The sequence below is a fragment of the Nocardioides exalbidus genome (assembly GCF_900105585.1).
Lineage (GTDB): Bacteria > Actinomycetota > Actinomycetes > Propionibacteriales > Nocardioidaceae > Nocardioides > Nocardioides exalbidus.
The window spans coordinates 2483840-2539991 of sequence record NZ_FNRT01000002.1 but is presented as its reverse complement, the minus strand read 5'-3'; the positions used below and the strand labels follow the sequence as shown (position 1 = coordinate 2539991).

Below are 56152 nucleotides of genomic sequence, written 5' to 3'. Positions count from 1 at the left end.
GCGGCGCGGAGATCTGGCAGCTCATCGCGGACTACCAGGTGATCACCGACCGCGAGGTCGCCGGCGACATCGCGGGCAACGTGCGCAACCTCCTCGTCGACAACATCGCCGCCGGGCTCGACCCGGAGAAGGCGACGATCTTCACGCACTCCTCGGTGCCCGCCCTCAACCAGCTGATGCTCCCGTTCCTCAGCCTGGTCAGCGTCGCCGAGCTCCAGCGCAACCCCACCGTGAAGGACGAGGCGAAGTCGGCCGGCATCACCTCGATCGGCGGGCTGCTGCTCACCTACCCCGTCCACCAGGCCGCCGACATCCTCTTCTGCAAGGCCAACGTCGTGCCGGTCGGCCGCGACCAGCTCCCCCACCTCGAGCAGACCCGGGTCGTCGCGCGTCGCTTCAACGACCGCTACGCCCCCGTCTTCCCGGAGCCCGGCGCGCTGCTGTCCGAGGCGCCGCTGATCCTCGGCACCGACGGCACCAAGATGAGCAAGTCGAAGGGCAACGTCGTCGAGCTGCGGATGACCGCCGACGAGACCGCGAAGAAGCTCAAGGGCGCCAAGACCGACAGTGACCGGGTCATCACCTACGACCCCGACAACCGGCCCGAGGTCGCCAACCTGCTGACCCTCATCGGCCTCTGCGAGGGCGTCGACCCGGCCGCGGTGGCCGAGGAGATCGGCGACGGCGGCGGCGGCGCGCTCAAGGGCCGCCTGACCGACGCGATCAACACCGAGCTCGCTCCGCTCCGGGAGAAGCGGGCCGAGCTGCTCGCCGATCCGGGCTACCTCGACGACGTGCTGCGGCGCGGCAACGCGCGTGCCAACGAGGTCGCCGACGCGACCCTCGACGAGGTGCGGGCGGCGATGGGGATGGTTTACGCCTGAGCCCGTGCTGTGACGCACGTCACATGTCGCAGTGACGCTACTCACGAGTAGGTTCCCTCCAACGGTCGGTCGGGTCCGGCCCGAGGGAGGGAACCCACCATGGTGCGTCGCGCCGTCACGTCACTCGTCACCCTGCTCACCGCCATGCTCGCCACGCTCGCCGCGAGCACGAGTCCGGCCGGCGCCGTCGTGCCGGAGCCGCCCCGTCCCGCGTTCTACGAGGCGCCCGCCACGCTGCCCGCCGCCAACGGTGCGGTGATCCGCAGCGAGAAGATGAGCTTCCTGCTCGACCCGCTCGACGCGACCAGCCTGGTCCGCGACGCCAACCGCGTCCTCTACCGGACGACCAACCGCACCGGGAAGGCCATCGCCGTCTCCGGCACGGTGCTCGTGCCGAGGAGCCCGTGGATCGGTGTCGGTTCGCGGCCCGTCATCGGCTACGCGCCCGGCACCCAGGGCATGGCCGACCGCTGCGCGCCGTCGCGCCAGTTCTCCGAGGGCATCGAGTACGAAGGCATCGGCATCGAGGGGCTCCTGCTCCGGGGGTACGCCGTCGCCATGCCCGACTACGAGGGCCTCGGCACCGCAGGAGTCCACACCTACATGGACCGCGTCTCGCAGGGCCGCGCGACGCTCGACGTCGTCCGCGCCGCCCAGCGCCTGCCCGGCACCGGCCTCACGACGAACAGCCCGGTCGGCATCATGGGCTACTCCCAGGGCGGCGGTGCCGCGGCGGCCGCGGCCGAGCTGGCGTCGTCGTACGCCCCCGACCTCAAGGTGAGGGGCGCCGTCGTCGGCGCCGTCCCGGCCGACCTGCAGAAGGTCGCCAGCACCCTTGACGGCGGCCTCTACTCCGCGTTCGCGTTCTTCGCGCTGCGCGGCCTGGCGGCGAGCTACGACCTCGACCTGTCGCCCTACCTCAACGCCAGGGGCCGCGCCACGAGCGACCAGGTCGAGCAGGACTGCGTCTTCGACCTCCTCGACCACGCATTCGTGAAGTCCTCGACGCTGAGCGCCGACGGCCAGCCGATGTCGGCGCTGATGGCGCAGGAGCCGTTCCGGTCGATCGTCGAGCAGCAGCGGATCGGCACCATCAAGCCGGCCTTCCCCGTGCTCGTCACCCACTCGACCCTCGACGACGTCATCCCGTTCTCCGTCGGCAAGCAGATGGCGAGGTCGTGGTGCGGCAAGGGCGGCAACATCTACTTCTCGCCCAACGTCGCCCCGCTGCACGTCGGCGGCATCGTGCCGCAGACGGCCGAGGCACTCCCCTGGTTCGAGGCGCGCTTCGCCGGCATCCCGCAGATCAGCAACTGCTGGCTGCTCTAGCCCTGATCACTGGGCACCGGGTCGTCCACCTCGACCCGCAGCGTGCTCCCCGGCGGCAGGGTGACCGACACCCTGCCGTCGGACGCGACGGCCACGTCGAAGGACTGCCCGCCGAGCCGTAGCCCCCGCAGCGTCCACGCGCCGAGCCGCCCCGTCGTCCGCGCCGGGTGCCGCAGGACGAGCGACCGCGCGTCGGGCCGGACGCCGGTCAGCGCGACCAGGCAGGCGATCGGGCCGGCGGCCGACCAGGCCTGCGGCCGGCACGCGGCCGGGTACGCCGACGGGCTGTCCACGTCGGACGCGGAGTCACCGCCGTAGAGCTCGGGCAGGCGGTCGTCGAAGGTCTCGGCGGCGCGGACAAGCCCCGCGGCGAGCCCCGCGGCGTCGTCGTACCTCCCGACGGAGGCGAGCCCGCGGACGGCGATCGCGGTGTCGTGCGGCCAGACCGATCCGCCGTGGTAGCTGAGCCGCGAGAACCGCGGCGAGGCCGCCGACAGGGTGCGGAGCCCGAAGCCCGAGTCGAGCCGCTCGTCGCCGAGCAGCCCCGCGACGCGACGGGCGCCGTCGGGGTCCAGGATCCCGGTGTCGAGCAGGTGCCCGAGGTTCGAGGCGACCGAGTCGACGCGCACGCCGTGCCGGTCGAGCGCGACGGCGACGTGGCCGCCGTCGGCGTCGTCGACCCAGAAGTCGCGCGCGAAGCGGGAGCGCAGGTCCGCGGCCCACTCCTCGAGGCCGGGCACGGGCTCCTCGCCCAGCTCGGCGAGGAGCGCGCCACCGCGGACTCCCGCGTCGTAGGCGTAGGCCTGCACCTCGCTCAGCGAGATCGGCGGCTCGGCGAGCCGGCCGTCGGCGAACTGGATGCCGTCGTGGCTGTCCTTCCAGCCCTGGTTGGCCAGACCTTCGCCCGTGCGGTCGATGTAGGTGAGCCAGCCCGAGGGGCTCGACTGCGCCACCACCCACTCGAGGCAGCGACGTGCGGCCGGCACGAGCTCGCGGACCTGCTCGCGGTCCGCGCCCCAGGCGTGGGCGTCGGCGAGCGTGCAGACGAAGAGCGGCGTGGCGTCGACCGTGCCGTAGTAGAGCGGGGGCAGTCGCTGTCCGCCGAGGTCGAGCACCTGCTTGCGGACCTCGTGGAGGATCTTGCCGGGCTGCTCCTCGGTCGCCGGGTCGTCGGCGCTCCCCTGACGACGGGCCAGGGTGCGCAGGGTCGACAGCGCGAGGTCCGGGTCGATCGGGGCGAGCATGCGCGCCGCCCAGAGCGAGTCGCGCCCGAAGAGCGTGAGGAACCACGGGCTGCCCGCGGCCAGGAACCGGTCGTCGCCGTCACGCAGCAGGAGGCCCTCGAGGTCGGCGAGACCCTGGCGCACCAGCCGCGTGAGACGTACGTCGTCCGCGTCGAGGTCGGTCGACCACCCGGCGGGCCGGCCGCCGCCGAACAGCGGTGCCACCGAGGTGGTGGCCCTCAGCACGACCGTGACGGGGCTCCCCCGCCCGACGCTCAGGCGCCAGGTCAGGCGGCCGTCGCCCGGGGAGACGTCGGGGTCCGAGCCGTCGGCCACGACGCGCACGACCCCCTCGTCGGAGGCCCACTCGAGCCCCTCGGCGACGGACGAGGCACGAACTCGTGGCCCCACCCGTCCCTGCTTGATCTCCGGCATCGCCGCGAGGTCGCTGCCCAGGTCGATGCGGAGCTCGACGTCGACCGGGGCGGCACCGGCCGACTCGATCGTCAGCTCCTCGTGCAGGCCGTCGGCGTCGAGGCGTCGGTGGCGATCGATGCGCACGGTCGGGTCGGCGGTCGTCAGGTCGCCGATCGAGCGCGCGACGTAGGAGAACGAGTGCCGGTCGGCACCCCGGTGGTCGGCCCGGACCACGTCGAGGTCGGACCCCGCGACCGACAGCTCCCAGCGGTCGAGCAGCCGGGTGTCGGCGACGTACCACCCGCTCACGCCCCCGCTGCGCAGCTGCCCGTCGAGCGAGGTCAGCAGCACCCCGGGAGCCGCCACGCACGACGCGAGGTCGTGCAGCAGGGGTTGGAGCGCGGGCCCCGCCAGGGGGGTTGTCGTCGGCTCGGCGTCGTGTGTAACCTCCGTCACAGATGAGATTTTATCGCTAAACATCACCTGCTTGGCAAGCCCGCACCGACCGCCACGACCCGACGGACGACGAGACAGACGACGAGGAGGAAGCCGTGCCCGAGGACCGACCCCACACCCGCGGCCCCGTCCCCCACGGGCACGTCACGCTCGCCGACGTCGCCCGGCACGCGGGTGTCTCGGCCCAGTCGGTGTCCAACGCGCTCAACAACCCGGCGCGGGTCGCGCCCCAGACCCGCGAGCGGATCCTCGCGGCCGTCGACGAGCTCGGCTACCTGCCGAACCGGTCGGCCCGCGCCCTGCGCAACCAGCGCTCGCGGCTCATCGGGGTCCGCGTCGAGGCCTCGCGCGACGACCGCGCGGCACTGCTGCTCGACCAGTTCCTGCACGCGCTCGCCGAGTCCGCCTCGGCCAACGGCTGCCACCTGATCCTCTGCCAGGCCGACGACGAGGTCGAGGAGGTCGCCGCCTACCGCGAGCTGCTCGGCACCACCTCGGTCGACGCGTTCGTGCTCACCGGCGCGCACGCCGGCGACGCCCGCGTGGCCGCACTGCGCGACCTCCGCGTGCCGTTCGCGACCTTCGGGCGGTCGTGGGACGGCGACACCGACCTCGCCTGGACCGACGTCGACGGCCGCCACGGGCTCTACGTCGCCACCTCGCACGTCGCGGCGCAGGGACACCGGCGGATCGCGCACGTCGGGTGGCCGGGCAGCTCCGACACCGGCCGCGACCGCCTCGCCGGCTGGGTGGAGGCGTGCAAGGACCTCAGCCTCGACACCGACCTCCACGCCGAGGTCGCCGACGACTTCGAGGAGGGGCGCCGCGCCGCCCACCAGCTGCTCGACCTCGCCGAGCCCGCGACCGCCATCACCTGCGCCTCCGACACCCTCGCCCTGGGCGTGTGCCGCGCGCTGGCCGAGCGTGGGCTGCGGGCCGGCCCCGACGTCGCCGTCACCGGGTTCGACAACTCCCCCGCCGCCGCCCTCAGCACGCCGGGGCTGACCAGCCTCCGCCAGCCGCTCGAGCAGGTCGCCCACGACCTCGTCACCGCCGTCGAGGCGCTGGTCAATGGGGCGACCGAGCCCCACCAGTCCCTGCTCCGCCCGGAGCTGGTCGTGCGCGGGTCGAGCCTGCGCGGCCCGACCGACTGACCACCCGCCACACCACACCGCACTCCCACACCGCACTCCCGTCCCACTCCCGTCCACCGCTCAACCAGGAGAGACCATGAAGCACATCCACCGCACCGGACCTGCTGCCGCCGTGGCCGTCGTCGCATCACTCGCCCTCGCCGCCTGCGGCGGCGGGAGCGGGTTCGACGACTCCGGCGACTCCTCGTCGGACGGTGGAGGCGGGGGCGAGGCGATCCGCATCCTCATCGGGTCGTCGGGCGACGCCGAGACCCAGGCGGTCGAGGAGGCGGTGGCCGCGTGGTCGGAGGAGAGCGGGACCGAGGCCTCCGTCCAGGCAGCGACCGACCTGTCCCAGGAGCTGAGCCAGGGCTTCACGTCCAACAACCCGCCGGACGTCTTCTACGTCTCCACCGACGCCCTTGCCGGCTATGCCGCCAACGGCTCCCTGCTGGCGTACGGCGACCAGCTGGGCAACGCCGACGACTTCTACCCCACCCTCGTCGACGCCTTCACCGTCGACGACCAGTTCTACTGCGCGCCGAAGGACTTCTCCACGCTCGGCCTGGTGATCAACACCCGGCTCTGGAAGGACGCGGGCCTCACCGACGCCGACGTGCCGACCACGTGGGACGAGCTCGCCGACGTCGCGAAGACCCTCACCTCGGGCAAGGTCGTCGGCCTCGCGTTCGGCCCGGAGTACCAGCGCGTCGGCTCCTTCTTCCCCCAGGCCGGCGGGTCGATGGTCAACGACGACGGCACCGAGGCCACCGTCGACAGCCCGGAGAACCTCGAGGCGCTCGACTTCGTGCAGGGCATGATGAAGGACGGCGTCGCCTCCTACTCCTCCACGCTCGGCGCGGGCTGGGGCGGCGAGGCGTTCGGCAAGGAGCAGGCCGCCATGGTCATCGAGGGCAACTGGATCGCCGGCGCCATGCAGAACGACTACCCCGACGTCGACTACACGGTGGCCGAGCTGCCCGAGGGCCCCGCCGGCCCCGGAACGCTCGCCTTCACCAACTGCTGGGGCATCGCGGCCCAGAGCGGCAACCAGGAGGACGCGGTCTCGCTGGTCGAGTACCTCACGACCGCCGACCAGCAGCTCACGTTCGCCGACGCGTTCGGCGTGATCCCGTCCGTGCAGAGCGCCGCGGAGTCCTACGCGGAGTCCCGCCCCGCGTTCGCGCCCTTCGTGGCCGGTGCCGAGTACGCCCAGAACCCGCCCGCCCAGGAGGGGGCCGCCGACGTGATCTCCGACTTCAACGCCCAGCTCGAGGGCCTGCAGGACGGCGACCCGCAGGCGATCCTCGAGTCGGTCCAGCAGTCGATGCAGGCCGTCGTCGGACAGTGACCACCGCCTCGATCCGCCGGGGGCAGAACCGGGACGGATGGTTGTTCGTCGCCCCGGCGGTGATCCTCCTCGCGGTGTTCCTCGCCTTCCCGGTCCTCATGGCGCTGTGGGTCAGCGTCTCGGACTGGCGGGGCGTGGGCAGCCCGCTCTCCGGTGACGTCGGCTTCGTCGGCGCGGACAACTACGCCAACATCCTCACCGGCGGCAGCCTCCAGCAGCGCGACTTCGGCACGGCGATGCGCAACAACGTCTACTACGTGCTCCTCGTCGTGCCACTGCAGACCGTCGTCGCGCTCGGCCTGGCCGTCCTCGTCCACACGAAGGCGCTGAAGGGTCGCGGCTTCTTCCGCACCGCGTTCTACTTCCCCTCGGTCACGAGCGCGGTTGCCATCACGGTGCTGTGGCTGTTCCTCTTCAACAGCACCGGCGCGGTCAACGCGATGCTGGGCTGGGTGGGGATCGACGGGCCCAACTGGTTCGGCGACGCGCGCGGGATCATCCACACCGCCCTCGGCGCGGCCGGGATCGACGCCCCGGCGACGCTGACCGACCACCGTGCGCTCGGCATCACGTGGTGGGAGTGGCTGGCCGGTCCGTCGTTCGCGATGTCGGCGTTCATCCTGCTGGCCGTCTTCACCACGTCGGGCACCTTCATGCTGCTGTTCATCGCCGCCCTCAACAACGTCGAGGACGAGATCGCGGAGGCCGGCATGGTCGACGGCGCCAACGCCTGGCAGCGCTTCCGGCACCTCACGCTGCCGATGCTCCGCCCGACGTTGTTCACGGTGCTCACCCTCGGCCTGATCGGCACGTGGCAGGTCTTCGACCAGATCTACACCGGCACCCAGGGCGGACCCGCCAAGACCACGCTGACCCCGGCCTACCTGTCGTTCCAGACCTCGTTCAACTCCCAGCGCTGGGGAGAGGGCGCGGCGATCGCCTTCATCCTCTTCGCCATCATCGTGGTCCTCACCCTGCTCCAGCGCTGGGCGCTGCGGGAGAAGTCATGACGGCCCGGCGCCCGAGCCTGTGGCTGTACGCCGTCCTGGCCGCGCTGGCCGTCGTCTACATCTTCCCGTTCCTGATCGACGTCGCGACGTCGTTCAAGACCGAGCCGGAGGCGGCGTCCAACCCGATCTCGCTGGTGCCGCAGACCTTCACGACGGCGGCCTACGAGCAGCTCTTCGGTGGCGACGCCTTCCCGACGTGGTTCAAGAACTCGGTCATCGTCACGCTGTGCGTCACGGCGGGGCGGGTCTTCTTCGACTCCCTCGCCGGCTACGCGCTCGCGCGGATCCACTTCCGTGGCCGCGCGGTGATGTTCGCGATCCTGGTGGCCATCATGGCGGTTCCCAACGTGGTGCTGCTGATCCCGAAGTTCCTGGTGATCAACCAGCTCGGCATCTACAACTCCTACCCCGGGCTGATCGTGCCGCTGCTCGTCGACGCCGCCGGGATCTTCATCATGAAGAACTTCTTCGAGTCGATCCCCGTCGCGGTGGAGGAGCAGGCGCGCATCGACGGCGCCGGCACCTTCCGGCTGTTCTGGTCGATCGTGCTGCCGATGGCCCGGCCCGCACTGGTCACGATCGTGATCCTGTCCTTCCAAGGCTCGTGGAACGAGCTGAGCCACTTCATCGTCGCGGCCAACGACCCCGAGCTGACCAACCTCACCAAGGGCGTCGCCTCCCTGGCCTCCAACCAGCTCGGCCAGGGCACCAAGTACCCGCTCAAGCTGGCCGCCGCCGCGGTGATGACGATCCCCGTCGCGATCGTCTTCCTGGTCTTCCAGAAGCGGATCATGAACACCAGCTCCGGCGCCGTGAAGGGCTGACCGGGAGCACCGGCCCGACGAGCTGCGGTGCTCGGACGACGACGGGACGACCTGGGCCCCGCGGCCCCTGCCGGGAGGTGGCTGAGCGTGTCGAGCCGGGCAGGGGCCCACGGGGCCCGCGAAGTCAGTCGGTGGTCCGGGTCAGACGACCCAGCCCACGTTGTCGGCGACCAGGTCGGCCGCGGGATAGACCCCGCGCAGCTCGGCCCGGCGCTGGAGCAGGCTCACCACGTCGCCGACGTTGCGGTCGGCGAGGAAGCGACGGCGCTCCATCTCTGCTGCCACCTTCTGCTCATCCACCATGACTCCCCCTCAGGAAGATCTTGGGCGGCGGGTCCGCCCTTCATGATTGGATCGTTCCAAGCTCGCGCTACACAAGAGTTCCGCCCGTGTTAACACCGTGCAACATGAACGGAAAGGGCGTGCACGGTTCCGCGCGGAAGGCGGGACCGGTCAGGCCGTGGCGCTCTGGCGCACGTGCAGCCGCGCGGAGACCAGCAGGATCGCGACCCCACCGAGGGAGAGCGCGAGACCGACGAGCGCCGGCGCCCGCAGGCCCCAGCCGGCGGCGATGACGAGCCCGCCCAGCCAGGCGCCGAGCGCGTTGGCGACGTTGAGCGAGGCGTGGTTCATCGCGGCACCGAGGGTCTGGGCGTCCCCGGCGACGTCCATCAGCCGCAGCTGGAGGTTGACCACCAGCACCGAGCCGAGCACGGTGATCAGGAAGACCACGGGCAGCGCGGCCCAGCCGTGCGGCGCGGCGAGCCAGAAGAGCAGCATCGAGGCGGCCATCCCGGACCCGCCGATGATGAGCGAGCGGAAGATCGACCAGTCGGCCATGATCCCGGCGAGCCAGGTGCCGGCGACCATGCCGAGGCCGAAGGACAGCAGGTAGACCGGGACGGACCGCTCCCCCAGCCCGGCGACGTCGGTGACCACGGGCGCGATGTAGGAGTAGACGGCGAACATGCCGCCGAAGCCGACCGCACCGGCGAGCAGGGTCAGCCAGACCTGCGGCAGCTTGAAGGCGGAGAGCTCGCGGCGTCCGCTCGCCTCGGCGTCGCCGGCGACGGACGGGACGAACCACGCCACCAGCGCCAGCGTGACGATCGCGAGGGCGGAGGTCGCCCAGAAGGCAGCGCGCCAGCCGAGCTCCTGCCCCAGCACGGTGGCGGCGGGCACGCCGATCACGTTGGCGACCGACAGCCCGAGCATGATCTGGGAGACCGCACGCCCCTTGCGCGACGGTCGCGCCATGCTGGCCGCGACGAGCGAGGCGACGCCGAAGTAGGCACCGTGCGGCAGGCCCGCGACGAAGCGCGCGACGACCAGCTGCTCGTAGCTCGCGGCGAGGGCGCTCACCCCGTTGCCGACGGCGAACGCGGCCATGAGCGCGACCAGCAGGGCCCGTCGCGGGAGGCGCGCGCCGAGGAAGGCGAGGAGCGGCGCCCCCACCACCACGCCGACGGCGTACGCCGAGATGACGTGGCCGCCGGTGGGGATGGAGACGTCGACGCCCGCGGAGATCTGCGGCAGCAGGCCCATCGTGACGAACTCGGTCGTGCCGATCGCGAAGCCGCCCATGGCGAGCGCGAGGACCGCGAGGCCGAAGTGGCGCGCGGACACCGTCGGGACGTCGAAGTCGTCGGTGGCGTTCGTGGTGGCGGCGGTCGTCATGGTCATCACAGCATGCAAGACAGGGCCCCCGGGGAGGTATTCCCCGAGGGCCCTGCCTGTGACGCGCGACTCAGCCGTGGATCAGAGCGTCGCCAGCGCCGCGTTGAGCGTGCCGGACGGGCGCATCACCGCGTCGGCCTTGGTGGGGTCGGGGCGGAAGTAGCCACCGATGTCGGCCGGCTTGCCCTGGACCGCGAGCAGCTCGTCGACGATCTTCTGCTCGTCGGCGCGCAGCGATCCCGCCAGCGCCGCGAAGGAGGCGGCGAGGTCGGCGTCGTCGGTCTGCTTCGCGAGCTCCTCGGCCCAGTAGAGGGCGAGGTAGAAGTGCGAGCCGCGGTTGTCGATCGTGCCCAGCTTGCGACCCGGCGAGCGGTCCTCGTTGAGGAAGGTCTCGGTCGCCCGGTCGAGGGTCTCGCCGAGGATCTTCGCGCGCTGGTTGTCGGCGTAGCCCGCGAGGTGCTCGAGCGAGGCCGCGAGGGCGAAGAACTCACCGAGGCTGTCCCAGCGGAGGTAGTCCTCCTTGACCAGCTGCTGCACGTGCTTCGGCGCCGAGCCGCCGGCACCGGTCTCGAACAGGCCGCCGCCGTTCATCAGCGGGACGATCGAGAGCATCTTGGCGCTGGTGCCGAGCTCGAGGATCGGGAAGAGGTCGGTGTTGTAGTCGCGGAGCACGTTGCCCGTGACCGAGATGGTGTCCTCGCCCTTGCGGATCCGCTCGAGGGAGTACGTCGTCGCGGCGGCGGGCGCCATGATCGACAGCTCGAGGCCGTCGGTGTCCTGCTCGGCGAGGTAGGTGTTCACCAGCCGGATCAGGTTGGCGTCGTGGGCACGGGTCTCGTCGAGCCAGAACACCGCCGGGGTGGCGGAGGCGCGAGCACGCGTGACGGCGAGCTTGACCCAGTCGCGGATGGAGGCGTCCTTGGTCTGGCAGGCACGCCAGATGTCGCCGGCCTCGACGTCGTGGGAGAGCAGCACCTCGCCCGCGGCGTTGCGGACCTCGACGGTGCCGGCGGCGGGGATCTCGAAGGTCTTGTCGTGCGAGCCGTACTCCTCGGCCGCCTTGGCCATCAGGCCGACGTTGGGCACCGAGCCCATCGTGGACGGGTCCAGCGCGCCGTGGGCGCGGCAGTCGTCGATCGTGGCCTGGTAGACGCCGGCGTAGGACGAGTCCGGGATGACCGCGAGGGTGTCCTGCTGCTCGCCCTCGGCGTTCCACATCTGGCCCGACGTGCGGATCATCGCCGGCATCGAGGCGTCGATGATGACGTCGGAGGGGACGTGGAGGTTGGTGATGCCGCGGTCGGAGTCGACCATCGCGAGGGCCGGGCCCTCGGCGAGGCCCTTCTCGAAGGCGGCCTTGATCTCGGCGCCACCCTCGACACCGTCGAGGCCGGCGAGGACGGCGCCCAGGCCGTCGTTGGCGGAGAGCCCGGCAGCGGCGATCTGCTCGCCGTACTGCGCGAAGACGTCGGCGAAGTAGGCACGCACGACGTGGCCGAAGATGATCGGGTCGGAGACCTTCATCATCGTGGCCTTGAGGTGCGCGGAGAACAGCACGCCGTCGGCCTTGGCCTGCGCGACCTGCGCCTCGAGGAACTCGTCGAGCTTGGCTGCGCTCATGAAGGTCGCGTCGACGACCTCGCCGTCGAGGACCTCCAGGCCCTCCTTCAGCACGGTCTCCTCGCCGCCCGCGACGTGGACGATGGAGAGCGTGTCGTCGCCGTCGATGACGACGGACTTCTCGTTGCTGCGGAAGTCGTCGTGGCCCATGGTCGCCACGTTGGTCCGCGAGTCGCTGCTCCAGGCACCCATCGAGTGCGGGTGCGACTTCGCGTAGTTCTTCACCGACGCCGGTGCGCGACGGTCGGAGTTACCCTCGCGCAGGACCGGGTTGACCGCCGAGCCCTTGACCTTGTCGTAGCGGGCGCGGGTCTCGCGCTCCTCGTCGGTCTGCGGGTTCTCGGGGTAGGCCGGCAGGTCGTAGCCCTGCGACTGCAGCTCGGCGATGGTCGCCTTGAGCTGCGGGATCGAGGCGGAGATGTTGGGCAGCTTGATGATGTTGGCCTCGGGCTTCGTGGCCAGCTCGCCGAGCTCGGCGAGGGCGTCGTCGAGGCGCTGCTCCTCGGTGAGGCGGTCGGGGAACTGCGAGATCACGCGGCCCGCGAGCGAGATGTCGCGGGTCTCGACGTCCACACCCGCGGTCTTCGCGTAGGCGGCGATGATCGGGAGGAACGAGTACGTCGCCAGCAGGGGCGCCTCGTCGGTGTGGGTGTAGATGATCTTGGCCATGGGTACGACAGCTCCTGTAGATCGCGATCTCATCCGGGCATAACTCTTGACGTCAAGATACCTGACCTGGGGTCGGGTTGCGACTCGCCTACCCTCGCACCCCGTCAACCACGCCGCTAGAGTCGCGTGTGGCCGCCGGGGGGCGGCCACACGACTTCTGGAGGACGCGCCATGAGCGACATCGCCGAGGACACCCCGTCGACGGGGCAGAAATTCACCGCTGAGCTGCTGGGCACGTTCGTGCTCGTCTTCTTCGGCTGTGGCGCCGCGATCTACAGCGGCGGCAACATCGTCTCGACCGGCCTGACCTTCGGCCTCACGGTCGTGGTGATGGCCTACGCCGTCGGACGCATCTCGGGCGGGCACTTCAACCCCGCCGTCACGCTGGGCGCCGTCCTCGGCGGCCGCCTGCCGTGGAACAGGGCCGGCATCTACATGGCCGCCCAGCTCAACGGCGGCCTGCTCGCGGGCGCCGTGCTCTTCGGCCTCGGCCACGGCTTCGACGGCTTCACCGCCGAGGGCAACATGGGCCAGAACTTCTTCGGCGACCAGAACCCCGTGGCCCCCTACGCCTGGTGGGCCGCGCTGCTGCTCGAGATCCTGCTGACGGCCGTCTTCCTCTGGGTGATCCTCGCCGTGACCGACGAGCGCAACCAGATCAACGCCGTGATGGGCCCGCTGGCCATCGGCCTCACGCTGTCGATGATCCACTTCGTCGCGATCCCGCTGACCGGCACGTCGGTGAACCCCGCCCGCTCGATCGGCGTCGGCGTCTTCGCCGGCACCGACGCCATCGTCCAGCTGTGGCTCTTCGTGGTCGCCCCGTTCGTCGGTGCCGCGATCGCCGGCCTGACCTACCCGATCCTCTTCGGCCACGGGGCCGAGCCGGTCAACGGGTCCGGGCTCAACTTCGGCGGCGGCAGGAAGAACCAGCCCGTGCCCGGCAACTACGAGGCCCAGTGGAACCAGGGCCAGCAGGGTGGCTGGGGCCAGCCCGGCGCCGCGTGGGGTGCTCCCCCGCAGCAGCAGTGGGGCCAGCCCGCCCCGCAGCAGCAGCCGCCCGCCCAGCAGCCCGACCCCTACGCCGCGCCGCAGCAGCAGCCGCCCGCGCAGTGGGGCCAGCCGGCTCCGCAGCAGCAGCCGCCCGCCCAGCAGCCCGGCCAGCCCGGTCAGTGGGGCGCGCCGCAGCAGCAGCCGCCGGCCCAGCAGCCCGGCCAGCAGCCCGGCCAGCCCGGCCAGCCCGGCCACTGGGGCAACCCCGACGGCGACGACGACGGCCGCACGCAGGTGCGCCGCCCCGACTGATCCGGTCAGTCCCGGACGGCGATCCAGCCCTCGTCCAGGTCCTCGACGCTGACGAGGCCGGCACCCTTCTCGTACATGTTGCGGGTCGTGGTGCCGGCCTCGCCGCTTCCGGTGGTGGCCGAGCCCGACTCCCGCGTCTGCACCACCTGCTGCGACTGGTCCTCGATGGTCGTGCTGGCCTGCGGCAGCCCCGGGACGACGTAGGCCAGCCAGCCGTCGCCGAGCCGCGGGTCGGCCGGCATCGCGAGTCCGGCCTCCGCGCCGCCCTCGCCGGCCCGCCACGCGTCGCCGGTGGCCGGGTCGGCGCCGACCAGCCAGACGTTGCCGTCCTCGTCCTGGGCGAAGAAGCGGGTGTCGACGCTCGTCTCGCCGTCGATGTCGGTGGTCGTGCGGACGACGGTCGCGTCGAGGCCGGCCACCTCCTCGGTCGCCTCCGCGACCTCGGCGTCGATGCTGCCGAGGGTGCGCCCGGAGTCGACGACGTCGTAGTGACGGCTCGATCCCGGCTCGAGGGCGAGCCACGGGTTGTCGACGGTGTCGACGAAGTCCGCGGGCGTGGGAGTGGGCGTCGGGATCACGAGGCCGTTGATGCCGGGAGAGTCGTAGGGCTTCGGCTGGCCGATGCCGCCGCAGCCGGACAGCGCGCCGACGGCGACCAGGGCGAGGGCTCCGAGCGTGAGTGGGCGGCGTACTGCTCGGAGCATGGGCGCCAGCATGCCAGCAGCGCCCCGCTGCTAGCGTCAGAGGGACAACTGAGACCACCCTCACGAGGAGACAACCCACCGTGACCTCCGCACCTCTCAAGGTGGCCGTCACCGGCGCCGCCGGTCAGATCGGCTACAGCCTGCTGTTCCGCCTCGCGAGCGGCGCGCTCGCGGCGGACCGCCCGATCGAGCTGCGACTGCTCGAGATCGAGCCCGCACTCAAGGCGCTCGAGGGCGTCGTCATGGAGCTCGACGACTGCGCGTTCCCGAACCTCGCCGGCGTCGAGATCGGCTCCGACGCCGAGAAGATCTTCGACGGCGTCAACCTCGCCCTCCTCGTCGGCGCGCGCCCGCGCGGTCCCGGCATGGAGCGCGGCGACCTGCTCTCGGCCAACGGTGCGATCTTCACCGCGCAGGGCAAGGCCCTGAACGCGGTCGCGGCCGACGACGTGCGCATCGGTGTCACCGGCAACCCGGCCAACACCAACGCCCTCATCGCGATGACCAACGCGCCCGACATCCCGCGTGAGCGGTTCTCCGCGCTGACCCGCCTCGACCACAACCGCGCGATCTCGCAGCTCGCGGCCAAGACCGGCGCGGCCGTCACCGACATCACGCACATGACGATCTGGGGCAACCACTCGGCCACCCAGTACCCCGACCTGTTCCACGCCCAGGTGAAGGGCCAGAACGCCGCCGAGCTGGTCGGTGACCAGGCCTGGCTCGAGAACGACTTCATCCCGACCGTCGCCAAGCGCGGCGCCGCGATCATCGACGCCCGTGGCTCGTCCTCGGCCGCCTCGGCCGCGTCCGCCACGATCGACGCCGCCCGCGACTGGCTGTTCGGCTCGCCGGCCGACGACTGGGTCTCGATGGCCGTCGTCTCCCAGGGCGAGTACGGCGTGCCCGAGGGCCTGATCTCCTCGTTCCCCGTCACCACCTCCGGTGGCGACTGGTCGATCGTCGAGGGTCTCGAGATCGACGACTTCTCCCGCACGCGGATCGACGCCTCCACCGCCGAGCTCGCCGACGAGCGCGCCGCGGTCACGGAGCTCGGCCTGATCTGAGCAACGACACGCGCACATGAGCGGTGCGTGAGACATCTTCCGGTGCCCGGAGACATGTCTCACGCACCGCTCGTGCGTGGTGGCTAGAAACCCCCGGGCTGGTCCGGGATCGAGCCCGCCAGGAGGATCAGCGCGCCACCGAGCAGGATGAGCACGAAGGCGTCGAGGACCTTGTGGCGTACGGCGAGCATGCCGGCGTCGCGGGTCCGCAGGACCAGTCGCACGAGGGCGGCGAAGATCAGCGAGCCGCCCATCACCCGGATGCCGGTGCGCCACTCGTCGAAGAACACCAGCACCAGGCCGACCGTCACGACGGCGAGGACGAGCAGGTAGAACGCTCCCCCGATCGTCGAGGGATAGCGGCGCCCCTCCTCCTCGACCGGCGGGTCGGGCTCGCCCTCGAGGTGCTCGACGTGGTCGGGCTCGGTCATCACGCGCCGACGGACCTCTCGGCGATCTCCACGATGTTGGACAGCAGCATCGCGCGGGTCATCGGACCGACGCCCTTGGGGTTGGGCGAGACCCAGCCGGCCACGTCCCAGACGTCGGGCGCGACGTCGCCGGTGACCTTGCCGTCGACGCGCGAGACGCCCACGTCGAGGACGGCGGCACCCGGCTTGACCATGTCGGCGGTGATGATCCCGGGCACGCCGGCGGCCGCGACGACGATGTCGGCGTTGCGGACGTGGGCGGCGAGGTCGACCGTGCCGGTGTGGCACAGGGTCACGGTGGCGTTCTCCGAGCGACGGGTGAGCAGCAGCCCGAGCGGGCGGCCGACGGTGATGCCGCGACCGACGACCACGACCTCCGCGCCGGCGATCTCCACGCCGTGGCGACGCAGCAGCTCGATCGAGCCCACCGGCGTGCACGGCAGCGGGCCGGCCTCGCCGAGGACGAGCTTGCCGAGGTTGGTCGGGTGCAGGCCGTCGACGTCCTTGTCGGGGTCGACGCGCGAGAGCAGGGCGAACTCGTCGAGGCCGGTCGGCTGCTGCACGATGAAGCCGGTGCAGGCGTCGTCGGCGTTGAGCTCGTCGATGACGGTCTCCACCTCGGCCTGGGTGGCCGTCGCCGGCAGGTCGCGCCGGATCGAGGTGATGCCGATCTCCGCGCAGTCCTTGTGCTTCGCACCGACGTACCAGTGCGAACCGGGGTCGTCGCCGACGAGCACGGTGCCGAGGCCGGGCACGACCCCCTGCTCCTTGAGCGCGGCGACTCGCTGGGCGAGCTCGGCCTTGATGGTCCGCAGGGTGGCTGCGCCGTCGAGGGTCTGTGCGGTCACGGCAGGCAGTCTAGGCACGGGAGAGGTCCTTCCGACAGTCCGAATGTTCCGCCATGCGCCACGCGGTGCGGGATGCGCAACATCAGTGGAAGAAGTGGCGCGTGCCGGTGAGGTACATCGTCACGCCGGCGGCCTCGCACGCCGCCACGACCTCGGCGTCGCGCACCGATCCACCGGGCTGGACGATGGCCTTCACGCCGGCGTCGATGAGGATCTGCGGGCCGTCGGGGAACGGGAAGAACGCGTCGGAGGCGGCGACCGCGGAGGTGACCCGGTCCCCCGCACGCTCGACCGCGAGCCGGCACGAGTCGACACGGTTGACCTGGCCCATGCCGACCCCGACGGACGCGCCGTCGGCGGCGAGCAGGATCGCGTTGGACTTCACCGCGCGGCACGCGCGCCAGGCGAAGGCCAGGTCGGCGAGCACCTCGGGCGAGGCGGCCTCGCCCGTGGCGAGCGTCCAGGTGGAGACGTCGTCACCGGGGGCGTCGACGTAGTCGCGCTGCTGCACCAGCAGGCCGCCGGAGACCGGTCGCATCTCCACCTCGCCCCGGGCGACGGGCTCGCAGGTGAGGATGCGGATGTTCTTCTTGGCCTGCAGCACCTCCACCGCACCGTCCTCGTAGCCCGGGGCCACGATGACCTCGGTGAAGACCTCGGCGACCTGCTCGGCCATCGCGACCGAGACCGCGACGTTGGTGGCGATCACGCCACCGAAGGCACTGACGGGGTCGCACGCGTGGGCCTTGCGGTGCGCCGCCGCCACGTCCTCGCCGACCGCGATGCCACAGGGGTTGGCGTGCTTGATGATCGCCACGGCCGGCTCGTCGAAGTCGTAGGCCGCCCGGCGGGCCGCGTCGGCGTCGACGTAGTTGTTGTAGGACATCTCCTTGCCGTGGAGCTGCTCCGCACGCGCCAGCCCACCGCGCGCGGGCTGGGTGTAGAGCGCGGCCGACTGGTGCGGGTTCTCGCCGTAGCGCAGCTCGCCGGCCTTGTCCCACGTGCCGCCCATCCACGCCGGGAAGCCGGAGCCGTCGCTGGTGTCGGTCAGCACGTTGCCCATCCACGAGGCGACGTGCACGTCGTAGGTCGCGGTGTGCACGAACGCCTCGGCCGCGAGCCGCTGGCGCTCGGCCAGCGTGAACCCACCGGCGGCGACGGCGGCCAGCACGGCGTCGTACGCCGCGGGCGAGGTGACGATGGCGACGCTGGGATGGTTCTTGGCGGCGGCGCGCACCATCGACGGCCCGCCGATGTCGATCTGCTCGACGCACTCGTCGGGGCTGGCGCCCGAGGCGACGGTCTGGGTGAACGGGTAGAGGTTGCTGACGACGAGGTCGAACGGCTCCACGCCGAGCTCCTCGAGCTGCGCGACGTGGGAGTCGAGGCGACGGTCGGCGAGGATGCCGGCGTGGACGCGCGGGTGCAGCGTCTTGACCCGTCCGTCGAGGCACTCGGGGAAGCCGGTGAGGTCCTCGACCTTGGTCACGGGCAGGCCCAGCGACTCGATCAGCGCGGCCGAGCCGCCGGTGGAGACGAGCTCGACACCGGCGTCGTGCAGGCCGCGGACCAGGTCGTCGAGACCGGCCTTGTCGTAGACGGAGACGAGCGCGCGCTTGATGGCGATCTGGTCGGCAGAGGTCGGGGACACGGGGACTCCTCGGTGTGGTTCGAGTCGGGGCACCCAGGCGTTCGATGCTCCCGCGCGTCACTCCCTGGTGGTGGCCCACCTGCGCCAGTCGTGTGGTCCGAAGACTACCGAGCGACGGCGCCGATGCGAACCCGGCGTCCCTCGACGGTGATGCCCTCCCGGGCGATCCGGCCGACCGCGTCGACGAGCATCTGGCGCTCGGCGGCCTTGATCCGCTCGTGCAGCGAGGCGACGTCGTCGTCCTCCTCCACCGGCACCGGCACCTGGGCGACGATCGGCCCGGTGTCGACGCCCGCGTCGACCACGAAGAGGGTCGCACCGGTGACCTTCACGCCGTGCTCGAGGGCGTCGCGCGGACCGTGCATCCCGGGGAAGGCCGGGCACAGCGCCGGGTGGGTGTTGAGGGTGAGGAACCGGTCGAGGAAGTCCTGCGAGAGCAGCTTCATGAAGCCGGCCGAGACCACCACGTCCGGCTCGAACCGCTCGACCACGGTCGCCAGCGCGGCGTCCCAGCCGTCGCGGGTCTCGAAGTCGGACACCTGCCGCACGAAGGTCGGGACGCCCGCCCGATCGGCACGCGCGAGGCCCTCGATGTCCTCCCGGTCGGCGCCGACGGCCACGACGCGGGCGCCGTACGCCGGATCGGCGCAGGCGTCGAGCAGGGCCTGGAGGTTGGTGCCGGAACCCGACACGAGGACGACGAGACGGGCTTCGGGCACGGAGGGATTCTAGGGGTGGCCGGCGGGAGCAGCCGTCGCGAGCGTCGTCATGCGCGGTGCGAGGGACCCGTGCCGGCCGTCCGGTCCTTCACCAGGCGTCCGGCGACGAGAGCCGCGATCACGGTGGTCACCGGGACGGCGGCGATGATGCCGAGCCCGCCGACGAGGCCGCGCACGACCTCCTGCGCCACCACCTCCTGGCTCACCGCGATCTCGAAGGGCAGCGACATCGCCGAGAACACCAGCATCAGCGGGAGCGTGGCGCCGACGTAGGCGAGCACGAGGGTGTTGACCGTCGAGGCGACGTGAGACCGGCCGATCCGCATGGCGCGCACGAAGAGCGTGCGGGTGCTGGCGTCGGGGTCGACGTCGGCGAGCTCCCACACCGCCCACGTCTGGGTCACCGTGACGTCGTCGAGCACGCCGAGCGCACCGATGACGAGGCCGGCGAGCAGGAGGCCGCTGAGGTCGACCTGGACGGCGACGCTGGAGATGTACTGGCTGCCCTCGTCGACCAGCCCGGTGAAGTGCCCGACGCGCGTGAACGCCCAGCCGAGCACGCCGATCACCACCAGCGAGACCAGCGTGCCGAGCATCGCGACGGTCGAGCGGACGCTGAAGCCGTGGGAGAGGTAGAGGGTGACGAGCATGATCGCGGACGCCGTGACCACCGCGACCGCCAGCGGCGACTCGCCCTGCATGATCGCGGGCAGGGTGAAGATCGCGATCAGCACGAGGGAGTACGCCAGGCTCGCCAGCGCGCCGATCCCCCGCCAGCGCGACAGCACGAGGACGCCCACGGCGAAGAGGATCGTCAGCGTGAGGAGCGGCGGTCCGCGGTCGAAGTCCTGGAAGGCGTACTGCTCGCCCTCCGGCGCACCCGCCGTGTAGGAGACGATGATCCGGTCACCGATGTCGACCTTCGGCGCCTTCTCGCCGTAGGGCAGCACCGCGGTGGCGGAGTCGCCCTCACCCGGCCCGCTCAGCACGTCGATCGTGGCGGCCTGGCAGCCCTCGACCTCCCTGCCGCCGGCGAGCCGGCACGGGACGAACTCGGTGACCTCCGCCGTGCCGCGCTGCACCTCGACCCCCGGTGCGGTGATCTCCAGGTCCCCGTCGGGCCAGAGCAGCACGAGGCCGACGAGCGTGGCGAGCACGAGCGGACCCACGAGCACGGCCATCAGCACCCGCAGGCGCTGGGGAGCGGGGCCGAGCGAGGGGTGCTCGCCGTGGCCGTGACCAGCCCCCACTGTCAGGCTCGGGTGTCGTCGGAGGATGCGTCCACGGGGACATCCTCCACTGCGCCCTCTCGAGCCTCGTCATCGGCGGCCCGGGCGCGAGCGGCGCGCCAGGCCAGGGCGGCCGGGAGCGCCGCACCGAGGAGCGCGCCGACACCGCACGCGGTGACCGCGTGGACCAGGACGTCCGGCACGAGCGGGCCGACGAAGCGCATCCGGCCGGGTCCGGCCGATCCGCCGGAGAGGGCGGCGAGCACCGCGAACGCCACCCCGGCGACCAGGCCGCCGCCGCAGCCGGCGAGGGCGTACTGGTCCCACGCGAGCGGCCGCCCGCGCAGGGCCCGGTAGGACGCGACGGCTGCGACCAGCGGCGGCACGACCATGGCCAGGCCGACCCAGCCCGGGGGCGTGCCGACCGACGGGAGCGCGGCGAGTAGCGGGACGAGCGGCAGCGCGCCGAGCACGACGGCGCCCGGCGACACGATCGTGGCACCGCCGACGACGAAGCCCGGGCCGAGCAGCCACGAGCCGGCGAAGAGCGAGGCGTTGGGCAGGAAGGCGGCGTTGACGAGCGAGTAGAGCGCGGCCTCCGACGGACTGGTGTGCAGCCGGGCGGCCATGGTCGCGGCATCGTCGAACGACGTCGCCAGCGCGACGAGGAACAGCAGCCCGGACACGGCGACGAGCGCGGTCAGCACCTTCCCGGCGACAGCCGCACCCGCGCGCACGGTGGCAGGCGTGAAGGCGGCCCAGATCGCCGCACGGCCCGAGCCGACCGCGATGGCCGGCGCGGCCACGAGGGCGGTCAGCGCGATGGTCCAGCCCAGCACGCGGGGCACCGACGGGTCGGCCGTGGTGCCGGCCGCCAGCGTCGCGACCACCACGGCCACGACGGCATAGCCGGCGAAGAAGAGGGCGATGGCAGTCGGGACCGTGAAGTCGCGCTCGCCGTCGGAGATCCGGTCGGCGTCGGGGCCGTGGCCCGAGACCGAGTCGCCGACGCGGTGGCCGAGGCGCCACATCGACCACGCGGCGATCGCGGTGACGCCCAGCGGCACGATCGTGATCCGGGCGCCCATCACCGCGAAGCCGGAGCCGTGGCCCGCGAGCCACGCCAGCGCGCCCATCCGCATCCCGTCGCGCGGTGCGCCGTGCACGCCGGCGTCGCTGACGAACCAGCCGATGACGCCGACGGCCAGCAGCACGACCAGCGGACCGAGCGCCGCCATCACCCCGCCGAGCGTCGCGATCAGCACCAGCGGACGCGGGCGGGCAGCCTCGGTCCTGGCGTGGTCGGGGCGCGCGAGGAGGGACGTCATGGCCGAGCCATCATCACCCGCAGCCCGCCTCGGATCGCGCTGCCACGCCGCCACCCCGTACCGTGGAGCGGTCATGAGGAGCCCCGAGACCTTCGACGCCTACTACGTCGAGACCCGCACGCGACTCCTGCACGAGGCCTACGCGCTCACCGGTGACGCACCGGCCGCGCGCGCCGCCGTGCGGGACGCCTTCGTCGTCGCGTGGCACCACTGGCGCAAGGTCGCCGTCCTCGACGACCGCGACGGCTACGTCCGCCCGCTGGCCTTCCGGAGCGCCCGGCGCCGCCACACCGCCCGCATCTGGCACCGCGACAAGTCGCTCGACCCCGAGTGCCGCGCGACCCTCGACGCACTCTCCAAGCTCACCCCGCGCCAGCGCGAGCTCCTCGTCCTGCACGGGCTGACCTCGCTGACCCTCACCTCGATCGGGCGCGAGGTCGGCCTGACCCGTGCCGACGCCGAGCGCGAGCTGCAGACCGCGACCGCCCAGTTCTCGCTGAACCGCGACGTGCCCACGACCGACGTACGCCGCCTGCTCGAGGACCTCTCCGCCCCGCTCGAGGAGATCCGCTGGCCCCGCGCGACCGTCGTACGACGCGCGGGTGCGGCCCGTCGGCGCACCCACACCGTGATCGGTGCCGGTCTCGCGACGGCGGCGCTCGTCGTGTCCGGCTCGCTCGTGGCGACAGGGTCCGGCGCCGAGCCGACCAGCCTCAGCGAGGAGAAGGCGACCGGCACGATCACGGTCCACGACCCGGTGGTGCCCGCGGGTGCCGAGCTGGTGAGCGAGGACTCGCTCCTCGCGCCCGCGCAGCTGTCGCGGTTCGGGTCGGGGCTCGACTGGGCCGAGACCTCCACCAGCGACAACCTCGGCGGTGACGGGCTGGTCCTGCCCTGCCAGCGCGAGCGCTTCGCCGACCCGACGACGGTGTCCGCGCTGACCCGCTCGTGGGAGGGGTCCTCGACCCGGACGGTCACCGAGAAGGTGGGCAAGGGCGACAACCAGCGCACCCGCAGGCGCGAGGTCACCAGCGTCCAGACGACCGCCGTCCAGATGGTCGAGCGGTCCCCCGACGCCGCCTCGGCGCAGGCCGCCTTCGTGACGGCCTCGCTGTGGGTCGCCGGCTGCGTCGACCCGCGCACCCAGCTGCTCACCACCCAGACGGTCAAGCGGGTCGGCGAGGAGGCGCGTGCCTTCCGGTTGCGCTCGTGGGGCCGCACCCCCGAGAACATCACTGTCGCCATCGCCCGCACGGGCTCCTTGCTCATCACCAACGTCGTCAGCACCCGCGGCCGCCCGGTCAGCGACCAGGCAGCCCTGTCCGGCCTCGCCGCCGCCGTCAACGGGTTCTGCGGGACCGACGCCGCCGCGGTCTGCGCCGGCCGGGCGCGGAGCAACACCACCCGCCCGCTCGACATCGGCAACCCGCCCGGCGTGCTGGCCGTCGTCGACCTGCCCCCGGTCGCGGCCGTCCGCGGCCCGTGGGTCGGCCTCGACCCGGTCAGGGCGCGCAGCAACGACGCCGCGACCCGGTGCGACCGGACGTCCTTCCAGGGCAAGGGCATCCGCAAGGCGCTCACCCGCACCTTCGTCTTCCCCGAGACGCCCAACGCGACCCAGCTCGGCCTCACCCAGGCCGTGGGCCGGATGAAGCAGGCCAGGGCCTGGTCGTTCGTCGAGCAGGTGCGCTCGCGCATCCAGGCGTGCGGGCAGGCCAACCTCGGCACCAGCGTCACGCCCCTGGCCAGCTCGTCGTCGGACGGCCGTGACCTCAGCGTCTGGGCCCTGACGTTCCAGCTCAACGACAACCAGTCCTACCCCTTCCTCATGGCGATCGCCCGCGAGGGCTCGGCGGTCTCCCAGCTCGGCTTCGCACCCGACCGCAACATGACGATGTCGCGGCCCGACTTCGTCGCCCTCGCGCGGCGCGTCCTCGACCGGCTCGACACCCTCGATGGCGGCTGACGCGCCGGAGGCAACCTTTTCGTCCCCGACGTAGTCATAAGGGGCATGAGGTTCCGCCCTGCGCTCACGACGGCCGTCCTGGCGGCCGGACTGGCCGGCACCCTGGTCGTGTCCGGGTGCGCGGTGCGCGCCGACGACGACGGAGCCGCCGGGACGGACGCCGAGGCCCCCGCGCCCGCGGCCGCCTCCTCGGCGACGACCGAGCCGGTGGTCGCGATCGCCGACGACTTCCCCCTCGCCGCGGGCATGGGCGGGCCCGACGACGTCGTCCCCACCTCGCGCACCGGCACCGGTCTGCGCGACCTGGCCCTGTGCGGCACCACCCCCCTGCGCGGCCTCGACGCCCGCGACCGGATGGTCGCCGACAACAGCGGCGGGGAGTCCGCCAACACCCGCGAGCTGGTGCTGCTCGACAGCGCCGACGAGGCCGCCGCGGTCGCCGAGGCCGTCGCCGGGCTCCCGGCCCGGTGCAGCGGCGTCGAGGTGATCGGCGAGACCGAGGTGACCACCGAGGTGCGCACGTCGCCCTTCGGTCCCGCCCCGGCCGCGACGCTCGTGCAGACCTACGCCTTCGACGGCGAACCCGGTCCGGGCGCGACGGTCGTGCACGTGGTGCCCGTCGGCGCCGCGCTGCTCGTGTCGTCGACGTACGGCCAGTGGGACGCCGGGCAGCTCGAGGCCGGGATCGCCGCGACCCGGCGACCGCTCCGCAGGACGGTGGCCGCGATGGCGGCCTTCGACGGGGTACCGGTAGGGGTCGGCTGATGGCTCGGACGTACGGTGTCGTGTTCAAGAAAACGGGGTGCTAGATCATGTCCATACCTTCCACGCTCGCCAGCTCGGCGTGCCCGACGCTGCCGTCGCCGCGTCGGGTCAGCGCGGTCGCTCCGGTGCGCCTGCTCGGCGCCCACGTCGTGTGGCGGGTGCTGTGGGACGCCCGACGTCCCGCCCGGCACCCGGACGACAGGACGGCCCCGCAGGTGGACCTGCGGGGCCGTCTGGAAGTGCTCTGACTCAGGGAGTCCGCGGGCTAGAGCCCGTTGAGGATCTCCCGCATCAGCTCAGCGGTCTCGGACGGCGTCTTGCCGACCTTGACCCCGGCGGCCTCGAGGGCCTCCTTCTTGGCCTGCGCGGTGCCCGAGGAGCCCGACACGATGGCGCCGGCGTGGCCCATGGTCTTGCCCTCCGGGGCGGTGAAGCCGGCGACGTAGCCGACGACCGGCTTCGTGACGTGCTCCTTGATGTAGGCCGCGGCCCGCTCCTCGGCGTCGCCGCCGATCTCGCCGATCATCACGATCGCCTTGGTCTCCGGGTCGTTCTCGAAGGCCTCGAGGGCGTCGATGTGCGTGGTGCCGATGATCGGGTCGCCGCCGATGCCGATGGCGGTGGTGAAGCCGAAGTCCTTCAGCTCGTACATCATCTGGTAGGTCAGCGTGCCCGACTTCGAGACCAGGCCGATGGGGCCCTTGCCCGCGATGGTGTGGGGCGTGATGCCGGCCAGCGACTCCTCCGGCGTGATGATGCCGGGGCAGTTGGGGCCGATCATCCGGGTGGACTTGCCCTCGAGGTAGGCGACGACCTCGGCGGTGTCGAGGACCGGGACGCCCTCGGTGATCACCACGAGCAGCGGGATCTCGGCGTCGATGGCCTCGATCGCGGCGTCCTTGGTGAAGGCCGGTGGGACGAAGGCGACCGACACGTTGGCGCCGGTCTCCTTCATGGCCTCCTCGACCGTGCCGAAGACCGGGAGCTCCTTGCCGCCGAGCTCGACGGTGGTGCCGGCCTTGCGGGCGTTGACGCCGCCGACGATGTTGGCGCCGGACTCGACCATGAGGGTCGTGTGCTTGGCGCCCATGCCGCCGGTCATGCCCTGGACGATGATCTTGGAGTCTGAGTTGAGGTAGATGCTCATCGGTTCTGTTTCTCTCTCTCAGGCCTGGTGGGCGAGCTCGGCGGCCTTGTCGGCCGCGCCGTCCATCGTGTCGACCTGGGTGACCAGCGGGTGGTTGAGCTCGTCGAGGATCGCGCGGCCCTTGTCGACGTTGTTGCCGTCGAGTCGGACGACGAGCGGCTTGGTGGCGCTGTCACCGAGGATCTCGAGGGCACCCTTGATGCCGTTGGCCACCTCGTCGCACGCGGTGATGCCACCGAAGACGTTGACGAAGACGCTCTTGACCTGCTCGTCGTTGAGGATCACGTCGAGGCCGTCGGCCATGACCTGCGCGTTGGCGCCGCCGCCGATGTCGAGGAAGTTGGCCGGCTTCACGCCGCCGTGCGCCTCACCGGCGTACGCGACGACGTCGAGGGTGCTCATCACGAGGCCAGCGCCGTTGCCGATGATGCCGACCTCGCCGTCGAGCTTGACGTAGTTGAGGCCCTTGTCCTTGGCCTTGGCCTCGAGCGGGTCGGCCTCCTCGCGGATCTCGAACTGGGCGTGGTCGGGGTGGCGGAACTCGGAGGCGTTGTCGTCGAGCGACACCTTGCCGTCGAGCGCCTCGAGCTTGTCACCCTCGAGGCGGGCCAGCGGGTTGACCTCGACGAGGGTGGCGTCCTCCTCGACGTAGACCTTCCACAGCGCCTGGACCATCTCGATGGCCTGGTCACGCAGCTCCGCGGGGAACTTGGCCTCGTCGACGATCGCGGCGGCCTTCTCCGGCGTGACGCCCTCGATCGCGTTGATCGGGATCTGGCGCACGGCCTCGGGGTTGGTCTTGGCGACCTCCTCGATCTCCACACCACCCTCGACGGACGCGATGCAGAGGTGCGAGCGGTTCGAGCGGTCGAGCAGGAAGGAGAAGTAGTACTCCTCCACCGGCGGGGTCGCCGGGGTGACCAGGACGCGGTTGACGCGCAGCCCCTTGATCTCCATGCCGATGATGTCGCGCGCGTAGGACTCGGCCTCGTCGGCGGTCTTCGCGATCTTGACGCCGCCGGCCTTGCCGCGGCCTCCCGCCTTGACCTGGGCCTTGATGACGGTGACCCCGCCCATCTCCTCGGCGGCTGCGCGAGCGGCCTCCGGGGTCTCCGCGACCACACCGAGTGTGGTCGCTACTCCATGCTTGGCGAAGAGCTCTTTCGCCTGAAACTCCATCAGGTCCACGACGTAGCCAGTCCTTTTCGTTGCTGTCAGTTCCCGGGAAATACCTCTCGGCACACTAGACCCGTCGGGTGGCCCACCACGAGGGCGGGTGAGCGTGGTGGTGCTCACTCCGCGGCTAGGTTGGTGGGCATGTCGTCCTCCGGCTCGTCCGTGATGTGGTTCCGCCGCGACCTGCGCGTGCGCGACAACCCGGCGCTCCTCGCCGCCCTCGACGAGGGCACGGTGACGGCCCTCTTCGTCGTCGACCCCGCGATCTGGTCGACCGCGGGCGCGGCCCGGCGGGCCTGGCTCGCGGCCAACGTGCTGGCCCTGGCCGAGCGGATCCCGCTGACCATCCACCACGGAGACCCGCGTGACGTCGTGCCGCGCGTCGCCGACGGCCGACGCGTCCACGTCTCCGCGGAGACCACGCCCTACGGCCGCAGGCGTGACGACGCGGTCGCGGAGAAGGTGGAGCTGGTGGCCACCGGGTCGCCGTACGCCGTCGGGCCCGGGCGGGTGCGCAACGGCAGCGGCGACCCCTACCAGGTCTTCACCGCCTTCGCCCGCGCCTGGCGCGAGCACGGCTGGCCCGAGCCCGCCCACACCCCGCGCTCCCCCGACATCGAGCAGGGCGACTCGCACGAGCGGGCGCTCGAGGAGCTGGAGAAGGCGGTGGCCGACGCGCCGTTCGACCTCCCCCCGGCCGGCGAGGAGGCCGCGTGGCGGCGCTGGCGCGCGTTCCGCGACGACGGGCTGCGCGACTACCCGACCGAGCGCGACCGTCCCGACCACGACGGCACCTCACGCCTCTCGCCGTACCTCCACCTCGGGGTCATCCACCCGCGCTCGCTCCTGGCCGACATGGACACCTCGTCGACGTACGCCAACGAGATCGCGTGGCGCGAGTTCTACGCCGACGTCCTGTGGCACACACCCGCCTCGGCCTGGGAGGACCTGAAGCCCGCGCTGAAGGCGATGGCCTACGACGACCCCGCCGACGCGATCGAGGCGTGGCGGACCGGGACGACCGGCTTCCCGATCGTCGACGCCGGGATGCGGCAGCTGCTGCACTCGGGGTGGATGCACAACCGGGTCCGGATGATCACCGCCTCCTTCCTCACCAAGGACCTGCACGTGTGGTGGCCGGTCGGCGCGCGGCACTTCCTCGACCTGCTGATCGACGGCGACGTCGCCTCCAACAACCACGGCTGGCAGTGGGTGGCCGGCACCGGCACCGACGCCTCCCCCTACTTCCGGGTCTTCAACCCGGTCACCCAGGGGATCAAGTTCGACCCGCAGGGCGACTACGTCCGCCGCTGGGTGCCCGAGCTCGACCACCTCCCCGGCAAGTCGGCGCACGAGCCGTGGAAGTCCGACGTCGGCTACGAGCAGGACTACCCGCTCCGGATCGTCGACCACGCCGACGAGCGTCGCGAGGCGCTCGAGCGCTACCAGTCGGCTCGTGACTGAGCCCCCGGGCCCTGCGCTGAAGTCCGGAATCCGGACACCCCGCGGGTTGTGCACATCAATTTGATCGACAGTTGCACTTACCCGTGATCTTTCCGTTATGGTCGGTCGCGGTCTTGCCGACCGGACCCCCCTGACGACACGGCAGATTGGTAACCACCCCTATGGGCAACCACCGAGCGGAGCGCGCACCCAAGCGCCGCACCTCGGCCACGCCTGCACCCGTGAACGGGAAGCGGCGAGCAGAAGCCCCCCGCCGCTCGACCGTCCGCCTGCGGTCGCTTCCGTCCCTCCCCCTCGTCGCCGGTGTCGCGGTCCTCGCGATCTCCGCGGGCGGCGCCGTGACCGCCTCGGGTGCCGACGTCTCGGCCCTCGCCAGCGCCGGTTCCTCCGTCGACGCCGCCGGCTCGATCGGCACGAAGGCCGGCCAGGCCCTCGCCCGCCGCGGCACGGTCACCAGCCGCGACTACACCCGCGAGGCCGGCGAGGAGACCGACCCCGAGCTGGTCGCGCTCGCCGAGAAGCAGATGGCCGAGCGCACGGCCAAGCTCGACGAGATGCGCAAGGCCGCCGAGAAGCAGGCGGCGAAGATCAAGGAGAACAAGTGGGTTCTCCCCCTCGACAACTACCAGATCACCGCCGTCTTCGGGCAGTACGGCCTCTGGGCGAACTACCACACCGGTCTCGACTTCAACGGCAACACCGGTGACCCGATCCACTCCGTGGCCAACGGCACCGTGACCTTCACCGGCTACGACGGCGCCTACGGCAACAAGACCGTCGTCACCCTCGAGGACGGCACCGAGATCTGGTACTGCCACCAGACCACGATCTACGTCTCCGTCGGCGACCAGGTCACAGGCGGCGAGACCATCGGCACCGTCGGCGCCACCGGCAACGTCACCGGCTCGCACCTCCACGTCGAGGTCCGCCCCGGTGGCGGCGGCCCGGTCGACCCCTTCCCGGAGTTCGTCGCCCACGGCGTCGTTCCCTGATCGACGCTGCTCCCGCAGTGTCGTCGTCACGGACGATCGGGTAGCTCCCGCGCTTGAGCGTGCCTCGGCGTGCCCTCGGCGCCTCGTCAGCGGTGAGTGAGCCACCTTCCCGCGCCGCCGGATGTGGGTGGGCCACCGACGCGTCGGCGTGTCCCGCGCGCGGCGCCGACCAGCGGTGAGTGAGCCACCATCGGGCCGCCGAGAGTGTGGCTCACGCACCGCCCGCGGGAGCGTCGTACGCCGACCCGCGCGCCAGCGGTGAGTGAGCCACCATCGTGCCGCCGAGAGTGTGGCTCACGCACCGCCCACGGGAGTGTCGTACGCCGACCCGCCCGGCAGCGGTGAGTGTGCCACCTTCTGAGCGCCGAGAACGTGCCTCACGCACCGCCCGGGCGGCTGCGGGGACTAGAGCTTCTCGACCGGGGCGTAGCGCAGGAGCAGGCGCTTGACGCCTTCGGAGCCGAAGTCGATGGAGGCGACGGACTTGTCGGCGACCCCGTCGACGGCGACGACCGTGCCCATCCCGAAGGAGTCGTGGACCACGCGGTCGCCGGGCGAGAGGCTCGGGATCTCGCGGGCGGGCTTGGCCTTGGAGGCGGCGTCGGCGCGGAGCGCGGCCGAGCTGAAGTTGCGGCGGCCGGCGTCAGTGGGGGTGCCGAGGCGGGTGGAGCCGCCGGCGTGGTCGGGTCGGCCCCAGCGGGTCTGGTCGGCAGCGGTGCGCCGCCAGTCGACGAGGTCGACCGGGAGCTCGTCGAGGAAGCGGCTGGCCGGGTTGTGGCTGGGCGCGCCCCAGGCGGAGCGCACCAGGGCGCGGGAGATGTAGAGGCGCTTCTCCGCGCGGGTGAGGCCGACGTAGGCCAGCCGGCGCTCCTCCTCGAGCTCGGGCTGGTCACCGAGCGAGCGCTGGTGCGGGAAGACGCCGTCCTCGAGACCGGTGAGGAAGACGACCGGGAACTCGAGGCCCTTGGCGGTGTGGAGGGTCATCAGCGTGACCACCCCGAGGTCCTCGCCGTCGGGGGCGTCGGGGATCTGGTCGGCGTCGGCGACGAGGGCGACGCGCTCGAGGAAGTCGCCGAGGCCGACGGCGACGGTGCCGGCCTCGACCTCGGCCGGGTCGGCACTCGGCCCGGGCTGCGGGTCCTCGGCGAACTCGCGCGCGACGGCGACGAGCTCGGCGAGGTTCTCCACGCGGGTGCCGTCCTGGGGGTCGTCGCTGGCCTCGAGCTCGGCGAGGTAGCCGGAGCGCTCGAGGACGGACTCCAGGATCACGTCGGGGCGCTCGTCGGCCTCGACCATCGACTGGAGCTCCTGGATGATCGCGACGAAGCCCTCGATGTTCTTGAGGCTGCGCGTCGCCAGGCCGGGCGCCTCGGCGGCGCGGGTCAGTGCCTCCCAGAAGGTGATCCGGTCGCGGTTGGCCAGCGCCGCGATGCACGCCTCGGCGCGGTCGCCGATGCCGCGCTTGGGCGTGTTGAGCACCCGCCGCAGCGAGATCTCGTCGGCGGTGTTGACCAGCACCCGGAGGTAGGCCAGCGCGTCGCGGACCTCGCGCCGCTCGTAGAAGCGGACCCCGCCGACGACCTTGTAGGGCTGGCCGGTGCGGATGAACACCTCCTCGAACACGCGGGACTGCGCGTTGGTGCGGTAGAAGACCGCGACGTCGGACGGCTTCACGCCGGCGTCGTCGACGAGCTTGTCGATCTCCTCGCTGACGAAGCGGGCCTCGTCGTGCTCGTCGTCGGAGACGTAGCCGACGATCCGCTCGCCCTCGCCCGCGTCGGTCCACAGCCGCTTGGGCTTGCGGCCGCGGTTGTTGCCGATGACGGAGTTGGCGGCGCTGAGGATGGTCTGCGTGGAGCGGTAGTTCTGCTCGAGCAGAATCGTCGTCGCGTTGGGGAAGTCCTGCTCGAAGTCGAGGATGTTGCGGATGTCGGCGCCGCGGAAGGCGTAGATCGACTGGTCGGCGTCACCGACGACCATCAGCTCGCTCGGCTCGACCTGCTCCCCCGCGACCTCGGTCTCGAGCTCCTCGAAGACCTGTCCGCAGAGCTGCTGGATCAGGCTGTACTGGGCGTGGTTGGTGTCCTGGTACTCGTCCACCAGCACGTGGCGGAACCGGCGGCGGTAGTTCTCCCGCACGTCGGGGAAGGCCTGCAGCAGGTGGACCGTGGTCATGATGAGGTCGTCGAAGTCGAGGGCGTTGGCCTCGCGCAGGCGGCGCTGGTAGCTCGCGAAGGCCTTGGCGTAGGCCTCCTCGAACGAGTTGCGCGCCTCCTTGGCGGCGTCCTCCGCGTCACGGAGCTCGTTCTTCTGGTCGGAGACCCAGTTGAGCACGGCGTTGGGCTGGTAGCGCTTGGGGTCGAGCTCGAGGTCGCGCAGCACGATCGTCATCAGCCGCTTGGAGTCGGCGGCGTCGTAGATCGAGAAGTTGGACTTGAAGCCGACGCGGTCGATCTCCTTGCGCAGGATCCGCACGCAGGCCGAGTGGAACGTCGAGACCCACATGATCCGCGCGCGCTTGCCGACGAGGTCCTCGACGCGCGCCTTCATCTCGGCGGCGGCCTTGTTGGTGAAGGTGATCGCCAGGATCGAGCCGGGGTGCGCCTTGCGCTCGTTGATCAGCCAGGCGATGCGCCGGGTGAGCACCCGGGTCTTGCCGGACCCGGCACCCGCGACCACGAGCAGCGGCGCACCGGAGTGCACGACGGCAGCGCGCTGGGGCTCGTTGAGGCCGTCGAGGAGGGGGTTGCCGCGGTGCGCATCGACGAGGGGTGTGTCTGTGGGGCTCATGTCATCCCCCAGCCTAGGCGGGACGTGCGACACCCTCGTCCTTTGGTACCGAGTCCTGTGGACACCGTTTCGCACGGCCACCACGGGGGACACGACGACCATGACGGACTTCCACGTGAGGCCACCGGCACTGCGGGACTTCGCTGCCGTCCTGGACCAGCTCGAAGGAGCGATGACGCCGGCCCTCGACTACACCCGGACCTGGGTCGACCTCGCGCCGAGCGCCGCTGCCGGCACGCTGTACGCCGACATCCGCCAGCGCGTGCAGCAGGCGCGCACGACGCTGATCGGGGTCTACCAGCCGGGCGGCGAGGTCACCTCCTACTACCGTGACGCGGCCCGGGCCATGCGCGACGTCGCGGACGACTACGAGGCGGTCGACGCCGCGACGCGCGAGCAGTTCGACGAGCTGCTCGCCCTGTGCGGCAGTCCCGACTACGTCGACGACACCACCGTCATCGCGCACCGTGGCGAGACGGCCGGGGCCGACGCCGCCGACCTCGCGTCGACCCTGGCCGCGCCGACCGACCTGCTCGTCGACACGATGACCGGCTGGCAGACCTTCGCGGACGTCGTCGGCGTCGTGGTCAGCCTCGAGTGGGTGCTCTGGATCTTCACGGGCGGTCCGATCGCCGGGCCGACCGCCGACCTCGCCCGCCAGCTCGACGACGTCAAGGGCGACTGGGGCGAGGTCCACGAGGTCGCGCTCGCGCTCGGCGCGCTGAGTGACTTCCACTTCCGCGTCTCGGGCGAGATCGGCGCCGGCTACAACCGGCTCCACGGCGACTGGCAGGGCCTCGCCGCCAACGCCGCCTACGCCAACCTCGATCGCTTCGCCGAGCAGCTCGACCGGCACGCGGAGGCGTTGCGCAACGTCGAGCAGCAGATGAACAACCAGGCCTGGATGGCGGTGCTGTGGGCCGACCTGGCCCTCGAGGCGCTGCAGGCGATCGTCGACCTGGTCAGCATCGACCTGACCTCGATCGACTCGACCCTCACCAACCTCCTGCGCAAGATCAGCACGTGGGTCACCCTGGGGCGGCTGGCCATCGACATGGTCATCGGCGCGGTCCACGGGCTCGGCGCCCTGCTGGAGGGCCTGGAGAACGCGGACCTGGACTTCCCCGCGATCAACCCGCCGCCGACGGACATCGGGGGCACGCCGTGAGCGCCGCGGTCCCGGGCGACCGCCCGCTCCTGGACCTCACCGACGACGAGCGCGCCGACCGGGTCGCCCGCGCTCACCGGGATCCCGAGGCGCAGCGCGAGCTGGCTGCGGCGACCCGGGCCGCGTTCGCCGAGCTGCGTCGCGAGGACCCGCCCGGGACGGCCGGGGCCTTCGACAGCGTGCTGGCCGCCGTGGTCGCGACCCTGCCGGAGGACACCCCGGCGCACGCCCTCGGCCAGGGCTACCTGCGCGGCGAGGTCGACCGCGCCGCGCTGCTCGCGGACCCGCAGGTCCGCGCGGCCGTCGCCGGCAGGCTCAGGGCCCACGTGTCGGGGCCCGGCGCCTGAGGGTCAGGCGTGCGCGGGCGACCAGAACACGGCCACCGCGATGTTGAGCAGCGTCAGCCCGAGGAGGGCGAGGTAGAGCCCCTGCGGGATGCTCGGCTTGCGCATGTTGACCATCACCAGCACCAGGATCACCAGGCCGATGGCGAACTTCACGCCGATCTTCGCGTGGTTGACGTCGCCGTCGCCGGCCTCCAGCACGCCGACGAGCAGCAGGCCGGCGAGGAACGCCGTACCCGCCCCGTCGCGCACCAGCGGGTTGACCGACCTGGTCTCCTCGCGCGCCTGCACCAGGAGCCCGCCGAGCAGGGCGGCGAAGCCGAGGATGTGGACGAACAGCAGCACCAGGCGCAGGGTCTCCATGGCCGACACCCTAGGACGAGGTCAGCGCTTGCGCGGCTTCCGTGGCGCCGGTCGCACGACGAGCACGGGGCACGGCGCGTAGTGCTGCACGCGCTGCGCCGTGCTGCCCACCAGGACGCCGTCGGTCAGGCCGCGGCCGCCGGCTGCGACCACCACAAGCCCGGCGTCGTACTGCTTGGCTGCCTTGATGATCTCGTTGGCCGCTGACCCGCTGCGGATGCGCTTGTTGACCTTGGGTCCCCACTCGTCGTAGACGGCGGCGATCGCGTCGACCGCGCCCTGGGCGGCATCGCGGAAGGAGCCGTCGATCCTGCCCTCCGACAGGTCGTCGGCGAAGGCGACCGACGCCAGCGGCCGGATCACCGCGACCACCGAGATCTCGGTGATCTTGGTCGGGTCGGCGAACGCCTTGAGCTGCTTGGCTGCGGCCAGGGACTGCTTCGAGCCGTCGGTCGCGACGATGACGTGCATCAGACCTCCTCGAGGTCGGGGGTGGTGGCTCCGGTGCCCTTGCTGCCGAAGAAGTACTCGGCCAGGAAGAGCACGAGGCCGACCCCCAGCAGGCCGGCACACCAGATGAGCGAGTGCGGGTCGTCGTAGACGGTGAAGCCGAGGATGGCGACGTTGCCGACGAAGCCGAGGACCAGCAGCGGCGTGCTGGCGTGGAAGACCTGGTCGTGCTCGTCGCGACCGCGCAGCCGAAGGCACGCCACGATGACCAGCGCGTAGATCGCGAGCAGCAGCACCACCGTGACGGTGGCCAAACGACCGACCAGGTCGATGCCGCCGCCGGCCTCGGTGACGAGCGTGCCGATGACGAGCAGCGAGCCGACGACGAGCCCGGAGAAAATCAGGCCGACCCACGGGCTGCGGCGGACCGGGTGGATCTTGGCGAAGACCGCCGGCACCACGTCCTGGCGGGCCATGCCGTAGAGGACGCGCGGCTGGGTGACGATCGTGACCAGCGTGGTGTTGGTGATCGCGACCAGCGCGATGATCGAGAAGAGCGTGGTCATCAGGTCGGTGGAGAAGGGCAGGATGCCCGCCTTGACCACCTCGAGGAGCGCCGCGTCGGACGTGGCCAGGGTCTCCGTCGGCACCGTCAGCGCGGCGGCCATCGAGACGAGCACGTAGACCAGACCGGCCACGACCATGCCGCCGACCAGCGAGCGCGGGAACGACTTGTAGGGGTCGATGGTCTCCTCGGCGACGTTGGCGGTGTTCTCGAAGCCGGTCATGGCGAAGAAGGAGAACGAGATGCCGGCGAGCACGGCGAGCGCCGGGCTGCCGAAGTCGCCACCGGTGTCGATGTGGGTCAGCACGCCGAAGTCGGCGTTGCCCTGGAAGACGTAGACGATGCCGATGACCAGCACGATCAGCAGCCCGGCCACCTCGACGAAGGTCATCAGCATGTTCATCACCACCGACTCGGTGATGCCGATGAAGTTGACCACGACGAGCAGGGCCACGAAGACCAGCGAGACGAGGAGCGCCGGCGGGCCGGACCACAGCGTGTCGAAGTAGGAGGCGAAGCCGACGGCCAGCGAGCCCGAGGCCGCCATGCTCGCGGCCAGGAACGACACCGTGATGAGGAAGGTCAGCGGACGACTGCCGAACGCCTTGTTGACGTAGAGCGAGGCCCCGGCCGCCTGCGGGTACTTCGTCACCAGCTCGGCGTACGCCGCCCCGGTGATCGCCGCGACCGTCACGCCGAGCGCGAAGGCGATCCAGAAGGCCCCGCCCACGGCGGCGGCGACCAGTCCGATGAGGACGTAGATGCCGGACCCGAGCACGTCGCCCAGGGTGTAGAAGAAGAGCAGGCGACCGGTGATCGAGCGCTTGAGCTCGCTGTCGTCCTCGTCCAGTGGGGGCGCAGTGGCGGTGTCTGACATCCACCGACCCCATCGGTCCCGGCGGGCGTTGTCAACTGCACCCCACCCCGAAGGGCTCAGAGCAGGCGGCGGTCGGAGGCCCACTTCGTGAGCTCGTGACGGCTCGAGAGCTGGAGCTTGCGCAGCACCGAGGACATGTGGGTCTCGACCGTCTTCACCGAGATGAAGAGCTCCTTCGCGACCTCCTTGTAGGCGTAGCCGCGGGCGATCAGGCGCATCACCTCGCGCTCGCGCTCGGTGAGGCGGTCGAGGTCCTCGTCGACAGCCGCGACGTCGATCGAGCCGGCGAAGGCGTCGAGGACGAAGCCGGCCAGGCGCGGCGAGAAGACGGCGTCTCCCCCGGCCACCCGGGTGATCGCGTCGACGAGCTCGGGGCCGGTGATCGTCTTGGTGACGTAGCCCCGGGCGCCGCCGCGGATCGTGCCGATGACGTCCTCGGCCGCGTCGGAGACCGACAGCGCGAGGTAGAGCGTGTCGGGCGACGGCTGGCGCCGCATCACCTCGACCCCTCCGCCGCCGGGCAGGTGGACGTCCAGCAGCACCACCTGGGGCTGGAGGTCGGCGACCACCTTGATCGCCGCATCGGCGTCGGCGGCCTCGCCGACGACCTCCACGACACCCGCACCCGTCGCGGCCAGCTCGGCGCGGACCCCGGCGCGGAACATCGCGTGGTCGTCGACCAGGACGACGCGGACTGGCTGGCTCATCGGTTCTCCTCGTCGGGTGCTGCGGTGCGGGGCATGTGGAGGCGGACCTCGGTGCCCTCGTCGGGGGCCGAGCGTACGTCGGCGCGACCCCCGTGGCGGGCCATCCGGTCCACGATGCTGTTGCGGACGCCCTGCCGGTCGGCGGCGACGGCGTCGACGTCGAAGCCGGCCCCGCGATCGCGGACGAAGACGTCCACGGCGTCGTCCGAGGTCTCGGCGAAGACGTCGGCGCGCTTGGTGCCGGCGTGCTTGGCGACGTTGACGACGGCCTCGCGCGCGGCGTGCACGACGGGACGGATCTCCTCGGTGAGCGGGCAGTCGCCGACGGTGACGACGTCGACGACGACGTCGTGCTGGGTCTCGACGTCGGCGGCCATCTCCTTGAGGGCGCCGGCGAGCGTGGTCGCGTCGGTGGTGTCGGCCTCGAAGAGCCACTGCCGCAGGTCGCGCTCCTGGGAGCGGGCGAGCCGGGCGACCATCGTCGAGTCGCCCGAGTTCTTCTGGATCAGGGCGAGGGTCTGGAGCACCGAGTCGTGGAGGTGGGCGGCCATGTCGGCGCGCTCCTGGGTGCGGACGCGCTCGGCGCGCTCGGCGGCGAGGTCGTCGACCAGGCGCATCACCCACGGCCCGACGACGATCGCGAGGCCGACCAGGCCCAGCAGACCGGCGACCAGCACCGGGAGGGCGAAGGTCACCTGTCCGGCGACGACCGCGAAGACGATCAGTGCGGTGACGATGAGGCCGAGGCCGGCGGCGATGCGGGCGTAGGCCGCCCAGCCACCGTTGCCGAACACCGCGCGGAACGGGTCGATCCGGCCCGACGAGTCGATCCACCGCTCGCGCTGCGCCTCGTCGGCCTGGCGCCACAGCAGGGCGACGCCGGCGATGCCGAGGACGACCGGCCAGAAGAGCGCGCCCTGCCCGAAGATCCCCTCGAAGCCCAGGACGACGCCGAACAGCAGCGCGCCCAGCGCGATGGCCGGTCCGGCGTCGCGCAGCCGCGACCGCTTGCCCGGGCGCTTGCCCGTGCGGGTCGCGCTCTCGAGGCCCGGCGAGCTGACGTCGAAGCCCTGGCCGGCGGGCAGGAACACCCACAGGCCGGCGTAGAGCATCAGGCCGAAGCCGCCCAGCAGCGCGGTCGCCACGAAGAAGACGCGCACCCACAGCACCGGCACCGCCAGGTGGGTGGCCAGCCCGGCCGCGACACCCCCGACGATCGACGACGACGTGTCGCGGTGGGCCCGTCGCGGCCCGACCGGGCGCGACCGCGGGGAGGCGGGGTGAGGGGGGTTGGCGTACGACATCGTGGCTCCATCGTCGCAGGCACGCGCGTGCGCGACCATGAGGACTGACCCCGAGAGGACCCTGAGCCCGACCCGGGGCGAGCACGGCAGGATCAGGGCTGTCCCCGATGGTGGGGAGCGCCCGCAGCGCCGAGAGTTGGAGCATGGACACCACCGAGCAGCACCCCGCACCGCCGCAGGAGCCGGCACCCGGTCCGACGCAGGGACCCCGCGTCAGCCGGGACGAGATGAAGGACCTCGGCCGCCTGCGCCGCAGCGTCACCGACCGGCACATCGCCGGGGTCGCCGGTGGCCTTGCCCGCCACCTCGACATCGATCCGATCATCGTGCGGGTCGCCCTCGTCGTCGCGGTCTTCTTCGGCGGCGCCGGCCTGCTCGCCTACGTGGGTGCCTGGGTGCTCGTCCCCGAGGAGGGGACCAACGACGAGCCCCTCGGCCTCGACCGCCGCAACCGCTCCCTCGCCCTCGCCGGCGTCGGCGTCCTCGCCGTGCTGTGCGCGGTCGGCGACTGGGCCGGTGCGTTCTGGTTCCCGTGGCCGCTGGCGATCCTCGCCGCGATCGTCGTGTGGTTCCTCAACCACAAGCAGAAGGGCTCGGCCGCCCCGCGGCAGCCGAAGACCGGATACGGGTACGACCCCGGCTACGCCGCACCGACCTTCGCGCAGGCGGACGCCGGCAGCCACGCCGGCGCCGAGACCGGCACTGGCTCGGGCACGGCCGAGACCGTGACGGACGCGCCCGCCGGGCCGGCCTACGAGCAGCCCTCCTCCCAGCCGTACTCCCAGCCGTACTCCCAGCCGTACTCATGGGTGCCGCCGACCTCCTACGTCCGCGAGCGTCCCCGCAACCCGCGCAAGCGCGGACCGAAGCTCTTCCTCTTCACGGTCGCGCTGATCGCCCTGGCCGAGGGCGTCCTGGGGGTCGTCGACCTGGCCGGCACGGCCGTCGCGGACAGCGCCTACCCGGCGCTCGCGCTCGGCATCACTGCACTGATGCTGCTGGTCGGCTCGTTCTGGGGCCGCGCCGGCGGGCTGGTCGCGCTCGGCCTGGTCGCCGCGCTCGCCACGGCCGGTGCCACCGTCAGCGACAACTTCGACACCGGTGACCGGAGCTACTCCCCGACCAGCGCGGGCGAGGTGCGCGACAGCTACGACTTCGGCGCCGGCAACTTCACCCTCGACCTCTCCGGCGTCACGGACGTCGACGGGCTCGACGGCCGTGACATCGCCATCGACGGCGTCGGCGGGCAGATCGAGGTCGTCGTCCCCGACGGCATGGACGTCGACGTCAAGACGTCCGTGGTCGGCGGCGACAGCCGGGTCTTCGACCAGCGCAGCGACGGCTTCGACGTCACCCAGGACGGGTTCCTCGACGGCGGCGACGGCGTCCCGGACATGTCCATCACCATCGACCTGGTCGGCGGCGAGATCGTCGTCCGCGAAGCGGCCTGAGGAGCAGCGCCATGACTGAGAACACCAATCCGGACAGCACGTACGACAGCTACGACGGCTACGACACCGACGTGTACGGCACCGCGACCGACGCGTACGACGAGCCGATGGTCGGCCCGCTCGACGCCCCCGAGCAGGACTCGGGCTTCCACCAGGTCAACATCGGCCAGCTCGTGATGGGCGTCGCCTTCGCCGGCATCGTGCTGGTGTGGGCGCTGGTCCAGGGCGACGTGGTCGAGACCGGCGAGCTGCGGTGGCTGCTCCCGATCCCGTGGATCGCGGCGGGTGCCGCCGGGCTCGTGGCGACGGTGCTGCCGTCGCGCCGGACCCAGCAGTGATCAGGCCAGCGAGCCGGCCGGCAGCGCGAACCACCTGAGGTCGTCGAATTCCGCGCCGAGGTGGGCGGTGTCCGACCAGTCCGGAGGCGTGGCGGCGGCCATGATCGCGCGGCCCTCGTCGAGGTGCTCCCCGAGCACCGAGGCGGGGGCCGTCGTCGTGTGGCTGGGCCAGGTCATCGTGCCGTCGGCGGCGTAGGACACGTCGGCGAGGCGCAGCGGTGGCTCGACGGCCCCGTCCCGGTGCCGCCAGAGACCGGTGGCCGGCTCGAAGCGGTAGTCGCCGAGCAGCCGCCAGCCGTCGCGGGCGACGAGCCGCACGGCCTCCACGACGTAGGAGAAGACCTCCTCGTCGACGAAGTAGTTGAAGTTCACCCGCACCCAGCCGGGCTTGATGCCCTCGCACCCGGTGGCGATCTGCTGCTCGAACTGGTGGCTGGTGTCGAGGTCGATGTCGAGCAGCCGGTGGCCGTAGGGGCCGGCGCACGAGCAGCCGCCGCGCGTCTGGATGCCGAAGAGGTCGTTGAGCAGCGCGACCACGAAGTTGTGGTGGAGGTAGGAGCCGTCGGGCGCCTTGATCACGAACGACACGATCGAGAGCCGCTGGGCCTCGAGGTTGCCGAGGATCTGCAGCGTCGGCTCGGCGCGCCACTCCTCGACGGCCCGGCGCAGCATCTGCTCCTCGTGGGCCTGGATGGTCTCGACGCCGACGGCCTGCTTGAGCTGGAAGACCAGCCCGGCGCGGATCGACTCGACGATCGCGGGGGTGCCGCCCTCCTCGCGGTGGGCCTTGTCGTCGAGGTAGCGGTGCTCGGTCGGGTTGACGTACATGACCGTGCCGCCGCCCGGCACGACCGGCACCCGGTTGGCCATCAGCTCCTTGCGCACCACCAGCACGCCCGGCGTGCCGGGCCCGCCGATGAACTTGTGCGGGCTGATGAAGATCGCGTCCTTGCGCGAGCGGCCGGGGCCGTACATCTCGATGTCGACGTAGGGCGCGCACGCGGCGAAGTCCCAGAAGCTCAGCGCACCGTGCTCGTGGAGCAGGTCGGCGACCCCCTCGGTGTCGGTGACGATGCCGGTGACGTTCGAGGCGGCCGAGAAGGACCCGATCCTGAGCGGCCGGTCGGCGTGGCGCTCGAGCTCCTCGCGCAGGTGGTCGAGCGAGACCAGGCCGTCGGCGTCCTCGTGGATCGTCACGACGTCGGCGATCGTCTCGCGCCAGCTGACCTCGTTGGAGTGGTGCTCGAAGGGGCCGATGAAGACGACCGGCCGCTGGTCGGCCGGGATCGCCGCGCTCAGGTGGTAGGTGTCGTCGAGGCCGGCCGGGATCCGCAGGCCGAGGATGCCGATGAGCTTGTCGATCGCGGCCGTGGAGCCGGACCCGCAGAAGACCACCACGGTCTCGTCGTCGCCGCCGACCGCGTCGCGGATGATCCGGCGGGCGTCCTCGCGCAGCCGGGTGGTCTGCAGGCCGGTGCCGCTGGCCTCGGTGTGGGTGTTGGCGTAGGCCGGCAGCACCTGCGCGCGGATGAAGTCCTCGACGAAGGTCAGGCTGCGGCCCGACGCGGTGTAGTCGGCGTAGGTCACCCGGCGCGGGCCGTAGGGGCCCTGCATCACCTGGTCGTCGCCGATCACGGATGCGCGGATCCGCTCGAGGAGGGCTTTCGAGGCGTCGGTGCAGGCGTGCGTCACCAGGTGAGCGTACGCCGGTGCAAGGCTGGGCCTTGCACCTCCCGCACCGCCGCGAGGGCACCCTCGGGGTGGTCGGTGATGACCCCGTCGACGCCGGCGTCGAGCAGCGCGCGCACCTCGGCGGACATGTCCCCGAGCGCGTCGGGGGCCTCGCCGTGGCGGAGGTTGCTGGGCAGGAACCGGTTCTCCCCGCGCACCGTCCACGCGTGCACGGTCAGGCCGCGGCGGTGGGCGTCGCGGACCAGGCTCGAGGGACCGCCGATCGCGCCGGTGCGGTCGCGCGGCAGGACCATCGCCTTGTCGGGGCCGATGCCGTCGGCGTACTCGTCGATCGCGTCCAGCGCCTCGGCCGTCACCGGGTCGTGGTCCTCGAGGAGCTGGACGAGCGGCAGCCGGGTGCGGCCGGCGAGGCGACGCAGGATCGGGGCCTCGAACGACATGAGGCTCACCCGCGCCCACGGGTGGTCGAGGCCGTGGCGTGCCAGGTCGCGCAGGAGCGGCTCGTCGAGGGGCAGCCCCGCCAGGTCGTGGTGGGTGGCGTGCTTGAGCTCGAGCAGCACCCCGACCGCACGACCGCGGCGGGCCGACTCGGCCCCGACCATCGCCAGCACCTCGGTGAGCGTCGGCACGCCCTCGGCACCGTCGTACGCCGTGTTGGCGGGACGGGTGCGCGGCATCCGCTCGCGCGTGGCGAGCGTCTTGAGCTCGGGCAGCGTGAAGTCCTGGACGAACCAGCCGCGCTGCGCGACGCCGTCCACCGTGAGCGTGCGCCGCAGGTGGGCGAGCTCGGGGCGGCTCGCGACGTCGGTGGTCGTGCTGAGCTCGAGGTCGTGGCGGGCGACCAGCACCCCGTCCCTGGTGGAGACGAGGTCGAGCTCGATGTCGTCGACGCCCATCCGGATCGCGGTCCGGTAGGCGTCGAGGGTGTGCTCGGGACGGTGACCGCTGGCGCCGCGGTGCGCGACCACGGCGGGCGTGAGGACCAACGACGAGGTCCTCGTGTGCCAACCCGGGGCAGCCTCGCGGGTCACCGTCATGGAACGAGCGTGCGCGCCCTCGCCGTCGGACCGGGGACCGGCGGGTGACCTCATGGTGAATGACGCATGATGACCGCGTGACGCTCCCCTCCTTCCCGACCCTGACCTCCCTCCCCGCGGCCGACCACCCGACGCTCGTGGCGCCGCCCGTCGCGGCCGTCCTCGCCGGGTGGGCGGGCGCCTCCGAGGTCGCCGTGGTGGAGATCGACCCCGACCTCGCCGACACCGCAGCGATGAGCGAGGCCTTCGACATCCCGATGACGGCGAGCGGCAACTGCGTCGTGGTGTCGGGCGCCCGGGCGGGCGAGGAGCGGATCGCCGCGTGCGTGGTGCGCGCCGACACCCGCGCCGACGTCAACACGCTGGTCCGCAAGATGCTCGACGTGCGCAAGTGCTCCTTCCTGCCGATGGACCGTGCGGTCGCCGAGACCGGGATGGAGTACGGCGGGATCACCCCGGTCGGCCTGCCCGAGGGCTGGCGGGTGCTGGTCCACGAGGCGCTGCTCGAGGAGCCGGTGGTCGTGCTGGGCAGCGGCGTACGACGCTCCAAGCTGCTCGTCCCCGGCCGGCTCCTCGCCGACCTGCCGGGCGCCGAGGTCGTCGCGGGCCTCGGGCGGTGAGCACGCCCCGGCTGATCCCGGTCCACACGCCGCGCGAGCCGCAGGGCGTCGTCCTCGTGCTGCACGGCGGCGCCAGCCGCGGCGCGGGCGTGAGGGTCAGCCCGACCCAGCTCTCGGTCCTGCGGATGGTCCCGGTCGCTCGCCGGATCGCCCGTGCCGGCCGGTCGCGGCTGGCGGTCCTCCGCCTGCTCAACACCCACCGCGGCTGGGACGCGGGCACCACCCCCGTGATGGACGTGGCATGGGCGCTCGGGCAGGTCGCCGAGCAGCACGGCGACCTCCCCGTCGCGCTCGTCGGCCACTCGCTCGGCGGACGCGCGGCCCTGCTCGGTGGCGTCGAGCCGGGGGTGCGCAGCGTCGTGGCGCTCAACCCGTGGGTCCAGACCACCGACCGCGTGCGGCTCGGGGACACCCGGACGCTGGTCGTGCACGGCACCGACGACCGCATCGCCAGCCCGGAACGCGCGCTCCAGCTGGCCCGGCGGCTGTCGGAGTCGGGGCGGGTCGGCTACATCGCGGTCGCGGGCGGCAAGCACGCCATGCTCCGGCGCGGGCGCACGTTCGAGCGCCTCGCCGCCGAGTTCGTGACGTGCACGCTGCTCGGCGACCCCGCCCGGTCCAGCGCCGTCCGCGAGGTGCTGGACGGCGCCCCCTGGGTCGAGGTCTGAGCCCCGGGCCCGGCCGAAAAGGATTCGTCGCGCCGGAGGGTCCCTCCCTAGCATCGTGCGGTGCGCACCCTCCCCGTCCCCGATCCAGGAGTGGCGGACCACCGCACGCCGAACCGGTTCCTGTGGTGGCTGGCCCGGCGCCAGTGGCAGACCCTGCTCGGGGGCATGTTCTTCGGGATCCTCTGGGGCGCCGCGCAGGCCGTGATGCCGGCTGTCCTCGGGCGCGCGATCGACCTCGGCGTGGCCGCGAAGGACACCTCGCAGCTCGTCCACTGGACCGGCGTGATGCTCGCGATCGGCCTGGTCCAGGCGGTCAGCGGGATCATGCGGCACCGCTTCGCGGTCACCAACTGGCTCACGGCGGCCTACCGCACCGTGCAGCTGATCACCCGCCAGACGGTCCGCCTCGGCGGCACGCTGCCGCGCAAGGTGTCGACCGGCGAGGTCGTCGCCATCGGGACGAGCGACCTGTCCCACCTCGGCGCCGTGATGGACACCAGCGCACGCTTCGTCGGCTCGCTCGTCTCCTTCTTCCTGGTCGGCTTCCTGCTGCTCCGCACGTCGGTCACGCTGGGGCTGGTCGTGCTCCTCGGGGTGCCGCTGCTGATGGTCGCCGTCGGGCCGCTGCTCAAGCCGCTGCAGTCCCGCAGCGCGCACCAGCGCCACCTCACCGGCGCGCTCGCGAACACCGCCAGCGACATCGTCGGCGGGCTCCGGGTGCTGCGCGGGATCGGTGGCGAGCAGGTCTTCCTCGACCGCTACCGCCGCGAGTCGCAGGGTGCCCGCAACGCCGGCGTCCAGGTCGCCTGGGTGCAGTCGATGCTCGACGCGCTGCAGGTGCTGCTCCCCGGGATCTTCGTGGTGGTCGTCGTCTGGCTCGGCGCCCGCACGGCCGTCTCCGGCCAGATCACCGCCGGCGAGCTGGTCGCCTTCTACGGCTACGCCGCCTTCCTCATGCTCCCGCTGCGCACGGCCACCGAGTTCGCGAACCGGTTCATCCGCGCGCACGTCGCCGCCCGCCGGGTCTGCAACGTCCTGGCCGTCGAGCCCGACGTGACCGACCCCGACTCCCCACAGTCCTCGCCCCCGCCGGGCAGCGTGCTCGCCGACGCCCGCTCGGGCCTGTCGGTCCGACCGGGCACGATGCTCGCCCTGGTGAGCGACCAGCCGGACGACTCCGCCGCGCTCGCCGACCGCCTCGGGCTCTGCGCGGCACCGGTCGACGACGACGTGACACTGGGCGGCGTACCGCTCACGGCGCTGGCGCACGACGAGGTGCGCCGCCGGATCGTGGTGTCCGACACCGGCAGCGCCCTCTTCAGCGGCACGCTCCGCGCCGGCCTCGACGTGCGCGGGACGGGCGGCGTCGACGCCGCGATGCGCACCGCGTCGGCCGAGGACGTCCTCGACGGGCTCGCCGACGGGTTGGACACCGTCGTGGCCGAGCGCGGCCGGTCGTTCTCCGGCGGGCAGCGGCAGCGGCTGGTGCTCGCGCGCGTGCTGACGAGCGACCCGGAGGTCCTGGTCCTGGTCGAGCCGACGTCGGCCGTCGACGCCCACACCGAGGCGCGGATCGCGTCCCGGCTGCGCGCCCACCGCGCCGGGCGCACCACCGTCGTCACCACCGTCAGCCCGCTCCTGCTCGACCAGGTCGACGAGGTCGCGCTGCTCGTCGACGGCCGGGTCGTGGCCACCGGCACGCACGCCGACCTGCTCGCGACCCACCCCGGCTACCGCGCGATCGTGACGCGCGAGGTCGAGCCGGAGGTCGCGTCGTGAGCACCCGGCTCCCCGTCGCCGGCCCCGCCGACGTACGCCGCTACGCGCGCGACCTCGCGCGCCGCCACCCGCGGATGCTGTGGTCCGCGCTCGGCCTCCACGTGCTGGCCGCCGCGGCCGGGCTGGCCGCACCCCGGCTGCTGGGCGGGCTCGTGCAGGCCGTCGAGGACGGCACGACGGTCGCGCACGTCGACCGCATCGCGCTGCTGCTCGGCGGCTTCCTCGTGCTGCAGACCGTGCTCACCCGCTACGCCCGCTACCTCTCGCAGGTGCTCGGCGAGCAGGTGCTGGCGGAGCTGCGCGAGGACTTCGTCGAGAACGCCCTCGCCCTGCCCGTCGGCACCGTCGAGTCGGCCGGCTCGGGCGACCTGCTGACCCGCACGAGCCGCGACGTGGACCAGCTCGGCTGGTCGGTGCGGTGGGCGCTGCCCGAGTGGACCATCGCGGTCGTCACCGCGGTCCTCACCTTCGCGGCCGCGCTCTCGGTCGGGTGGTGGGTCTTCCTGCCCTGCCTGCTCGCGCTGCCGCCGCTCGTGACGGGTCTGCGGTGGTACCTCGGCCGCGCCCGGCCGGGCTACGAGCGGGAGTCGGCGTCCTACAGCCAGATCACGACGACCCTCGCCGAGACGGTCGAGGGCGCACGGACGGTCGAGGCGCTCGGCCTCGGCCGGGAGCGGGTCGCGGCCGCCGACGCGGACTGCGCGGAGTCCTACGCCGCCGAGCGCTACACGCTGCGGCTGCGCACGGTGTTCTTCCCGTCGATGGAGATCGCCTACCTGCTGCCGGTGGTCGGGACGCTGCTCTTCGGCGGCTGGCTCTACACGCGCGGCCAGGTGTCGCTGGCCGAGGTGACCGCGGCGACGCTCTACGTCCAGATGCTCATCGACCCGGTCGACCGGCTGGTGTCGATCCTCGACGAGCTGCAGGTCGGCGCGGCCTCGCTGGCGCGGCTCCTCGGTGTCGGCCAGGTGCCCGACGACCGCGAGGTCACCGGCGCCGTGCCCGTCGACGAGAAGCTCGACGCGGAGGACGTCCGCTTCTCCTACATCGAGGGCCGCGACGTGCTGCACGGCGTCGACCTCGACGTCGGGGTCGGCGAGCGGATCGCGATGGTCGGCCCGTCCGGCGCCGGCAAGTCGACGCTCGGCCGGCTGCTCGCCGGCATCCACCCGCCCCGCACCGGTCGGGTGACCGTCGGCGACGTCGGACTGGTGGAGCTGCCGCTCGACGACCTGCGCGGCCACGTCGCGCTCGTGACCCAGGAGCACCACGTCTTCGTCGGCACGCTCTGGGAGAACGTCGTCCTCGCGCGGCCGGGCTCGTCGCTGTCCGAGATCCGCGACGCGCTCGCCGCCGTCGACGCGCTGGAGTGGGTCGACGCGCTGCCCGACGGGCTCGACACCGTCGTCGGCTCCGGCGGGCGGGCCCTCACGCCCGCGCAGGCCCAGCAGGTCGCGCTCGCCCGGCTGGTGCTCGCCGACCCCCACACGCTCGTGCTCGACGAGGCCACCTCCCTCATCGACCCGCGCGCCGCACGGCACCTCGAGCGCTCGCTCGCGGCGGTGCTCGAGGGCCGTACCGTCATCGCCATCGCCCACCGCCTCTTCTCCGCCCACGACGCCGACCGCGTCGCCGTGGTCGAGGACGGCGTGATCTCCGAGTTCGGCTCGCACGACGACCTCGTCGCCGCCGGCGGGTCCTACGCAGCCCTGTGGGAGTCCTGGCACGGGAAGGGCTGAATCACGGTTCGGTGACGAGCCTTCCGCCAGGCGGTGGGGTCCGGGCATGCTCCGCGCATGACGAGACGGGGGTACGTCGCCCTGGCGCTGGCCGTGGTCGTGCTGCTCGTCGTGCCGCTCGGGCTGGTGCCGTTCGTGCTGGCCCACGAGCGCGACGCCGAGCCGCCTGCCTCCGTCGACGACGACTACCGGATCGACGGCGACCTCACGTGCGACAGCGACGTCCCAGACGCGCCCACGCTTCCGCTCGAGGAGCAACCGGTCGCGCTGCTGGTGTGCGTCGCCCCGGACACCTCGGTGCCGTGGACCGCGCCCACGGACGTGCTGGAGCAAGGACTCGACCGGCTGACCCGGCAGCTGGCCGAGCTCGAGCCGGCGCCCGACGAGCCGTTCGACTGCACGTTCGACGCCGGCCCGGACTACGTGATGCTGTTCCGGCTCCCGGGCGGCAAGGCGATGCGACTCGACGGATCGACGGCCGGTTGCCGTCTTGTGTCCGCATCGGGTGCGGGCTGGTTCGGCGGCGACGAGGTGATGTCGACCGTGGTCGACCTCGTGCACGATCAGCGCGCGACCCGGACGCCGCCCACGGACCTCCCGAAGGCGCCTCCCTGCACGCTCGCCGACGGCGAGCTGCCGGCGTACTCGCTCACGGGCGACGTCCGCGAGCTCGTCGTCGCGACGTCCTGCTGGACCGAGGGGACCAGGCCCAACCCGCAGGTGAACGGTCCCGTCGAGGTCGACCCTCGAGACGTCCGGACACTGGTGCGCGACCTCGCCGCCAACAGCGAGCCGGTCAAGGTCTTCGGCGAGGACCTCGTCTGTCCCGGTGGTCGCAAGGGCTACTACAGCCAGTGGCTGCTGGGTCGGACAGCATGGGGAGACCTGATCCCGCTGCACGGCTCCTGCCACGAGTTCGCGATCGTTCCCCAGTGGCAGCGCCCCGAGCGCGGCGACCCGATGCGCTGGGTGCCCTCACCCCACGCGCAGCAGATCCTCGACCGCCTGCGCAGCTGACGGCGTACACGTGTCCGGGATGTCGCCCTCCTGACAGCCGGTCGAGGGCCACTTCTCGGACACGTGTGTCGGAGGGACCGGGCCTTGCCATCGTGACAGTAAAACTGTCACAGTTGAGGCATGCGCCTCGCCACCTCCCTGATGTACGACGGCAACCCCCGCACCGCGGCCGACCAGGTGGTCGCGCTGGAGAAGGCCGGCCTCGACAGCGTGTGGGTGGCGGAGGCCTACGGCTTCGACTCGCCGACGCTGATGGGCTACCTCGCGGCGAAGACCGAGACGGTGAAGATCGGCTCGGCGATCCTCAACATCTACTCCCGCACGCCCGGCGCGCTGCTGCAGACCGCGGCCGGTCTCGACAACGTCAGCGGCGCTCGCGCGATCCTCGGCCTCGGCGTCAGCGGGCCGCAGGTGATCGAGGGCTTCCACGGCGTGCCCTACGCCAAGCCCATGGCCCGCACCGCCGAGGTCATCGACGTGATCCGCCGCGGCCTGAAGCGTGAGCCGCTGACCTCCGACGGCGTCTTCCACCTTCCGCTCACCAAGGAGCACGGCGCGGTCACCGGGCTCGGCAAGCCGCTCAAGATCCTCACCAAGGTCGAGCGCGACACGATCCCGATCTGGATCGCCTCCCTCGGGCCGAAGAACGTCGAGCAGACCGCCGAGATCGCCGACGGCTGGATCCCCCACCTCTTCCACCCCGAGAAGGCGCACCTCGTCTGGGGCGAGGCGCTCGCCGCCGGCAACGCCAAGCGCCAGGAGGGCCTCGGCCCGCTGCAGGTGATGGCCGGCGGCATGGTCGCGATCGGCGAGGGCCCGGAGACCAAGGCGCTGCTCGACTTCGCGCGGCCGCTCTTCGCCCTCTACGTCGGCGGCATGGGCGCGAAGGGCAAGAACTTCTACAACGACGTGGCGCGGGCCTACGGCTACGAGAAGGAGGCCGAGGAGATCCAGGACCTGTACCTCTCCGGCAAGAAGAAGGAGGCCGAGGCGCTCGTCCCCACCGAGTGGCTCGAGGCGGCCAACCTCGTCGGCCCGGCGTCCTACGTCAAGGAGCGGATCGCCGCCTTCGAGGAGGCCGGCGTCACCGACCTCACCGTCGTGCCCGCCACCGAGGACCCGGCGGCGACGGTCGCGCAGCTCAAGGAATGGATGTCCTGAGCCCGTGCGCGCCCCCGGTCGCCTCGCGAACCTCCGCCGGATCCAGTCACTGGACCCGGAGGTCGACTTCGACGAGATCGTCCGGCTGACCGCGCGCTTCGAGTTCCCCTGGGACTACGTCCAGGGCACCGGCATCGCCTTCATGCGCGACTACGGCATCCCCTCCATCGCCGGCCTGCTCGACCGGACCCGCGAGTTCGAGGACCACGGGGTCAAGAGGTACGACGACACGATCCTGGTCGGCGACGAGGCGACCCTCGACGGCATCGACTCGCCCCGCTCGCACGCCGCGCTGCGCCGGCTCAACCGGATCCACGGCCACTACGACATCCCGAACGACGAGCTCGCCTACGTCCTCGCCACCACGATCGTCGGACCGGTCCGCTGGATCGAGGCCTACGGCTGGCGCCCGCTCGACCCGCACGAGCTCGTCGCGCTGACGAGGGTCACCACGCGCTTCGGCGAGCTGATGGGCATCAAGGGCCTCCCGGAGACGTACGATGGCTACCTCACGCTGCTGGTCGATCACGAGCGGCAGCACTTCGCCGCCACGCCGGAGGCCACCCGGCTCGCCGAGGCCTCCATCCGGATCGCCCGCGAGGTCGCGCCTCCCCACCTGCGACCGCTGCTGCGGCGCGTCACGATCGCCCTGATGGACGAGCCGCTGCGCGAGGTCCTCGGGCTCCCGCGACAGCCGGAGTGGTTCGTCCGCGCGGTGCGTGCCGGCCTCCGGGCACGTGGCCGGCTGCTGCGGCTCGCCACCCCGCGGCGGACGGCGTACCGCCACCGGCCCACCACCTATCCCCACGGCTACCGGCTCGAGGACCTCGGGCCGGTCGCGATGCTCGACGAGCTCAACGACCCCCACAGGAAGGCCGCCCATGCCTGACCGCCCCAGCATCCTCGAGCAGGAGCACGAGGACTTCCGCGCCGTCGCGCGGTCCTTCTTCGACAAGGAGGTCGTGCCGCACCACGCTGCGTGGGAGGAGGTCGGCATCGTCGACCGCGAGGTGTGGCGCAAGGCCGGCGAGCGCGGGCTGCTGTGCTTCGACGTCGACGAGGCCTACGGCGGGCCCGGCATCACGGACTTCCGCTACAACATGGTGCTCGCCGAGGAGGCCGGCCGCGCGGGTGCGAGCGGTCCCGGCTTCGCCGTGCACACCGACATCATCGTCCCCTACCTCTCCTCGCTCGGGACCGAGGAGCAGAAGCAGCGGTGGCTGCCGGGCTGCGTCTCCGGCGACATCGTCACCGCGATCGCGATGACCGAGCCGGGCGCGGGCTCCGACCTCCAGGGCATCCGGACGACCGCGGTCGACGCCGGCGACCACTACGTCCTCAACGGGTCCAAGACCTTCATCTCCAACGGCATCCTGTCCGACCTCGTCGTCGTGGTCTGCCGCACCGACCCCGACGCCGGCCACCAGGGCATCTCGCTGCTCGTCGTCGAGCGGGGGATGGAGGGCTTCGAGCGGGGCCGCAACCTGGCGAAGATGGGCCTGCACGCGCAGGACACCGCCGAGCTCAGCTTCACCGACGTCCGCGTCCCGAAGGAGAACCTCCTCGGCGCCGAGGGGTCGGGCTTCATCTCGCTGATGGAGAACCTCCCGCAGGAGCGCATCTCGATCGGGTGCATCGCGGTCGCGGCGATCGAGCACGTCCTCGACCTCTGCCTGGCCTACGCCAAGGAGCGCGAGGCCTTCGGCAAGCCGATCGGGAAGTTCCAGCACAACCGCTTCGTGCTGGCGGAGATGGCGACCGAGGCGCACATCGCCCGCGTCTTCATCAACGACTGCGTGCTGCGGCTCAACGCCGGCACGGCCGACACCGCGCTCGCGTCGATGGCGAAGTGGTGGACCACCGAGCTCCAGAAGCGCGTCGTCGACGCGGGCGTCCAGCTGCACGGCGGCTACGGCTACATGGACGAGTACCCCATCTCCAAGGCCTACACCGACTCGCGGATCCAGACGATCTACGGCGGCACGACCGAGATCCAGAAGGAGATCATCGGGCGCATGCTCGGTCTGTGAGCCTGGTGAGGCTGGTACTCCCGTTCCCATGACAACGGGTCCACTGGTCCCCCGTCGCGCGCCGACGCACGGTGGAGCCATGACCACCCAGAGCACCACCTCGTCCGTCACCTCCTTCCTGGGCGACAAGCCCGTCCACCGCATCGGCTTCGGCGCCATGCAGCTCGCCGGCCCGGGGGTCTTCGGCCCGCCGGCCGATCCCGACGGCGCCCGCGCCGTGCTGCGCCGCGCCGTCGAGCTCGGCGTCGACCACATCGACACCGCGCAGTTCTACGGCCCCGACGTCGTCAACGACCTGATCCGTGAGGCGCTGCACCCCTACCCGGAGAACCTCCGCCTCGTCACCAAGGTCGGCGCCACCCGCGACGACCAGGGCGCGTGGGTGCCGGGCGCCGAGCCGGCCGACCTCAAGCACCAGGTCGAGCAGAACCTCCGCTCCCTCGGCGTCGAGCGGATGGACCTGGTCAACCTGCGCCGCTTCGAGCGCGACGACCCGGACCGTGTCGAGCCCGCGCTCGAGGACCAGCTCGGCGCGCTCGCGGAGCTGCGCGAGGAGGGCAAGATCGACCTGATCGGCGTCTCGAGCGTCACCGCGGAGACCGTACGACGTGCGCACGAGCTGGTCGGGCTCGGCGAGGTGCAGAACGCGTTCAGCATCCTCGACCGGACCGACGAGCCGGTGCTCGAGGTGTGCCGTGAGCGCGGGATCGCCTACGTGCCGTACTTCCCGCTCGGCTCGGCCTTCACCGGCGGCCCGGCTGCCCTGGCCGCCGACGAGCACGTGTCGACCGTCGCCGCCCGGCACGGCGTCACGGCCAGCCAGGTCGCGCTGGCGTGGCTGCTCGCGCAGTACGACCGGATGCTGCTGATCCCCGGTACCAGCTCGGTCGCGCACCTCGAGGAGAACATGGCCGTGCTCGACATCGTCCTCGACGCGGACGACCTGGCCCGGCTCGACCAGGTGGAGCCGAAGCCCGTCGGCCACTGAGCCCTGCCCGTCAGGCGCCGACCATCTCCTGGAGCCCGACGACGACGGCCAGGGCGAGGGCCTCGGCGTCGGGCGAGCCGGGCTCGGCGGTGAAGACCACGATCTGCAGCTCGCCGTCGTTCACGGTCAGCTTGTCGCAGTCGAGGGTCATCCAGCCGACGACCGGGTGGTGGAGCGTCTTGCGCTGCGCGCCCCGCGGCTTCGCCGGGGTGGTCTCCCAGAGCTCGGCGAAGTGCGGGCTCTCCCGGAGGAGGTCCTCGACGAGCGAGGAGAGGTCGGGGTCGTGCGGCAGCCGGAGCAGCGCGGCCCGCAGGTCGGCGACCACGTCGCGCTCGACCATCGACCGGGTCTGCGGCTCGAAGCGGCCCATCCCGGGCAGGTCCATGAAGGTGCGCCACGCGCGGTTCTGACCGCGCTCGGACTCCCCCGACAGGTCGCCGAACAGGGCGGTGGCGGCACGGTTCTGCAGGATCGTCTGCCACGACGCGTCGATCACGCTGACCGGGGTGTCGCCGAGGCGGTCGACGAGCCGCATCACGCTCGGCGGCACGTGCCGCTCCATCCGCGACGGCGACGGGGGCAGGTGCCCGGCGAGCCGGTAGAGCACGTCGCGCTCCCCCGCGTCGAGGCGGAGCGCCCGGGCGAGCGACTGCACGACCTGCACGGACGGGTGCCGCGCGCGGCCCTGCTCGAGGCGCACCAGGTAGTCGGCCGAGACGCCGGCGAGCTGGGCGACCTCCTCGCGCCGCAGCCCGGGTGCGCGTCGCCGCTTCTGCGTGGGCAGGCCGACCGAGGCCGGCGTGGTGCGGTCGCGCCACAGCTTCAGCTGCGAGCCGAGCCCGTTGAGGTCCATCCTCCGAGTGTCCCAGCCGGGGCGCAGCGTCGTACGTCACCAGGGTGGGCCTGTCGTTCCCACCCTCGGCCGCCTGGGGTCAGCCGCTCACCGGCAGCGCGTCGGGTCCGACCTCGACGCTGGAGAGGAAGGTCAGTGCGGCGTCGCGCGTCCAGCCCAGCTCGGCGGGGAACTGGATCCGCACGGTCGTGCCCGGCTCCCCGGGCCGCGTGGCCACCGAGATGGTGGTGTAGCCGTCACCGTTGTCGCGCACCACCAGGTCACGGCCGTCCCGGCTCACGTGCTCGCCACCGCCGAGGGGCAGGTCGTCGAGCATGATCACGAGCTTGCCGACGAAGGACCCGGGATCGGTGTCCGGGTCGCCGATGCGACCGATGGTGACGGCGAGCGGGTCGTTGTTCTGCACCTCCCAGCCCTGCGGCGTGGTGCCGAACGTGTAGGGGCCCGCGGTGAGCGTCTGGTTCACCAGGCGCACCTGCTCGACGATCGCGGGCTGCTCGGAGGCGGACGCCGTGGACGAGGGACTGGACGAGGGAGTGGGCGTGGGCGAGGCCGAGTCCGGTGGCTCGACGGTCACCGACGGCGAGGGCGCGGTGGTCGGGGCCGGGTCCTGCGCGCCGGTGACGATGGCGGCGGTCCCGATCGACAGCACGGCCGCGGCCGCCACGCCGCTGGCGCTGAGGGAGTAGATCCGGCGACGGCGGTGGCGCAGCGCCATACGGGCGCGGGCGAGGTCGTGCGGCACCTCGGTGTCACCGCCGGTGTCGCTCCCGGCCACGGTGCCGAGGAGGTCGCGGAGACCTCCCCGGTCGTTGATCCGGTCCGGCCCGTGGGCCTGGTCGATGTCGTTCATGCGGACTCCTCGGGTACGGGGTGGATGCTGGGGCCGAGCGCGGTGCGGAGGTGCTCGAGGGCCCGCGCGTTCTGGGACTTGACCGTGCCGGTGCTGCAGCCGAGGACGCGTGCGGTCTCGGCGACGTCGAGGTCGAGCCAGTGGCGCAGGACCACGACCGCCCGCTGGCGCGGCCCCAGGTCGGCGAGCGCCGCGACCACGAGCGGACGCAGGTCGGGGTCGGCTGCGGCCGGGGCGGGGCCGTCGTACGTCTCCGCCGGCCGGCCGGTGGTGAGCTCGCGGCGGCGGTGCGCACGGCGCGACTCGTCGACGAACGCGTGGGTCAGGCTCGTGCGGGCGTAGGCGAGCCGGTTGTCGGCCCGACGCACCCGGCGCCACCCGACGTAGAGCCGGGTCAGGGTCGTCTGGAGGACGTCCTCGGCCGCGGCGTCGTCACCCGCCGCGAGCAGCCTCGCGATGCGGAGCAGGGTGCCCCGGTGCTCGGCGACGAACGCCGCGAACTCGGCGTCCCTGTCTGTGTCCGTCAGCACACGTGCTCCCTCCTGGCGACTGCCTCTCACCCACCATGACGGGCGCGACGGCCCGCGAGGTTGCACGCGCCGCCGTTCCCACCCTCTGGTTACCGTCGGGGCATGGACCTCTTCGAGATGGACGAGACCCGCACGATGAGCCGCGAGGAGGCCGCCGCCAGGCTGCGCGCCCTCGCCGACTCGCTGGCCAAGCACAACTCGGTGGAGTTCGCCCGTGACGGCGGACGGATCACGGTGTCCGTCCCCGAGCAGGTGAACCTCAAGGTCGAGGTCGAGCTCGGCGACGACAACGAGGTCGAGATCGAGCTGACCTGGTAGGTCAGCCGGCGAGCACCTCGCGCAGCGTGGCGGCGAACTCCTGCGGCTTGCCCATCTGGCCGTACTCCCCGCCGAGGAAGCCGTTGTGGCCGCCCGGGAAGACGACCGGGTCGACGCCGAGCTCGCGCGCGACGGCGTACGCGGCTCGACCGGCGATCTCGCCGTCCTCGGGGCCTCCCGACTCCTCGCCGACGCCCATCACGACCGTGGTCGACGCGGCGCGGACGGCGTCGAGGTCGGGGACGCGGGTGCAGCCCTCGCCGCGCATGTTGGCCATCAGGCCGTCGTTGCGCGAGCCGTCGTCGGCACCCGGAAGCCCGAACATCGCCGGGTCCGGGATCGGCTGCTCGCCGGTCCACGGGCCGCGGTGCATCACCAGGCTGATGAACAGCGCCATGCCCGGGCCGATGCCCGAGGAGTCGTAGAGCGCGACCATCTCGTCGCACGACCGCGCGATCGCCTCGCCGTCCGGGAGCAGCGCGGCCATCGGCGGCTCGTGCGCCACCAGCAGGCGTACGTCGTCCGGGTGTGCGGCGACGAGGAAGAGCGCGTTGACCGAGGCTCCCGACGACGAGAAGAGGTCGACCGTGCCGCCGAGCGCGCCGATGACGGCGTGCAGGTCCTCGGCGTGCTCCTCGGGCGTGACAGCGGCGGTGTCGTCCTCGCGGGTGCTCCGGCCGACGTTGCGCGGGTCGGTGAGCGCGATGACCCGGCCGGTGTCGGCGAGCCCGGCGGCGAGGCTGGTGAAGCCGGTGCTGTCCATCGGCGAGCCGGCCAGCAGCAGCGGCGGCTCGTCGGCGGACGCCAGGTCGCCGAGGACCTCGTAGTGGAGGGTCGCGCCGGGGACGTCGATCGTGTGGCTGGTCATGACCTCATGATCGATCCGGTCGCCGAACGTCCGCAACCGTCCCTAGGTTGGTCCCATGACCGACACCGGGCAGGACTTCACGGAGCAGGACCTCAGCGGGTCGACCTTCCAGCGCGTCGACCTCAGTCGCTCGTCGTTCCGCGAGGTGCGGCTGGCGGGCGCCGACGTCCGCGACGCCGACCTCAGCGACCTCCGGGTCCGGTCGGCCTGGCTCAACGGCGTCCGGATGACCGGCGTCGAGGTGCCCGACATGGAGA

General features: G+C 72.2%; 53 protein-coding genes and 1 riboswitch (2 of these 54 cut by a window edge). Of the genes, 28 read left to right on the top strand and 25 right to left on the bottom strand.

Going from position 1 to position 56152, the window contains the following annotated elements; genetic code table 11:
* On the top strand, positions 1 to 884 hold the 3' portion of the coding sequence (gene trpS, locus BLV76_RS12500) for a tryptophan--tRNA ligase (protein ID WP_245734652.1). 166 nt of this gene lie to the left of the window's left edge; the window shows 884 of its 1050 coding nt (coding positions 167-1050); the start codon falls outside the window, past its left edge; the stop codon is at positions 882 to 884.
* A gap of 99 nt (positions 885 to 983) precedes the next feature.
* Positions 984 to 2213, top strand: a complete 1230-nt coding sequence (locus BLV76_RS12495) for a lipase family protein (RefSeq protein WP_090969428.1) — start codon at positions 984 to 986, stop codon at positions 2211 to 2213.
* Here BLV76_RS12495 and BLV76_RS12490 read toward each other — a convergent pair.
* Positions 2210 to 4309 carry a glycogen debranching N-terminal domain-containing protein gene (locus BLV76_RS12490; protein WP_175539658.1) on the bottom strand — a complete coding sequence of 700 codons (2100 nt, stop codon included), beginning with the start codon at positions 4307 to 4309 and terminating at the stop codon, positions 2210 to 2212. The two genes, BLV76_RS12495 and BLV76_RS12490, sit on opposite strands and share 4 nt — an antisense overlap.
* 95 nt (positions 4310 to 4404) lie before the next feature.
* On the opposite strand from BLV76_RS12490, the gene BLV76_RS12485 reads away from it, so the two are divergent.
* From BLV76_RS12485 to BLV76_RS12470, 4 genes are all read left to right on the top strand, one after another.
* Positions 4405 to 5463, top strand: a complete 1059-nt coding sequence (locus tag BLV76_RS12485) for a LacI family DNA-binding transcriptional regulator (protein WP_090969426.1) — start codon at positions 4405 to 4407, stop codon at positions 5461 to 5463.
* Between the two features lie 76 nt (positions 5464 to 5539).
* Positions 5540 to 6793: an extracellular solute-binding protein gene (locus BLV76_RS12480; protein WP_090969425.1), complete on the top strand. Its 1254-nt coding sequence runs from the start codon at positions 5540 to 5542 to the stop codon at positions 6791 to 6793.
* On the top strand, positions 6790 to 7803 hold the full coding sequence (locus BLV76_RS12475) for a carbohydrate ABC transporter permease (protein WP_217630328.1): 1014 nt from the start codon (positions 6790 to 6792) through the stop codon (positions 7801 to 7803). Before BLV76_RS12480 ends, BLV76_RS12475 begins: the two co-directional genes overlap by 4 nt.
* Positions 7800 to 8627 carry a carbohydrate ABC transporter permease gene (locus tag BLV76_RS12470; protein ID WP_090969424.1) on the top strand — a complete coding sequence of 276 codons (828 nt, stop codon included), beginning with the start codon at positions 7800 to 7802 and terminating at the stop codon, positions 8625 to 8627. Before BLV76_RS12475 ends, BLV76_RS12470 begins: the two co-directional genes overlap by 4 nt.
* A 141-nt stretch (positions 8628 to 8768) precedes the next feature.
* Here the strand turns inward: BLV76_RS12470 and BLV76_RS22565 are convergent, their stop codons facing one another.
* From BLV76_RS22565 to BLV76_RS12455, 3 genes are all read right to left on the bottom strand, one after another.
* Positions 8769 to 8930 carry a hypothetical protein gene (locus BLV76_RS22565; RefSeq protein ID WP_165355025.1) on the bottom strand — a complete coding sequence of 54 codons (162 nt, stop codon included), beginning with the start codon at positions 8928 to 8930 and terminating at the stop codon, positions 8769 to 8771.
* A 150-nt stretch (positions 8931 to 9080) separates the two neighbouring features.
* Entirely contained in the window at positions 9081 to 10310 is a 1230-nt protein-coding gene (locus BLV76_RS12465; protein WP_245734651.1) for an MFS transporter, read from the bottom strand.
* Positions 10311 to 10385: 75 nt separating this feature from the next.
* Complete coding sequence (locus BLV76_RS12455; protein ID WP_090972645.1) at positions 10386 to 12593, bottom strand: NADP-dependent isocitrate dehydrogenase; 2208 nt, start codon at positions 12591 to 12593, stop codon at positions 10386 to 10388.
* A gap of 171 nt (positions 12594 to 12764) precedes the next feature.
* On the opposite strand from BLV76_RS12455, the gene BLV76_RS22560 reads away from it, so the two are divergent.
* Entirely contained in the window at positions 12765 to 13898 is a 1134-nt protein-coding gene (locus BLV76_RS22560; RefSeq protein WP_090969421.1) for an aquaporin, read from the top strand.
* A 5-nt stretch (positions 13899 to 13903) separates the two neighbouring features.
* Here the strand turns inward: BLV76_RS22560 and BLV76_RS12445 are convergent, their stop codons facing one another.
* Positions 13904 to 14602, bottom strand: coding sequence for a hypothetical protein (locus BLV76_RS12445; RefSeq protein ID WP_139306564.1), 699 nt, complete (start codon positions 14600 to 14602; stop codon positions 13904 to 13906).
* A gap of 80 nt (positions 14603 to 14682) precedes the next feature.
* On the opposite strand from BLV76_RS12445, the gene BLV76_RS12440 reads away from it, so the two are divergent.
* Positions 14683 to 15669 (top strand): malate dehydrogenase, encoded by a 987-nt coding sequence (locus BLV76_RS12440; RefSeq protein WP_090969419.1) that lies wholly within the window; start codon positions 14683 to 14685, stop codon positions 15667 to 15669.
* Positions 15670 to 15752: 83 nt separating this feature from the next.
* Here the strand turns inward: BLV76_RS12440 and BLV76_RS12435 are convergent, their stop codons facing one another.
* The 6 genes from BLV76_RS12435 to BLV76_RS12410 all read right to left on the bottom strand — a co-directional run bounded on the left by BLV76_RS12435 (position 15753) and on the right by BLV76_RS12410 (position 21875).
* Entirely contained in the window at positions 15753 to 16100 is a 348-nt protein-coding gene (locus BLV76_RS12435) for a DUF3017 domain-containing protein (RefSeq protein ID WP_090969418.1), read from the bottom strand.
* On the bottom strand, positions 16100 to 16948 hold the full coding sequence (locus BLV76_RS12430) for a bifunctional methylenetetrahydrofolate dehydrogenase/methenyltetrahydrofolate cyclohydrolase (RefSeq protein WP_090969417.1): 849 nt from the start codon (positions 16946 to 16948) through the stop codon (positions 16100 to 16102). The genes BLV76_RS12435 and BLV76_RS12430 overlap by 1 nt, the downstream gene beginning before the upstream one ends.
* 82 nt (positions 16949 to 17030) lie before the next feature.
* The gene (purH, locus tag BLV76_RS12425; RefSeq protein WP_090969416.1) at positions 17031 to 18599 is read right to left on the bottom strand and encodes a bifunctional phosphoribosylaminoimidazolecarboxamide formyltransferase/IMP cyclohydrolase; all 1569 of its coding nucleotides are present in this window, start codon (positions 18597 to 18599) and stop codon (positions 17031 to 17033) included.
* A 24-nt stretch (positions 18600 to 18623) separates the two neighbouring features.
* A riboswitch (ZMP/ZTP riboswitch) is annotated at positions 18624 to 18701 on the bottom strand.
* A gap of 2 nt (positions 18702 to 18703) precedes the next feature.
* Positions 18704 to 19318 carry a phosphoribosylglycinamide formyltransferase gene (purN, locus tag BLV76_RS12420; protein WP_090969415.1) on the bottom strand — a complete coding sequence of 205 codons (615 nt, stop codon included), beginning with the start codon at positions 19316 to 19318 and terminating at the stop codon, positions 18704 to 18706.
* 47 nt (positions 19319 to 19365) lie between these two features.
* Positions 19366 to 20568 carry a YibE/F family protein gene (locus BLV76_RS12415; RefSeq protein WP_090969414.1) on the bottom strand — a complete coding sequence of 401 codons (1203 nt, stop codon included), beginning with the start codon at positions 20566 to 20568 and terminating at the stop codon, positions 19366 to 19368.
* A gap of 2 nt (positions 20569 to 20570) precedes the next feature.
* Entirely contained in the window at positions 20571 to 21875 is a 1305-nt protein-coding gene (locus BLV76_RS12410; protein ID WP_090969413.1) for a cell division protein PerM, read from the bottom strand.
* A gap of 73 nt (positions 21876 to 21948) precedes the next feature.
* On the opposite strand from BLV76_RS12410, the gene BLV76_RS12405 reads away from it, so the two are divergent.
* Genes BLV76_RS12405 through BLV76_RS22165 form a run of 3 tightly spaced genes read left to right on the top strand, consistent with a single transcriptional unit; the run spans position 21949 to position 24854 of the window.
* Positions 21949 to 23841, top strand: coding sequence for a SigE family RNA polymerase sigma factor (locus BLV76_RS12405; RefSeq protein ID WP_090969412.1), 1893 nt, complete (start codon positions 21949 to 21951; stop codon positions 23839 to 23841).
* A 45-nt stretch (positions 23842 to 23886) separates the two neighbouring features.
* On the top strand, positions 23887 to 24606 hold the full coding sequence (locus BLV76_RS12400; protein ID WP_090969411.1) for a hypothetical protein: 720 nt from the start codon (positions 23887 to 23889) through the stop codon (positions 24604 to 24606).
* Positions 24607 to 24653: 47 nt separating this feature from the next.
* Complete coding sequence (locus BLV76_RS22165) at positions 24654 to 24854, top strand: hypothetical protein (protein ID WP_139306563.1); 201 nt, start codon at positions 24654 to 24656, stop codon at positions 24852 to 24854.
* 17 nt (positions 24855 to 24871) lie between these two features.
* Here BLV76_RS22165 and sucD read toward each other — a convergent pair whose 3' ends face one another.
* Positions 24872 to 25753, bottom strand: coding sequence for a succinate--CoA ligase subunit alpha (sucD, locus tag BLV76_RS12395; protein ID WP_090969410.1), 882 nt, complete (start codon positions 25751 to 25753; stop codon positions 24872 to 24874).
* Between the two features lie 18 nt (positions 25754 to 25771).
* A complete protein-coding gene (sucC, locus tag BLV76_RS12390; RefSeq protein WP_090969409.1) occupies positions 25772 to 26941 on the bottom strand; it encodes an ADP-forming succinate--CoA ligase subunit beta in 1170 nt (389 codons plus the stop codon).
* A gap of 129 nt (positions 26942 to 27070) precedes the next feature.
* Between sucC and BLV76_RS12385 the strand changes: the two genes are divergently transcribed.
* The gene (locus BLV76_RS12385) at positions 27071 to 28393 is read left to right on the top strand and encodes a cryptochrome/photolyase family protein (RefSeq protein ID WP_090969408.1); all 1323 of its coding nucleotides are present in this window, start codon (positions 27071 to 27073) and stop codon (positions 28391 to 28393) included.
* A gap of 161 nt (positions 28394 to 28554) precedes the next feature.
* On the top strand, positions 28555 to 29385 hold the full coding sequence (locus BLV76_RS12380) for a M23 family metallopeptidase (protein ID WP_090969407.1): 831 nt from the start codon (positions 28555 to 28557) through the stop codon (positions 29383 to 29385).
* Positions 29386 to 29790: 405 nt separating this feature from the next.
* Here BLV76_RS12380 and pcrA read toward each other — a convergent pair whose 3' ends face one another.
* Positions 29791 to 32175 carry a DNA helicase PcrA gene (gene pcrA / locus BLV76_RS12375; protein ID WP_090969406.1) on the bottom strand — a complete coding sequence of 795 codons (2385 nt, stop codon included), beginning with the start codon at positions 32173 to 32175 and terminating at the stop codon, positions 29791 to 29793.
* A gap of 100 nt (positions 32176 to 32275) precedes the next feature.
* Between pcrA and BLV76_RS12370 the strand changes: the two genes are divergently transcribed.
* Together BLV76_RS12370 and BLV76_RS12365 are read left to right on the top strand one after the other, a co-directional pair.
* Complete coding sequence (locus BLV76_RS12370) at positions 32276 to 33343, top strand: hypothetical protein (RefSeq protein WP_090969405.1); 1068 nt, start codon at positions 32276 to 32278, stop codon at positions 33341 to 33343.
* Complete coding sequence (locus tag BLV76_RS12365) at positions 33340 to 33690, top strand: hypothetical protein (protein WP_090969404.1); 351 nt, start codon at positions 33340 to 33342, stop codon at positions 33688 to 33690. The genes BLV76_RS12370 and BLV76_RS12365 overlap by 4 nt, the downstream gene beginning before the upstream one ends.
* A 3-nt stretch (positions 33691 to 33693) precedes the next feature.
* Here the strand turns inward: BLV76_RS12365 and BLV76_RS12360 are convergent, their stop codons facing one another.
* From BLV76_RS12360 to BLV76_RS12340, 5 genes are read right to left on the bottom strand one after another with little or no spacing between them, the layout of a single operon-like run.
* On the bottom strand, positions 33694 to 34050 hold the full coding sequence (locus tag BLV76_RS12360) for a hypothetical protein (RefSeq protein WP_090969403.1): 357 nt from the start codon (positions 34048 to 34050) through the stop codon (positions 33694 to 33696).
* Positions 34051 to 34071: 21 nt separating this feature from the next.
* Positions 34072 to 34521, bottom strand: a complete 450-nt coding sequence (locus BLV76_RS12355) for a universal stress protein (protein WP_090969402.1) — start codon at positions 34519 to 34521, stop codon at positions 34072 to 34074.
* Positions 34521 to 35942, bottom strand: a complete 1422-nt coding sequence (locus tag BLV76_RS12350) for an APC family permease (protein WP_090969401.1) — start codon at positions 35940 to 35942, stop codon at positions 34521 to 34523. Before BLV76_RS12350 ends, BLV76_RS12355 begins: the two co-directional genes overlap by 1 nt.
* A 56-nt stretch (positions 35943 to 35998) precedes the next feature.
* Positions 35999 to 36649, bottom strand: a complete 651-nt coding sequence (locus BLV76_RS12345) for a LuxR C-terminal-related transcriptional regulator (protein ID WP_090969400.1) — start codon at positions 36647 to 36649, stop codon at positions 35999 to 36001.
* On the bottom strand, positions 36646 to 37953 hold the full coding sequence (locus tag BLV76_RS12340) for an ATP-binding protein (protein ID WP_090969399.1): 1308 nt from the start codon (positions 37951 to 37953) through the stop codon (positions 36646 to 36648). Before BLV76_RS12340 ends, BLV76_RS12345 begins: the two co-directional genes overlap by 4 nt.
* 143 nt (positions 37954 to 38096) lie before the next feature.
* Here BLV76_RS12340 and BLV76_RS12335 point away from each other — a divergent pair, with 143 nt between their 5' ends.
* Both BLV76_RS12335 and BLV76_RS12330 read left to right on the top strand, forming a co-directional pair.
* Positions 38097 to 39404, top strand: a complete 1308-nt coding sequence (locus tag BLV76_RS12335) for a PspC domain-containing protein (protein WP_175539657.1) — start codon at positions 38097 to 38099, stop codon at positions 39402 to 39404.
* 11 nt (positions 39405 to 39415) lie between these two features.
* Positions 39416 to 39742, top strand: coding sequence for a hypothetical protein (locus BLV76_RS12330; RefSeq protein ID WP_090969397.1), 327 nt, complete (start codon positions 39416 to 39418; stop codon positions 39740 to 39742).
* On the opposite strand, the gene BLV76_RS12325 is transcribed toward BLV76_RS12330, so the two are convergent.
* Together BLV76_RS12325 and BLV76_RS12320 are read right to left on the bottom strand one after the other, a co-directional pair.
* The gene (locus BLV76_RS12325; RefSeq protein WP_245734650.1) at positions 39743 to 41434 is read right to left on the bottom strand and encodes an aminotransferase class V-fold PLP-dependent enzyme; all 1692 of its coding nucleotides are present in this window, start codon (positions 41432 to 41434) and stop codon (positions 39743 to 39745) included. It abuts the gene before it with no gap.
* Positions 41431 to 42471 carry a glycerophosphodiester phosphodiesterase family protein gene (locus BLV76_RS12320; protein WP_090969396.1) on the bottom strand — a complete coding sequence of 347 codons (1041 nt, stop codon included), beginning with the start codon at positions 42469 to 42471 and terminating at the stop codon, positions 41431 to 41433. Before BLV76_RS12320 ends, BLV76_RS12325 begins: the two co-directional genes overlap by 4 nt.
* A gap of 77 nt (positions 42472 to 42548) precedes the next feature.
* Between BLV76_RS12320 and BLV76_RS12315 the strand changes: the two genes are divergently transcribed.
* The 9 genes from BLV76_RS12315 to BLV76_RS12275 all read left to right on the top strand — a co-directional run bounded on the left by BLV76_RS12315 (position 42549) and on the right by BLV76_RS12275 (position 52473).
* Complete coding sequence (locus tag BLV76_RS12315; RefSeq protein WP_245734649.1) at positions 42549 to 43091, top strand: YbaK/EbsC family protein; 543 nt, start codon at positions 42549 to 42551, stop codon at positions 43089 to 43091.
* Positions 43088 to 43759, top strand: coding sequence for an alpha/beta hydrolase (locus BLV76_RS12310; protein ID WP_175539656.1), 672 nt, complete (start codon positions 43088 to 43090; stop codon positions 43757 to 43759). The genes BLV76_RS12315 and BLV76_RS12310 overlap by 4 nt, the downstream gene beginning before the upstream one ends.
* Positions 43760 to 43819: 60 nt before the next feature.
* The gene (locus tag BLV76_RS12305) at positions 43820 to 45538 is read left to right on the top strand and encodes an ABC transporter ATP-binding protein (protein ID WP_175539655.1); all 1719 of its coding nucleotides are present in this window, start codon (positions 43820 to 43822) and stop codon (positions 45536 to 45538) included.
* The gene (locus tag BLV76_RS12300; RefSeq protein WP_090969394.1) at positions 45535 to 47277 is read left to right on the top strand and encodes an ABC transporter ATP-binding protein; all 1743 of its coding nucleotides are present in this window, start codon (positions 45535 to 45537) and stop codon (positions 47275 to 47277) included. Before BLV76_RS12305 ends, BLV76_RS12300 begins: the two co-directional genes overlap by 4 nt.
* Positions 47278 to 47334: 57 nt before the next feature.
* A complete protein-coding gene (locus BLV76_RS12295) occupies positions 47335 to 48294 on the top strand; it encodes a hypothetical protein (protein WP_139306562.1) in 960 nt (319 codons plus the stop codon).
* A gap of 120 nt (positions 48295 to 48414) precedes the next feature.
* Positions 48415 to 49455, top strand: a complete 1041-nt coding sequence (locus tag BLV76_RS12290; protein WP_090969392.1) for an LLM class F420-dependent oxidoreductase — start codon at positions 48415 to 48417, stop codon at positions 49453 to 49455.
* 4 nt (positions 49456 to 49459) lie between these two features.
* On the top strand, positions 49460 to 50344 hold the full coding sequence (locus BLV76_RS12285; RefSeq protein ID WP_090969391.1) for an oxygenase MpaB family protein: 885 nt from the start codon (positions 49460 to 49462) through the stop codon (positions 50342 to 50344).
* The gene (locus BLV76_RS12280; RefSeq protein WP_090969390.1) at positions 50337 to 51485 is read left to right on the top strand and encodes an acyl-CoA dehydrogenase family protein; all 1149 of its coding nucleotides are present in this window, start codon (positions 50337 to 50339) and stop codon (positions 51483 to 51485) included. Before BLV76_RS12285 ends, BLV76_RS12280 begins: the two co-directional genes overlap by 8 nt.
* Positions 51486 to 51564: 79 nt before the next feature.
* Positions 51565 to 52473, top strand: a complete 909-nt coding sequence (locus tag BLV76_RS12275; protein ID WP_090969389.1) for an oxidoreductase — start codon at positions 51565 to 51567, stop codon at positions 52471 to 52473.
* Between the two features lie 10 nt (positions 52474 to 52483).
* Here the strand turns inward: BLV76_RS12275 and BLV76_RS12270 are convergent, their stop codons facing one another.
* From BLV76_RS12270 to BLV76_RS12260, 3 genes are all read right to left on the bottom strand, one after another.
* Complete coding sequence (locus tag BLV76_RS12270) at positions 52484 to 53326, bottom strand: helix-turn-helix transcriptional regulator (RefSeq protein ID WP_090969388.1); 843 nt, start codon at positions 53324 to 53326, stop codon at positions 52484 to 52486.
* 79 nt (positions 53327 to 53405) lie between these two features.
* Positions 53406 to 54179 carry a hypothetical protein gene (locus BLV76_RS22555; RefSeq protein WP_090969387.1) on the bottom strand — a complete coding sequence of 258 codons (774 nt, stop codon included), beginning with the start codon at positions 54177 to 54179 and terminating at the stop codon, positions 53406 to 53408.
* Positions 54176 to 54709, bottom strand: coding sequence for a SigE family RNA polymerase sigma factor (locus BLV76_RS12260; RefSeq protein ID WP_245734648.1), 534 nt, complete (start codon positions 54707 to 54709; stop codon positions 54176 to 54178). Before BLV76_RS12260 ends, BLV76_RS22555 begins: the two co-directional genes overlap by 4 nt.
* A 102-nt stretch (positions 54710 to 54811) precedes the next feature.
* Here BLV76_RS12260 and BLV76_RS12255 point away from each other — a divergent pair, with 102 nt between their 5' ends.
* Positions 54812 to 55027, top strand: a complete 216-nt coding sequence (locus BLV76_RS12255; RefSeq protein WP_090969386.1) for an amphi-Trp domain-containing protein — start codon at positions 54812 to 54814, stop codon at positions 55025 to 55027.
* Between the two features lies 1 nt (position 55028).
* On the opposite strand, the gene BLV76_RS12250 is transcribed toward BLV76_RS12255, so the two are convergent.
* Positions 55029 to 55895: an alpha/beta fold hydrolase gene (locus BLV76_RS12250; protein WP_090969385.1), complete on the bottom strand. Its 867-nt coding sequence runs from the start codon at positions 55893 to 55895 to the stop codon at positions 55029 to 55031.
* Positions 55896 to 55950: 55 nt separating this feature from the next.
* Between BLV76_RS12250 and BLV76_RS12245 the strand changes: the two genes are divergently transcribed.
* On the top strand, positions 55951 to 56152 hold the 5' portion of the coding sequence (locus BLV76_RS12245) for a DinB family protein (RefSeq protein WP_090969384.1). It continues 611 nt past the right edge of the window; the window shows 202 of its 813 coding nt (coding positions 1-202); its start codon is at positions 55951 to 55953; the stop codon falls past the right edge of the window.

Excerpts from the sequence above, each read along its gene's own strand:
- BLV76_RS12495 (WP_090969428.1), top strand. The coding sequence starts at position 984 with ATGGTGCGTCGCGCCGTCACGTCACTCGTCACCCTGCTCACCGCCATG.
- BLV76_RS12480 (WP_090969425.1), top strand. The coding sequence starts at position 5,540 with ATGAAGCACATCCACCGCACCGGACCTGCTGCCGCCGTGGCCGTCGTC.
- BLV76_RS12470 (WP_090969424.1), top strand. The coding sequence starts at position 7,800 with ATGACGGCCCGGCGCCCGAGCCTGTGGCTGTACGCCGTCCTGGCCGCG.
- BLV76_RS22565 (WP_165355025.1), bottom strand. The coding sequence starts at position 8,930 with ATGGTGGATGAGCAGAAGGTGGCAGCAGAGATGGAGCGCCGTCGCTTC.
- BLV76_RS12465 (WP_245734651.1), bottom strand. The coding sequence starts at position 10,310 with ATGACCATGACGACCGCCGCCACCACGAACGCCACCGACGACTTCGAC.
- BLV76_RS12455 (WP_090972645.1), bottom strand. The coding sequence starts at position 12,593 with ATGGCCAAGATCATCTACACCCACACCGACGAGGCGCCCCTGCTGGCG.
- BLV76_RS22560 (WP_090969421.1), top strand. The coding sequence starts at position 12,765 with ATGAGCGACATCGCCGAGGACACCCCGTCGACGGGGCAGAAATTCACC.
- BLV76_RS12445 (WP_139306564.1), bottom strand. The coding sequence starts at position 14,602 with ATGCTCCGAGCAGTACGCCGCCCACTCACGCTCGGAGCCCTCGCCCTG.
- BLV76_RS12435 (WP_090969418.1), bottom strand. The coding sequence starts at position 16,100 with ATGACCGAGCCCGACCACGTCGAGCACCTCGAGGGCGAGCCCGACCCG.
- BLV76_RS12410 (WP_090969413.1), bottom strand. The coding sequence starts at position 21,875 with ATGACGTCCCTCCTCGCGCGCCCCGACCACGCCAGGACCGAGGCTGCC.
- BLV76_RS12405 (WP_090969412.1), top strand. The coding sequence starts at position 21,949 with ATGAGGAGCCCCGAGACCTTCGACGCCTACTACGTCGAGACCCGCACG.
- BLV76_RS12400 (WP_090969411.1), top strand. The coding sequence starts at position 23,887 with ATGAGGTTCCGCCCTGCGCTCACGACGGCCGTCCTGGCGGCCGGACTG.
- BLV76_RS22165 (WP_139306563.1), top strand. The coding sequence starts at position 24,654 with ATGTCCATACCTTCCACGCTCGCCAGCTCGGCGTGCCCGACGCTGCCG.
- sucD (WP_090969410.1), bottom strand. The coding sequence starts at position 25,753 with ATGAGCATCTACCTCAACTCAGACTCCAAGATCATCGTCCAGGGCATG.
- BLV76_RS12385 (WP_090969408.1), top strand. The coding sequence starts at position 27,071 with ATGTCGTCCTCCGGCTCGTCCGTGATGTGGTTCCGCCGCGACCTGCGC.
- BLV76_RS12380 (WP_090969407.1), top strand. The coding sequence starts at position 28,555 with ATGGGCAACCACCGAGCGGAGCGCGCACCCAAGCGCCGCACCTCGGCC.
- pcrA (WP_090969406.1), bottom strand. The coding sequence starts at position 32,175 with ATGAGCCCCACAGACACACCCCTCGTCGATGCGCACCGCGGCAACCCC.
- BLV76_RS12370 (WP_090969405.1), top strand. The coding sequence starts at position 32,276 with ATGACGGACTTCCACGTGAGGCCACCGGCACTGCGGGACTTCGCTGCC.
- BLV76_RS12360 (WP_090969403.1), bottom strand. The coding sequence starts at position 34,050 with ATGGAGACCCTGCGCCTGGTGCTGCTGTTCGTCCACATCCTCGGCTTC.
- BLV76_RS12355 (WP_090969402.1), bottom strand. The coding sequence starts at position 34,521 with ATGCACGTCATCGTCGCGACCGACGGCTCGAAGCAGTCCCTGGCCGCA.
- BLV76_RS12350 (WP_090969401.1), bottom strand. The coding sequence starts at position 35,942 with ATGTCAGACACCGCCACTGCGCCCCCACTGGACGAGGACGACAGCGAG.
- BLV76_RS12345 (WP_090969400.1), bottom strand. The coding sequence starts at position 36,649 with ATGAGCCAGCCAGTCCGCGTCGTCCTGGTCGACGACCACGCGATGTTC.
- BLV76_RS12340 (WP_090969399.1), bottom strand. The coding sequence starts at position 37,953 with ATGTCGTACGCCAACCCCCCTCACCCCGCCTCCCCGCGGTCGCGCCCG.
- BLV76_RS12335 (WP_175539657.1), top strand. The coding sequence starts at position 38,097 with ATGGACACCACCGAGCAGCACCCCGCACCGCCGCAGGAGCCGGCACCC.
- BLV76_RS12330 (WP_090969397.1), top strand. The coding sequence starts at position 39,416 with ATGACTGAGAACACCAATCCGGACAGCACGTACGACAGCTACGACGGC.
- BLV76_RS12320 (WP_090969396.1), bottom strand. The coding sequence starts at position 42,471 with ATGACGGTGACCCGCGAGGCTGCCCCGGGTTGGCACACGAGGACCTCG.
- BLV76_RS12295 (WP_139306562.1), top strand. The coding sequence starts at position 47,335 with ATGACGAGACGGGGGTACGTCGCCCTGGCGCTGGCCGTGGTCGTGCTG.
- BLV76_RS12290 (WP_090969392.1), top strand. The coding sequence starts at position 48,415 with ATGCGCCTCGCCACCTCCCTGATGTACGACGGCAACCCCCGCACCGCG.
- BLV76_RS12280 (WP_090969390.1), top strand. The coding sequence starts at position 50,337 with ATGCCTGACCGCCCCAGCATCCTCGAGCAGGAGCACGAGGACTTCCGC.
- BLV76_RS12275 (WP_090969389.1), top strand. The coding sequence starts at position 51,565 with ATGACCACCCAGAGCACCACCTCGTCCGTCACCTCCTTCCTGGGCGAC.
- BLV76_RS12270 (WP_090969388.1), bottom strand. The coding sequence starts at position 53,326 with ATGGACCTCAACGGGCTCGGCTCGCAGCTGAAGCTGTGGCGCGACCGC.
- BLV76_RS22555 (WP_090969387.1), bottom strand. The coding sequence starts at position 54,179 with ATGAACGACATCGACCAGGCCCACGGGCCGGACCGGATCAACGACCGG.
- BLV76_RS12255 (WP_090969386.1), top strand. The coding sequence starts at position 54,812 with ATGGACCTCTTCGAGATGGACGAGACCCGCACGATGAGCCGCGAGGAG.
- BLV76_RS12250 (WP_090969385.1), bottom strand. The coding sequence starts at position 55,895 with ATGACCAGCCACACGATCGACGTCCCCGGCGCGACCCTCCACTACGAG.